At 55.2% G+C, this 57,671-nt stretch carries 52 protein-coding genes and 1 riboswitch (1 of these 53 running past the window's edge); of the genes, 21 read left to right on the top strand and 31 right to left on the bottom strand.

Annotation, left to right across the window (positions count from 1 at the left end):
- Positions 1-690: the 5' portion of an EAL domain-containing protein gene (locus PGR29_RS24475; RefSeq protein WP_113375004.1), read on the bottom strand. 915 nt of this gene lie to the left of the window's left edge; the window shows 690 of its 1,605 coding nt (coding positions 1-690); its start codon is at positions 688-690; its stop codon lies off the left edge, out of view.
- A gap of 550 nt (positions 691-1,240) precedes the next feature.
- On the opposite strand from PGR29_RS24475, the gene PGR29_RS24470 reads away from it, so the two are divergent.
- Positions 1,241-1,522 (top strand): YjcB family protein, encoded by a 282-nt coding sequence (locus PGR29_RS24470; protein ID WP_015704055.1) that lies wholly within the window; start codon positions 1,241-1,243, stop codon positions 1,520-1,522.
- A 70-nt stretch (positions 1,523-1,592) separates the two neighbouring features.
- Here the strand turns inward: PGR29_RS24470 and iraM are convergent, their stop codons facing one another.
- Complete coding sequence (iraM, locus tag PGR29_RS24465; protein ID WP_087858830.1) at positions 1,593-1,946, bottom strand: anti-adapter protein IraM; 354 nt, start codon at positions 1,944-1,946, stop codon at positions 1,593-1,595.
- Between the two features lie 451 nt (positions 1,947-2,397).
- Here iraM and PGR29_RS24460 point away from each other — a divergent pair, with 451 nt between their 5' ends.
- A complete protein-coding gene (locus tag PGR29_RS24460; protein WP_316425525.1) occupies positions 2,398-3,978 on the top strand; it encodes a lytic transglycosylase F in 1,581 nt (526 codons plus the stop codon).
- An 80-nt stretch (positions 3,979-4,058) separates the two neighbouring features.
- Here PGR29_RS24460 and ssb1 read toward each other — a convergent pair whose 3' ends face one another.
- Positions 4,059-4,583 carry a single-stranded DNA-binding protein SSB1 gene (ssb1, locus tag PGR29_RS24455; RefSeq protein WP_015368746.1) on the bottom strand — a complete coding sequence of 175 codons (525 nt, stop codon included), beginning with the start codon at positions 4,581-4,583 and terminating at the stop codon, positions 4,059-4,061.
- Positions 4,584-4,837: 254 nt separating this feature from the next.
- Between ssb1 and uvrA the strand changes: the two genes are divergently transcribed.
- The 3 genes from uvrA to PGR29_RS24440 all read left to right on the top strand — a co-directional run bounded on the left by uvrA (position 4,838) and on the right by PGR29_RS24440 (position 8,530).
- Positions 4,838-7,663 carry an excinuclease ABC subunit UvrA gene (uvrA, locus tag PGR29_RS24450; RefSeq protein ID WP_316425524.1) on the top strand — a complete coding sequence of 942 codons (2,826 nt, stop codon included), beginning with the start codon at positions 4,838-4,840 and terminating at the stop codon, positions 7,661-7,663.
- Between the two features lie 142 nt (positions 7,664-7,805).
- Positions 7,806-8,213 carry a hypothetical protein gene (locus tag PGR29_RS24445; RefSeq protein WP_316425523.1) on the top strand — a complete coding sequence of 136 codons (408 nt, stop codon included), beginning with the start codon at positions 7,806-7,808 and terminating at the stop codon, positions 8,211-8,213.
- On the top strand, positions 8,213-8,530 hold the full coding sequence (locus PGR29_RS24440; protein ID WP_316425522.1) for a hypothetical protein: 318 nt from the start codon (positions 8,213-8,215) through the stop codon (positions 8,528-8,530). The genes PGR29_RS24445 and PGR29_RS24440 overlap by 1 nt, the downstream gene beginning before the upstream one ends.
- 1 nt (position 8,531) lies before the next feature.
- Here the strand turns inward: PGR29_RS24440 and PGR29_RS24435 are convergent, their stop codons facing one another.
- The 6 genes from PGR29_RS24435 to dnaB all read right to left on the bottom strand — a co-directional run bounded on the left by PGR29_RS24435 (position 8,532) and on the right by dnaB (position 14,305).
- Positions 8,532-8,885, bottom strand: a complete 354-nt coding sequence (locus tag PGR29_RS24435; protein ID WP_087858835.1) for an MmcQ/YjbR family DNA-binding protein — start codon at positions 8,883-8,885, stop codon at positions 8,532-8,534.
- A gap of 3 nt (positions 8,886-8,888) precedes the next feature.
- A complete protein-coding gene (locus tag PGR29_RS24430) occupies positions 8,889-9,305 on the bottom strand; it encodes a secondary thiamine-phosphate synthase enzyme YjbQ (protein WP_015368751.1) in 417 nt (138 codons plus the stop codon).
- A gap of 141 nt (positions 9,306-9,446) precedes the next feature.
- On the bottom strand, positions 9,447-10,160 hold the full coding sequence (gene aphA / locus PGR29_RS24425; protein ID WP_015368752.1) for an acid phosphatase AphA: 714 nt from the start codon (positions 10,158-10,160) through the stop codon (positions 9,447-9,449).
- Positions 10,161-10,400: 240 nt separating this feature from the next.
- A complete protein-coding gene (gene tyrB / locus PGR29_RS24420; RefSeq protein ID WP_087858836.1) occupies positions 10,401-11,594 on the bottom strand; it encodes an aromatic amino acid transaminase in 1,194 nt (397 codons plus the stop codon).
- A gap of 184 nt (positions 11,595-11,778) precedes the next feature.
- A complete protein-coding gene (alr, locus tag PGR29_RS24415; protein WP_316425521.1) occupies positions 11,779-12,858 on the bottom strand; it encodes an alanine racemase in 1,080 nt (359 codons plus the stop codon).
- A 31-nt stretch (positions 12,859-12,889) separates the two neighbouring features.
- Entirely contained in the window at positions 12,890-14,305 is a 1,416-nt protein-coding gene (gene dnaB / locus PGR29_RS24410) for a replicative DNA helicase (protein ID WP_015368755.1), read from the bottom strand.
- Between the two features lie 52 nt (positions 14,306-14,357).
- Here dnaB and PGR29_RS24405 point away from each other — a divergent pair, with 52 nt between their 5' ends.
- The gene (locus PGR29_RS24405) at positions 14,358-15,341 is read left to right on the top strand and encodes a quinone oxidoreductase (RefSeq protein ID WP_213794922.1); all 984 of its coding nucleotides are present in this window, start codon (positions 14,358-14,360) and stop codon (positions 15,339-15,341) included.
- Between the two features lie 193 nt (positions 15,342-15,534).
- Here PGR29_RS24405 and pspG read toward each other — a convergent pair whose 3' ends face one another.
- The 3 genes from pspG to PGR29_RS24390 all read right to left on the bottom strand — a co-directional run bounded on the left by pspG (position 15,535) and on the right by PGR29_RS24390 (position 17,508).
- Complete coding sequence (pspG, locus tag PGR29_RS24400) at positions 15,535-15,777, bottom strand: envelope stress response protein PspG (RefSeq protein ID WP_015368757.1); 243 nt, start codon at positions 15,775-15,777, stop codon at positions 15,535-15,537.
- Positions 15,778-15,918: 141 nt separating this feature from the next.
- Positions 15,919-16,917: a tRNA dihydrouridine(20/20a) synthase DusA gene (dusA, locus tag PGR29_RS24395; protein WP_213794921.1), complete on the bottom strand. Its 999-nt coding sequence runs from the start codon at positions 16,915-16,917 to the stop codon at positions 15,919-15,921.
- A 102-nt stretch (positions 16,918-17,019) separates the two neighbouring features.
- Positions 17,020-17,508 carry a cupin domain-containing protein gene (locus tag PGR29_RS24390; RefSeq protein WP_015368759.1) on the bottom strand — a complete coding sequence of 163 codons (489 nt, stop codon included), beginning with the start codon at positions 17,506-17,508 and terminating at the stop codon, positions 17,020-17,022.
- Positions 17,509-17,622: 114 nt separating this feature from the next.
- Here PGR29_RS24390 and zur point away from each other — a divergent pair, with 114 nt between their 5' ends.
- Positions 17,623-18,138 (top strand): zinc uptake transcriptional repressor Zur, encoded by a 516-nt coding sequence (gene zur / locus PGR29_RS24385; RefSeq protein WP_045379090.1) that lies wholly within the window; start codon positions 17,623-17,625, stop codon positions 18,136-18,138.
- 80 nt (positions 18,139-18,218) lie between these two features.
- Here zur and PGR29_RS24380 read toward each other — a convergent pair whose 3' ends face one another.
- The 4 genes from PGR29_RS24380 to PGR29_RS24365 form a co-directional block, all read right to left on the bottom strand.
- Positions 18,219-18,428: a CsbD family protein gene (locus PGR29_RS24380; RefSeq protein WP_015704042.1), complete on the bottom strand. Its 210-nt coding sequence runs from the start codon at positions 18,426-18,428 to the stop codon at positions 18,219-18,221.
- A gap of 174 nt (positions 18,429-18,602) precedes the next feature.
- On the bottom strand, positions 18,603-19,928 hold the full coding sequence (gene dinF, locus PGR29_RS24375) for an MATE family efflux transporter DinF (RefSeq protein WP_316425520.1): 1,326 nt from the start codon (positions 19,926-19,928) through the stop codon (positions 18,603-18,605).
- Positions 19,929-19,998: 70 nt separating this feature from the next.
- Positions 19,999-20,607 (bottom strand): transcriptional repressor LexA, encoded by a 609-nt coding sequence (gene lexA, locus PGR29_RS24370; protein WP_015704040.1) that lies wholly within the window; start codon positions 20,605-20,607, stop codon positions 19,999-20,001.
- A 122-nt stretch (positions 20,608-20,729) separates the two neighbouring features.
- Entirely contained in the window at positions 20,730-21,098 is a 369-nt protein-coding gene (locus PGR29_RS24365; protein WP_087858841.1) for a diacylglycerol kinase, read from the bottom strand.
- A gap of 130 nt (positions 21,099-21,228) precedes the next feature.
- Between PGR29_RS24365 and plsB the strand changes: the two genes are divergently transcribed.
- Positions 21,229-23,652 (top strand): glycerol-3-phosphate 1-O-acyltransferase PlsB, encoded by a 2,424-nt coding sequence (plsB, locus tag PGR29_RS24360; RefSeq protein ID WP_213317906.1) that lies wholly within the window; start codon positions 21,229-21,231, stop codon positions 23,650-23,652.
- Between the two features lie 51 nt (positions 23,653-23,703).
- Here the strand turns inward: plsB and ubiA are convergent, their stop codons facing one another.
- The 5 genes from ubiA to malK form a co-directional block, all read right to left on the bottom strand.
- Positions 23,704-24,573: a 4-hydroxybenzoate octaprenyltransferase gene (gene ubiA / locus PGR29_RS24355; protein ID WP_045396790.1), complete on the bottom strand. Its 870-nt coding sequence runs from the start codon at positions 24,571-24,573 to the stop codon at positions 23,704-23,706.
- Between the two features lie 12 nt (positions 24,574-24,585).
- Positions 24,586-25,083 carry a chorismate lyase gene (gene ubiC, locus PGR29_RS24350; protein ID WP_087858843.1) on the bottom strand — a complete coding sequence of 166 codons (498 nt, stop codon included), beginning with the start codon at positions 25,081-25,083 and terminating at the stop codon, positions 24,586-24,588.
- A 188-nt stretch (positions 25,084-25,271) separates the two neighbouring features.
- Positions 25,272-26,219, bottom strand: coding sequence for a maltose operon protein MalM (gene malM, locus PGR29_RS24345; RefSeq protein WP_087858844.1), 948 nt, complete (start codon positions 26,217-26,219; stop codon positions 25,272-25,274).
- A 106-nt stretch (positions 26,220-26,325) separates the two neighbouring features.
- Positions 26,326-27,624, bottom strand: coding sequence for a maltoporin (locus tag PGR29_RS24340; RefSeq protein ID WP_015368769.1), 1,299 nt, complete (start codon positions 27,622-27,624; stop codon positions 26,326-26,328).
- A 99-nt stretch (positions 27,625-27,723) separates the two neighbouring features.
- The gene (malK, locus tag PGR29_RS24335) at positions 27,724-28,833 is read right to left on the bottom strand and encodes a maltose/maltodextrin ABC transporter ATP-binding protein MalK (protein WP_015368770.1); all 1,110 of its coding nucleotides are present in this window, start codon (positions 28,831-28,833) and stop codon (positions 27,724-27,726) included.
- Positions 28,834-29,203: 370 nt separating this feature from the next.
- On the opposite strand from malK, the gene malE reads away from it, so the two are divergent.
- The 3 genes from malE to malG all read left to right on the top strand — a co-directional run bounded on the left by malE (position 29,204) and on the right by malG (position 32,973).
- Positions 29,204-30,394, top strand: coding sequence for a maltose/maltodextrin ABC transporter substrate-binding protein MalE (gene malE / locus PGR29_RS24330; RefSeq protein ID WP_087858845.1), 1,191 nt, complete (start codon positions 29,204-29,206; stop codon positions 30,392-30,394).
- A gap of 129 nt (positions 30,395-30,523) precedes the next feature.
- Positions 30,524-32,068: a maltose ABC transporter permease MalF gene (gene malF, locus PGR29_RS24325; RefSeq protein WP_015368773.1), complete on the top strand. Its 1,545-nt coding sequence runs from the start codon at positions 30,524-30,526 to the stop codon at positions 32,066-32,068.
- 14 nt (positions 32,069-32,082) lie between these two features.
- Positions 32,083-32,973, top strand: a complete 891-nt coding sequence (gene malG, locus PGR29_RS24320; protein WP_015368774.1) for a maltose ABC transporter permease MalG — start codon at positions 32,083-32,085, stop codon at positions 32,971-32,973.
- A 193-nt stretch (positions 32,974-33,166) separates the two neighbouring features.
- Here the strand turns inward: malG and psiE are convergent, their stop codons facing one another.
- Positions 33,167-33,577, bottom strand: coding sequence for a phosphate-starvation-inducible protein PsiE (psiE, locus tag PGR29_RS24315; protein WP_015368775.1), 411 nt, complete (start codon positions 33,575-33,577; stop codon positions 33,167-33,169).
- Between the two features lie 364 nt (positions 33,578-33,941).
- Here psiE and PGR29_RS24310 point away from each other — a divergent pair, with 364 nt between their 5' ends.
- The 5 genes from PGR29_RS24310 to PGR29_RS24290 all read left to right on the top strand — a co-directional run bounded on the left by PGR29_RS24310 (position 33,942) and on the right by PGR29_RS24290 (position 37,345).
- On the top strand, positions 33,942-35,219 hold the full coding sequence (locus tag PGR29_RS24310) for a serine dehydratase subunit alpha family protein (protein WP_316425518.1): 1,278 nt from the start codon (positions 33,942-33,944) through the stop codon (positions 35,217-35,219).
- Positions 35,220-35,302: 83 nt separating this feature from the next.
- Positions 35,303-36,043, top strand: a complete 741-nt coding sequence (locus tag PGR29_RS24305) for an AzlC family ABC transporter permease (RefSeq protein WP_015368777.1) — start codon at positions 35,303-35,305, stop codon at positions 36,041-36,043.
- Positions 36,036-36,356 (top strand): AzlD domain-containing protein, encoded by a 321-nt coding sequence (locus tag PGR29_RS24300; RefSeq protein WP_015368778.1) that lies wholly within the window; start codon positions 36,036-36,038, stop codon positions 36,354-36,356. Before PGR29_RS24305 ends, PGR29_RS24300 begins: the two co-directional genes overlap by 8 nt.
- Before the next feature lie 20 nt (positions 36,357-36,376).
- Positions 36,377-36,757, top strand: a complete 381-nt coding sequence (locus PGR29_RS24295) for a RidA family protein (RefSeq protein WP_213317904.1) — start codon at positions 36,377-36,379, stop codon at positions 36,755-36,757.
- A 108-nt stretch (positions 36,758-36,865) separates the two neighbouring features.
- Positions 36,866-37,345: an acyltransferase gene (locus PGR29_RS24290; RefSeq protein ID WP_113374987.1), complete on the top strand. Its 480-nt coding sequence runs from the start codon at positions 36,866-36,868 to the stop codon at positions 37,343-37,345.
- A 49-nt stretch (positions 37,346-37,394) separates the two neighbouring features.
- On the opposite strand, the gene pgi is transcribed toward PGR29_RS24290, so the two are convergent.
- The gene (pgi, locus tag PGR29_RS24285) at positions 37,395-39,044 is read right to left on the bottom strand and encodes a glucose-6-phosphate isomerase (protein WP_020079879.1); all 1,650 of its coding nucleotides are present in this window, start codon (positions 39,042-39,044) and stop codon (positions 37,395-37,397) included.
- Positions 39,045-39,384: 340 nt separating this feature from the next.
- A riboswitch (Lysine riboswitch) is annotated at positions 39,385-39,618 on the top strand.
- Between the two features lie 183 nt (positions 39,619-39,801).
- Between pgi and lysC the strand changes: the two genes are divergently transcribed.
- The 3 genes from lysC (at position 39,802) to PGR29_RS24270 (ending at position 42,577) form a co-directional block, all read left to right on the top strand.
- Positions 39,802-41,151, top strand: coding sequence for a lysine-sensitive aspartokinase 3 (gene lysC, locus PGR29_RS24280; protein ID WP_087858850.1), 1,350 nt, complete (start codon positions 39,802-39,804; stop codon positions 41,149-41,151).
- Positions 41,152-41,248: 97 nt separating this feature from the next.
- Entirely contained in the window at positions 41,249-42,178 is a 930-nt protein-coding gene (gene panS, locus PGR29_RS24275; RefSeq protein ID WP_213794915.1) for a ketopantoate/pantoate/pantothenate transporter PanS, read from the top strand.
- Positions 42,179-42,304: 126 nt separating this feature from the next.
- Positions 42,305-42,577 (top strand): DUF3811 domain-containing protein, encoded by a 273-nt coding sequence (locus PGR29_RS24270; RefSeq protein WP_045379134.1) that lies wholly within the window; start codon positions 42,305-42,307, stop codon positions 42,575-42,577.
- Here the strand turns inward: PGR29_RS24270 and rluF are convergent.
- Both rluF and PGR29_RS24260 read right to left on the bottom strand, forming a co-directional pair.
- Positions 42,574-43,449, bottom strand: coding sequence for a 23S rRNA pseudouridine(2604) synthase RluF (rluF, locus tag PGR29_RS24265; RefSeq protein WP_316425514.1), 876 nt, complete (start codon positions 43,447-43,449; stop codon positions 42,574-42,576). The two genes, PGR29_RS24270 and rluF, sit on opposite strands and share 4 nt — an antisense overlap.
- Positions 43,450-43,510: 61 nt before the next feature.
- Complete coding sequence (locus PGR29_RS24260) at positions 43,511-43,756, bottom strand: YmjA family protein (RefSeq protein WP_316425512.1); 246 nt, start codon at positions 43,754-43,756, stop codon at positions 43,511-43,513.
- A 146-nt stretch (positions 43,757-43,902) separates the two neighbouring features.
- On the opposite strand from PGR29_RS24260, the gene pepE reads away from it, so the two are divergent.
- Complete coding sequence (gene pepE / locus PGR29_RS24255) at positions 43,903-44,592, top strand: dipeptidase PepE (RefSeq protein ID WP_308958242.1); 690 nt, start codon at positions 43,903-43,905, stop codon at positions 44,590-44,592.
- Between the two features lie 69 nt (positions 44,593-44,661).
- Here pepE and PGR29_RS24250 read toward each other — a convergent pair whose 3' ends face one another.
- Together PGR29_RS24250 and metH are read right to left on the bottom strand one after the other, a co-directional pair.
- Positions 44,662-46,293: a Na/Pi cotransporter family protein gene (locus PGR29_RS24250; RefSeq protein ID WP_015368796.1), complete on the bottom strand. Its 1,632-nt coding sequence runs from the start codon at positions 46,291-46,293 to the stop codon at positions 44,662-44,664.
- A 294-nt stretch (positions 46,294-46,587) separates the two neighbouring features.
- Positions 46,588-50,271, bottom strand: coding sequence for a methionine synthase (metH, locus tag PGR29_RS24245; protein WP_213794914.1), 3,684 nt, complete (start codon positions 50,269-50,271; stop codon positions 46,588-46,590).
- 195 nt (positions 50,272-50,466) lie between these two features.
- Between metH and iclR the strand changes: the two genes are divergently transcribed.
- Complete coding sequence (gene iclR, locus PGR29_RS24240; protein WP_020079887.1) at positions 50,467-51,297, top strand: glyoxylate bypass operon transcriptional repressor IclR; 831 nt, start codon at positions 50,467-50,469, stop codon at positions 51,295-51,297.
- Positions 51,298-51,348: 51 nt separating this feature from the next.
- Here iclR and aceK read toward each other — a convergent pair whose 3' ends face one another.
- From aceK to metA, 4 genes are all read right to left on the bottom strand, one after another.
- Entirely contained in the window at positions 51,349-53,133 is a 1,785-nt protein-coding gene (gene aceK, locus PGR29_RS24235) for a bifunctional isocitrate dehydrogenase kinase/phosphatase (protein ID WP_316425509.1), read from the bottom strand.
- A 100-nt stretch (positions 53,134-53,233) separates the two neighbouring features.
- Positions 53,234-54,538 carry an isocitrate lyase gene (aceA, locus tag PGR29_RS24230; RefSeq protein WP_015368800.1) on the bottom strand — a complete coding sequence of 435 codons (1,305 nt, stop codon included), beginning with the start codon at positions 54,536-54,538 and terminating at the stop codon, positions 53,234-53,236.
- 31 nt (positions 54,539-54,569) lie between these two features.
- Complete coding sequence (gene aceB / locus PGR29_RS24225; RefSeq protein WP_087859663.1) at positions 54,570-56,171, bottom strand: malate synthase A; 1,602 nt, start codon at positions 56,169-56,171, stop codon at positions 54,570-54,572.
- A 260-nt stretch (positions 56,172-56,431) separates the two neighbouring features.
- Positions 56,432-57,361, bottom strand: coding sequence for a homoserine O-acetyltransferase MetA (gene metA / locus PGR29_RS24220; RefSeq protein ID WP_271032800.1), 930 nt, complete (start codon positions 57,359-57,361; stop codon positions 56,432-56,434).
- Positions 57,362-57,671: the final 310 nt, after the last annotated feature.

Here is a 57,671-nt window from a genome sequence, read left to right as displayed (position 1 = left end):
GGTGGACATGATGACCGCAATCGGCCGAATCGACGAATGGGCGACGGTATAAACCCGGCCATCCTGATTAAAAAAAGCGTCTTCGTGGCGAATAAGACGATGAAGCTCCCTGGCATCAACGTTTTTACTCACGGAGAAAAACATGTTCGTTTTGGTGTCGAAGACGCCGTAGGCTAAATCTTTATCACTGGAAATGACTGAACTATAAGAGAGGGGGTTAACCACCACGGCATAATGCCCGCGCTGCATATAATTCATATCATAGCCGGGATAAAACGGCGTATCGCGATAGTAGTAGATGGAGATGTCGGGATTTCGAGTATAATTCGCCGCGGATATTCTCCAGCCCTCTTCGGGATGGACCGCTGTGGAACAAAGGAAAGTGTTACCGCTCGCGTAAATCAGGTCATCAACGTACAGTAGTCCGCGAACAATATTCAACATGTACTGCTGATGCTGAGGGGAACACATTAACCCGGTAAACTGCATGGCTTTTTCGCGCGCCTGCTCGGATTCATGAATGACCATTTCCGTTTTTTGCAGCGCCAGCTGCGAAAACGATTGCAGTCTATCTGAGATTTCTTCCTTGGCCCTGATTTGCGCAAACCACAACGCCAACACCACCGGCAGTACAACCACCAGTATGATGAAGAATATTCTTAACGCCTTATGCGGCGCGTTACGATTCATTTCCGCTTTTTATCCATGCGATACGCCTCAATCACGGTATAAGGACAAAAACCAGGCATTACCGACTGTTATAAAAAACAGCGAATTTCAGCACCGAACACGTTTATGTAAAAACCTCACACCTAATAATGATGAATCATACTTACTTATAGATGGATCGAGAAACATTCTCGTAATAATTAAGACACTAGCCACTTACTAATTCGGTTTCTCCGTACAATTACTCGTAATAAGTAACAAAACCCGTAGATCAATTATCGGCAGTCCAGGTCCGGTCCTTAACGGCGTCGAAAAACGACCATCAGACAAGCTGGTACGCATTGCCGCGCATTTAACCACACTCACAACATGGTTTTTAAATGTCAAAAAAGGTCATTTTTTGTCTGGTGAATAAATCAACAAATGTGATATAGTTCACACAAGTTGATGAAACAGGACTGTCGTTTCATCACTCCCTGAAGTGCCCCCAGATAGCCAGAGCGTCTCATTATTGATAATCGCGCCAGGTTGTCTAAGGCTCCCGAATTTCTTTGAGAGATAGGATAAGTTAATGGCTTCCATTACTACCAGTGTCGTACTTTTGCGCTGGCCCCTGGTGAGCGCGGTATTGATGTTCCTGGCCAGCTCGCTGAATATTCAATTACGTAAAAGCGACTATGCCGGCTTAGCGATTATTTGTAGCTGTCTGGGTCTGGCTGCCGCCTGCTGGTTTGCCACCGGCTTGTTAGGTATCACCATGGTGGATGTCGCCAAAATCTGGGGCAACATTAAAGATGTCATGGTTGAAGTCATGAGTCAGACGCCGCCAGAGTGGCCAATGATGATGACCTGATAAAAAAGCTTCCTGCGGGAAGCTTTTTTATTTTCAGCAACGATGATGTTCTTCTCTACCCGAGCTAATATTATCCGCATAACATCGGCCGCAGACGCTCGTTCGGGCAGCGCTTAACCGCACAATACGATTGATAAAGACAAGATTCCGGCTCCGCGACCTCGAAATTATACGGACAGGTTGGCCGCTCTCTTAACGTTTCCCACTGTTTATCGTCATAACACGTGATGTTATAAATTTTTAATGAATGATATTGATCATTAATTAAAACTTTAGATGAATAAAGCTTCATGGTTTCGCCAGGAATTAATAAAAGATCGGCTTCATACCAGATAATAAACTTCAGAAACCGCAGCCCCGATATTGACGAGAATGCAACGCCGGTATGCGGGCAGATAAGGGTGTTAAGAATCGTCCATTTCATCTTCCATCCTTGTAAGTAAAATCTGTTACGGGAAATTTAGTGATAGCACTCCAGGCCGTTATCTGCAAGGTGGCTGATTAATATTGTGATATAGACCAAGCCTGATACATCTCGGCTATACCTCTCTTGAAGTAAGCAAACCCGGGCATTCTACGAATTATGTATTAATACTAAAAAAACAAAACCATGCAAAGACTATAACTAACCTTACAATATATTTTAAATAGCAGACAAAAATATCATTTTGATATTCAAGTGGGCGGAATAATCAATTAGCAATCGCAAAATGAAAATATTTTCTAGTATGAGAAGTGCCTCTATCCTTTGAATTTTCGCAAACAGGCAAATACCACCTACGCCGAGCAGCACACGAGGGAGGTAGATAGAAAAAGGCACAGGGGCGCGTTTGCATTGACTAAAATATAACCATCCCCCTGCAGAGTGCCGCATCATGAACATCTTCGGTTTTCAACGTCGCCTGGCGATGGTTTCCTGCTGCCTTCTCGCCATACTGTTTGCCTTCTCCGCTTCAGCGGCTTCGACGAGTAAAGCGTCGCCGGCGCATAAGGATAAAGCTGAGCTGACCATCGATATGGATCACATCATGCAGCCACAAAAAGGCGATCTTCCCGATATGATCAATCGGCGGGCGATCCGGGTGCTGACGACCTACAGCAAAACGTTCTTTTTTATCGACAAGGGTACCCAACGCGGCGCCACCCACGATCTTTTCATCGCTTTAGAAAAAGATCTCAATAGCAAGCTGGCAAAAGAGAAGAAGCTGAAGCAGAAACACCTCAAAGTGCGGATCGTTTTTATCCCGGTGACGCGGGATAACCTGTTCAAGGCACTGAATGAAGGCAAAGGGGATATCGCCGCCGCCAATCTCACGATTACTTCATCGCGTCAGGAGCAGGTCGCCTTTACCACCCCGCTCTATAGCGATGTCAAAGAACTATTAGTTTCGGGGCCATCATCGCCCGAGGTAAAAAGCCTGGAGCAGCTTTCCGGTAAAACCGTGTTTGTTCGACGCTCATCCAGCTATTACGAAAGTTTGCAGGCGCTTAACGCCCGCTTTGCCAAAGCAGCGCTGCCGCCGGTCATTTTGCAGGAAGCACCAGAAGCGCTCGAGGATGAGGATCTTCTCGAAATGCTCAATGCCGATCTGATACCCCTGATCGTGGTGGATCGCCATAAAGCGATTTTCTGGAAACAGGTGTTTCCAAAAATTCAGGTGCATGAAGACATTGTGTTACGAGATGGCGGTAACATCGCCTGGGCGGTCCGCAAAGACAACCCGCAACTTCTCGCGGTGCTGAATAATTTCGTGAAAAATAATCGTCAAGGCAGCACCTTGGGAAACACGATTCTGCTGCGCTACCTGAAAAGCGCGACCTACGTTAAAAACGCCGCAGCCAACAAAGAGCGCGCTAAGTTTTTGCAGATGGTGGAAATTTTTAGAAAATATGGCGAACGCTATGATGTCGACTGGCTGCTGATGGCCGCCCAGGGATATCAGGAGTCGCGGCTCAATCAATCGGTACGCAGCCACGTTGGCGCAATCGGCGTGATGCAGGTCATGCCCGCGACCGGCAAGGAACTAAAAGTTGGCGATATTAAGAAAATCGATCCCAACATTCATGCCGGCGTGAAGTATATGCGCTGGATGATTGATCATTACTATGGCGATCAGCCAATGACGCCGCTTAATAAAGCGCTGTTTTCTTTCGCGTCCTACAATGCGGGCCCGGCGCGTATCGCGCGTCTACGTACGGAAACCCAAAAACGCGGTTTTGATCCGAATATCTGGTTTGGCAACGTTGAGAATCTCGCGGCGGAAAAAATCGGCGCTGAGACGGTGACCTATGTCAGCAATATCTATAAATACTACATTGCCTATCGACTGATAATGGATGACATCGCCCGTAAACAAAAAGCGACCGCCACCCCGCTACCCGAGCCAGGAACAGGTAAGCTTCAACCAGACGCGGCTCCGTCACCCGCTCCTGAAGCTTCGGCCCCGGCAGCCTGAGAGCCTGAAATGAAAAAAGCCCCGAACAATCGGGGCTTTCTGTTGGTTTACAGCACAGGCAGTACGTAATAAGGAAAACCTTAGAACGGGATATCGTCGTCGAAGTCCATCGGCGGTTCGTTAGATGGCGCTGCCGGGGCCTGCTGCTGCGGACGAGACTGCGCGCCGCCGCTGAACTGGTTGCCGCCCTGCGGCTGCTGAGGCTGACCCCAACCGCCCTGCTGCTGGCCGCCGCCTGCCGGTGCGCCGCCGCCCTGACGGCCGCCCAGCATCTGCATGGTGCCGCCAACGTTTACCACGATTTCAGTGGTGTACTTGTCCTGGCCTGACTGATCGGTCCATTTACGGGTACGCAGCTGGCCTTCGATATAAACCTGAGAACCTTTACGCAGGTATTCGCCCGCGACTTCCGCCAGTTTGCCGAACAGCACAACGCGGTGCCATTCAGTCTGCTCTTTCATTTCGCCGGTTTGCTTATCGCGCCAGGATTCGGAAGTTGCCAGCGTGAAGTTGGCGACAGCGCCGCCACTTGGCATGTAGCGTACTTCCGGGTCCTGCCCCAGATTACCGACGAGAATCACCTTGTTTACGCCTCTGCTGGCCATGATCGAATCTCCTGAATAATACGTTTTGTATAAGTGTAAACCGGGAATTCTAACACCACAAAGGGGCAATTTGATAGCTGCGAAGCCAATTCCAGAAAACATGCCGCTGCTATGCAAATTTTCACCCTCTTACTGTAGCGCCATTCCAATACTGTATATCCAGACAGGTTAAATTGTGTCATAATTAGCCGTTTCTGCCGTTTGTCCTTTAAGCAAACCAGGCAATCCGTGTATCTACCTACCGGGAAAGGTGAATGGATAAGATCGAAGTTCGGGGCGCCCGCACCCATAATCTCAAAAACATCAACCTCGTCATTCCGCGCGACAAACTTATTGTCGTCACCGGGCTTTCTGGGTCTGGCAAATCCTCACTCGCTTTCGACACCCTGTACGCCGAAGGCCAGCGTCGCTACGTCGAATCGCTCTCCGCCTACGCGCGACAGTTCCTGTCGCTGATGGAGAAACCGGACGTCGATCATATCGAAGGGCTGTCGCCGGCGATTTCTATCGAACAGAAATCGACCTCCCACAACCCGCGTTCGACGGTAGGTACGATTACTGAAATCCACGACTATCTGCGCCTGCTGTACGCCCGCGTCGGTGAACCGCGCTGTCCGGACCACGACGTGCCCCTGGCCGCGCAGACCGTCAGCCAGATGGTCGATAACGTGCTCTCTCAGCCGGAAGGTCAGCGCCTGATGCTGCTGGCGCCCATCATTAAAGAACGTAAAGGCGAGCACACCAAAACGCTGGAGAACCTTGCCAGTCAGGGCTACATCCGCGCGCGGATCGATGGCGAAGTCTGCGATCTTTCGGATCCGCCGAAATTAGAGCTGCAAAAGAAACACACGATCGAAGTGGTTATCGACCGCTTTAAAGTGCGCGACGATCTGGCGCAGCGTCTGGCGGAATCTTTCGAAACCGCGCTGGAGCTCTCAGGCGGCACCGCCATTGTTTCCAACATGGATGACAGTAAAGCGGAAGAACTGCTGTTCTCGGCCAACTTCGCTTGCCCGATTTGCGGCTATAGCATGCGCGAGCTGGAGCCGCGTCTGTTCTCCTTCAACAACCCGGCAGGGGCCTGTCCAACCTGCGACGGCCTTGGCGTTCAACAGTATTTCGATCCCGATCGAGTGATTCAGAATCCGGAGCTCTCGCTGGCTGGCGGCGCCATCCGCGGCTGGGATCGCCGCAACTTCTACTACTTCCAGATGCTGAAGTCGCTGGCCGATCACTATAAGTTTGATGTTGAAGCGCCATGGGGCACCCTCAGCGCTAATGTGCATAAAGTCGTGTTGTACGGTTCTGGTAAAGAGAATATTGAATTCAAATACATGAACGACCGCGGCGACACGTCAGTACGCCGCCATCCGTTCGAAGGCGTGCTGCACAACATGGAGCGCCGGTACAAAGAGACGGAATCCAGCGCGGTGCGCGAAGAGCTGGCGAAATTCATCAGCAACCGTCCGTGCGCCAGTTGTGAAGGCACACGTCTGCGTCGCGAAGCGCGCCATGTATTTGTGGAAAACACGCCGCTGCCAACCATTTCCGATATGAGCATCGGCCACGCGATGGACTTCTTCAATAACCTGAAGCTGTCTGGCCAGCGGGCGCAAATCGCCGAGAAAGTGCTGAAAGAGATTGGCGATCGCCTGAAGTTCCTCGTCAACGTCGGCCTGAACTACCTGACGCTCTCTCGTTCGGCGGAGACGCTCTCCGGCGGTGAAGCGCAGCGTATTCGTCTGGCGAGCCAGATTGGCGCGGGGCTGGTTGGCGTGATGTACGTGCTGGATGAGCCCTCCATCGGCCTGCACCAGCGTGATAACGAACGCCTGCTCGGTACGCTTATCCACCTGCGTAATCTGGGCAACACGGTCATTGTCGTTGAACATGACGAAGACGCCATTCGCGCCGCCGACCATGTTATCGACATCGGCCCCGGCGCTGGCGTGCACGGCGGCCAGGTGGTGGCCGAAGGGCCGCTGGACGCCATTATGGCGGTACCAGAATCCCTCACCGGGCAGTACATGAGCGGTAAACGCAAAATCGAAGTGCCGAAACAGCGCGTCGCCGCCGATCCGGAAAAAGTGCTGAAGCTTACTGGCGCGCGCGGCAACAACCTCAAGGATGTGACGCTGACGCTGCCTGTCGGCCTGTTTACCTGCATTACCGGCGTTTCCGGTTCCGGTAAATCAACGCTGATTAACGATACCCTGTTCCCCATCGCCCAGCGCCAGTTGAACGGCGCGACGATTGCCGAACCGGCGCCATATCGCGATGTCCAGGGGCTGGAGCACTTCGATAAAGTCATCGATATCGACCAGAGCCCGATTGGCCGCACGCCGCGCTCAAACCCTGCAACCTATACCGGCGTGTTCACGCCGGTGCGCGAACTGTTCGCCGGAGTGCCGGAATCACGTTCACGCGGCTATACGCCGGGCCGCTTCAGTTTTAACGTCCGCGGCGGCCGCTGCGAAGCCTGTCAGGGCGACGGGGTGATCAAGGTTGAGATGCACTTCCTGCCGGATATCTACGTACCGTGCGACCAGTGCAAAGGCAAACGCTATAACCGCGAAACGCTGGAAATTAAGTACAAAGGCAAAACTATCCACGAAGTGCTGGATATGACCATCGAAGAAGCGCGCGAGTTCTTTGATGCCGTTCCGGCGCTGGCGCGTAAGCTGCAAACCCTGATGGAAGTTGGCCTGACCTATATTCGTCTTGGCCAGTCGGCAACCACGCTCTCCGGCGGTGAAGCCCAGCGCGTGAAGCTGGCGCGCGAACTATCCAAGCGCGGTACCGGCCAGACGCTGTATATCCTTGATGAACCGACTACCGGTCTGCATTTCGCCGATATCCAGCAGCTGCTGGACGTGCTGCATCAGCTGCGCGATCAGGGCAATACCATCGTGGTCATTGAGCACAACCTCGACGTAATTAAAACCGCCGACTGGATTGTCGACCTCGGCCCGGAAGGCGGTAGCGGCGGCGGAGAGATTCTCGTTTCCGGCACGCCGGAAACCGTTGCCGAATGTGAAGCCTCGCACACGGCGCGCTTCCTGAAGCCCTTGCTGAAGTAATCTCTCAGGCCTCTTCCCGCAATGGAAGAGGCCTCATTTCATCTCATTTCATCTCATTTTTTTACGCTGAGACTTCGTGATTTGCCCGGCGCCTCACTCTGGCGTCTGATAGCCGCTATCGCCCACCGATACCGGGAAAACTATGCGAGTACCACGCCTCATTCCGTTATTTATCATCGCCGCCGCGCTATGTGCGTTAAGCGCCTGCTCTTGGGTTGGCCGCTACAGCGATACGGCCTATCAGCAATTGCTCACACTCAAGCAGTTGCATTTGCAGTTCATCGCCACCGCAGCCACGGATGACAATCAACAATTGACTGATGAAGATGAACAGATTCGCCAGCAGTTTGCGCAGGCGATCGCCCAAAGCGACGCGCTGCGCCAGGAAAACTTCAGGCTACTTGAAGGTAACTATTTACGCGTTTACACCTATCGCCAGATGCGGGGCGCGCCCTTTACCCCTGCCGAAGCGCAATATTTAACGCGGCAGACCCTTTATCTTTATCAACAGGCTATCGCTGGCGAATGTCAGCGAACAGGGAGGGAATAATGCCGACAACCATGGAAATTCGCGCACTGTTGTCCGCTTGCGCAATTGATAGCGCCGAATGGATGCCAATACTGAATAAAGTACTTGGCGATGAGCAGCGCGAAGTACGCGATAGCGCCATCTTTTTACTGCAGGCATTACAGCAAAAAGCTCAGGGCTGGCTGACCGAAGACGATCTACGGCTACTGCTGGAAGGTCAGCGCGATATTGCCCGCATTCGCGCCAACAACCAGAGCATCGCACGCCAGGCGCAGCTGCAGTCGACGTTATTAAAGCTGTTCGATATCGTGCTGCTGGCGCTGGCAGGCGGGCTATAAGCTACGCTAACTGCCGCCGCTTATCTTCCGGCAGCAGGTCGACCGCCTGCTGATAAGAGGCGTCCACCAGGTAGTAAATCTGCGAATCCGGCAGGGAGCCATCAAGGAAGACCGTGCTCCAGTGAGCTTTATTCAGATGCCTGCTGGGGCGAACATCGCGATGCTGTTCGCGCAGCAGTTCGGCAAGCTCGGGACTCGCTTTAAGCGCAACGGCCGGCCGCTTATCCTCCACTTCTTTCACCATGGCGAATAGCACGTCTGCGACCTTGATTTGCGTCGCTTTCCAGTCGCTATGAACGCTTTGTTCCGCGCCCGGCTTCGCCATGCAGTACTGTAGTAGATCCGATATGGTCATTTTTTATTCTCCCATAAGCGTTGCGACGATATGCCGCGAGCCGCCGTGAATACGATGCTCCCCCAGCCAGATCCCCTGCCAGGTCCCTAACATGACGTTGCCGTTCTGCACCGGCAACATCAGAGAAACGCCCAGCAGCGATGATTTAATGTGCGAGGGCATATCATCAGGACCTTCATAATCGTGTTCATACGGCGCGTTGTCTGGTACGGCGTTGAGAAAATGCTGTTCCATATCAAAACGGACCGTGGGATCGCAGTTCTCATTTAACGTCAGGGAAGCGGAAGTATGCTGGAGTAACAGATGCAGCAGGCCAACCTTGATATGCGAGAGTTCGCGAATTTGACCAATAATTTCATTGGTCACCAGATGGAAACCACGAGATTTCGGGCCTAATGTCAGGGTTTGCTGATGCCACATAAACGACTCCTGTAATGTGTGAATCCTTCTAAGTTTGCAGCAAGAAACGAAAAGGTAAAACCTCAAAGGCTGAAATTCGTACAAAAAAAAGACAGCCTGCGGCTGCCTTTTCGTATTCAGATGCGTTGCGTTTCACACGCCTTAATATTCTGAATTCACAATCACCTCTTCCCCTTGCGACCCGGCCATCGGCAGCGGTTTGTAGGAGGAGTTTGCCGCGCGCAGCACGCGAATTCCGCGCGCATCGGCGTCGCGGGCCGCCGAGATGTCGTTGTCAGAGTCACCGTAGAAGACTTTGATATTCTTCTCCCGTAACCACTGGGTTTTGGTGTTCTGGCCTGGCTTATCGCCGGCAAAAATCACCGGGTTCATGTTAGCGCCGGGGATGAGGAAATCATCCTGCAGGGTTTTGGAGACGGTCTCAGTTTTGGTCTGGCTGCGGCCGGTGACGAAGTAAATGCTGTCGCCGCGCTTAATATGCATCGCGATCAGCTGGCGGCCCACTTCTTTCGGCATACTGAACTCGTCCCAGCCGTTATTCATCTTTTCCCAGAACTCGGGGTTCTTCAGATAGGCTTCGCTGCCCGGAGAATAGGTTTTCTGCCCACGCCAGAAACCAGGGCTGGAGAACAGCACGGTATCATCGATATCGAACCCCACCGCCATCGGCGCGCGGCCAAGCAGGCTATTTTCGATTTGCGCTACGGATACCCAATGTATCGGCGCCTGTTCGGCAAGTTTCGCGACATTCGTCCCTTCCCAAATGGGCTGCGGGGTGGAAGCGCGCGCGACAACGGAGCTATTAAGAGCGAACAACAGACAGGTGGCGCTAATGGCCAAAGTTAACTTACGCATATTTATCCCTTCACCCGTCGTACACAGGGCGGCTGAACCTGCGTTACTCAGGATTGCAAATTCAATTCGTTGTTATTTTTAATAATGAGTGAGCTTATAAATGCACCAAGACCTTAACGCCTGCCCACACAGATAGAAAGGATTTTCTGCTCAGATGTCATATAAAAAGAGCATGATCACACTTCGGGGTATATTCCCCCTCGCCTTAACGCTGGCGAGGGAGATTTAGTAAGTGAGCACTTACATTACAGCAGCAAACGCCTGAGCCACGCGCTGGACGTTACGCGAGTTAAGTCCTGCCACGCACATCCGGCCGCTGGCAATCAGGTAGACGCCAAACTCTTCGCGTAGACGATCCACCTGTGCCGCGCTTAAACCGGTATAACTAAACATACCGCGCTGCTTCAGCAGGTAGTCAAAGTTCTTGCCGGGAACGGCCTCTTTCAGCGCCTCTACCAGCGTCTGGCGCATCGCCAGGATGCGGGTACGCATCGCTTCCACTTCCGCCAGCCATGAGGCTTTCAGCGCCGCGTCGTTCAATACTGCCGCGACCACCTGCGCGCCAAAATTCGGCGGACTGGAGTAGTTACGACGCACCGTCGCTTTCAACTGGCCCAGCACGCGGCCTGCCGTTTCCGCATCATCGCAGACAATGGACAGACCGCCGACGCGTTCGCCATACAGGGAGAAGATTTTGGAAAACGAGTTGCTGACTAGCATCGGCAGGCCAGCGCTGGCAATCGCGCGGATAGCGTAGGCATCGTCTTCCATACCGGCGCCAAAGCCCTGATAGGCGATATCGAGGAAAGGAATTAAGTTACGTGCTTTCAAAACCTTAACGACTTCATCCCACTGCGCGTTGCTCAGATCGGCGCCCGTCGGGTTGTGGCAACATGGATGCAGCAGCACGATATCGCGCTCCGGCAGGGTCTGCAGCCTGGCGAGGAAGGCTTCAAAACGCACGCCGTTGCTCTCATCATCGAACCAGGGGTAAGTACTTACTTCGAACCCAGCCCCTTCAAATATAGCGATATGGTTTTCCCAGGTCGGATCGCTGACCCATACGCGAGACTGCGGGAAGTAGCGCTTGAGGAAGTCGGCGCCAACCTTCAGCGCGCCAGAGCCACCCAGAGTTTGAATTGACGCTACGCGATTTTGTTTCAGCACCGGATGGTCGGCGCCAAACAGCAGCGGCGCAATGGCGTGGCGGTAGCTATTGAGCCCTTCCATCGGCAGATACAGCGAGGCGCCGTGCGGCTGAGCATTGAGTTGTGCTTCGGCATCCGCCACGGCCTGTAGTTGCGGAATAATGCCGTCTTCGTTGTAGTACAAACCGATGCTGAGGTTCACTTTGTCACTACGCGGATCTTCTTTGAAACGCTCCATCAAGGAGAGAATAGGGTCGCCGGCGTAGGCGTCAACTTTTTGAAACACGAGATGTATCTCCAGGTTTACGAAAGCAGGTATTTACACAATAAACCGGAAGTTGGGGAAGGTCGAGGGGATGTTGGTAAGTTATCGACAAAGATCGCTGCAAACATGGGCGACGCCGCGCGCCGCCCCTGCTCATTACCCCGATAAGCGTAGCGTAATCGGGGAAATATGCCACTGACCGTAGTTAGTCGAGGTAACGAATTGCCAGCCTGGAGGTCAGTCGGGTGATAAGTTCGTAAGCACTCACTTTCGTTATTTCCGCGATGCGCTCAACGGGGAGCCCCTCTCCCCATAATACAACCGGATCGCCGGCGTTATCCTGCGCCTGAGGACCGAGGTCAACGCAAATCATATCCATCGCCACGCGACCGACTATCGGCACTTCGCGGCCGTTGACCAGCACCGGCGTGCCGGAGGGCGCGGCGCGCGGATAACCGTCGCCATAGCCCATCGCCACGACGCCGAGGCGAGTATCGCGCTCGCTAATCCAGGTGCCGCCATAGCCCACCGGCTCCCCGGCTTTATGCTCGCGCACCGCAATCAGGCTGGAGGTCAGCGACATCACCGGCAGGCAGCCGAAATCCTCACCGGTAGAGTGGTTCTCCAGTGGAGAAACGCCGTAGAGAATGATGCCCGGCCGCGCCCAGTCGAAATGCGACTGCGGCCACAGCAGGATCCCGCCCGAGGCGGCAATAGAACGCAGCCCCGGTTTCCCTTCGGTAAAGGTGGTGAAAATATCCAGCTGACGCTCGGTCGCGCCGCATTCCGGCTCATCGGCACGGGCGAAATGGCTGACGATATTCACCGGCTGGCGAACATTTTTGCACCGGCTTAGCCGCTGATAAAACGCTTCGGCCTGTTCCGGCAGTACGCCAAGACGATGCATACCGGTATCCAGCTTCATCCAGACGGTAACCGGTTCGGCCAGTTCCGCTTGTTCGAGCGCCGCCAGCTGTTCCGGGCTATGTACCACGGTATGCAGCTGCTGCGCGGAAATCAGCGCCAGATCCGCCGCTTCAAAGAAGCCTTCCAGCAGCAATATCGGTTGGGTAATGCCCCCTTCACGCAGGCGCAGCGCCTCTTCCAGGCGGGCGACGCCGAAGGCGTCGGCGTCGGTCAGCGTTCGCGCGGTCTCAAGGAGGCCGTGTCCGTAGGCGTTCGCTTTCACCACCGCAACCAGTTTGCTGGCAGGAGCCAGTTCACGCAGGCGTTGCAGGTTGTGTCGCAGAGCGCGGCGGTTGATAACTACAGTTGCCGCTTGCATTTGAATTCCTTAAAAAAAGACAGACGGAGGTTTACTCATCGTCATACTGAGGGCCGGCATAATTATCGAAACGCGACCACTGGCCGTTAAAGGTCAGTCGTACCGTACCGATCGGGCCGTTACGTTGTTTACCAATGATAATTTCAGCAATACCTTTTAAATCGCTGTTCTCGTGATAAACCTCATCACGGTAGATGAACATGATTAAGTCGGCATCCTGTTCAATAGAGCCGGATTCACGCAGGTCGGAGTTGACCGGACGTTTATCGGCGCGCTGTTCCAGAGAGCGGTTCAACTGCGACAGCGCCACCACCGGTACCTGCAGCTCTTTTGCCAGCGCCTTCAGCGAGCGGGAAATTTCGGCGATCTCCAGAGTACGGTTGTCGGAGAGCGACGGTACGCGCATCAGCTGCAGGTAGTCGATCATGATAAGACCGATACCGCCGTGCTCACGGGCGATACGGCGGGCGCGCGAACGCACTTCGGTCGGCGTCAGGCCGGAGGAGTCATCGATATAGATATTACGTTTTTCCAGCAAGATACCCATCGTGCCGGAGATCCGCGCCCAGTCTTCATCGTCCAGTTGGCCGGTACGGATACGGGTCTGATCGACGCGCGATAGCGAGGCCAGAGAACGCATCATGATCTGCTCGGATGGCATCTCCAGACTGAAGATCAATACCGGCTTATCTTGCAGCATCGCTGCGTTTTCCACGAGGTTCATCGCAAATGTCGTCTTACCCATCGATGGACGCGCGGCGACGATAATCAGATCCGAAGGCTGTAGCCCGGCGGTCTTTTTATTGAGGTCGTCATAGCCGGTATTCACCCCGGTGACGCCATCATGCGGCTGTTGGAACAGCTGTTCAATACGGGCGACGGTGGCATCGAGCACATCGGCGATGTTCTTCGGCCCTTCGTCTTTATTGGCCCGGCTTTCGGCAATTTTAAATACCCGGGATTCCGCCAGATCCAACAGGTCCTCGCTGGTGCGCCCCTGGGGGTCGAAACCGGCTTCGGCGATCTCGTTGGCCACCGAAATCATTTCACGCACCACCGCGCGTTCGCGCACGATGTCGGCATACGCGCTGATGTTCGCCGCGCTTGGCGTATTTTTAGAGAGCTCGGCCAGGTAGGCGAAGCCGCCGACGCTATCCAGTTGCCCCTGACGCTCCAGCGACTCCGCGAGAGTGATCAGGTCAATCGGGCTACCGGACTCTTGCAGGCGCGCCATCTCGGTAAAGATATGACGATGCGGACGGGTATAGAAATCTTCCGACACCACCCTTTCGGCGACGTCGTCCCAGCGCTCGTTATCCAGCATTAAACCGCCCAACACCGACTGTTCCGCTTCAATCGAGTGCGGCGGGACTTTCAACCCAGCGAGCTGCGGATCGCGTTCGCGAGGTTCTGTCTGTGGTTTGTTGAAGGGTTTATTTCCTGCCATAGTGAATGGAGTTACCTGTAAATGAGAGACACAAAATTATAAAGGAGTTCACATGGCAACACGAATTGAATTTCCCGCGCACGGAGGCCCCGAGGTTCTGCATGCGGTCGAGTTTACCCCTAACGATCCTGCCGAGCACGAAATCCAGGTAGAAAACAAAGCTATCGGTATCAACTATATCGACACCTACATCCGCAGCGGCTTGTATCCACCGCCCTCGCTGCCGAGCGGTTTGGGGACTGAAGCCGCCGGTATCGTTACTAAAATCGGCAGCGGCGTTAAACATATCAACGTTGGCGATCGGGTGGTGTATGCCCAGTCCGCGCTTGGCGCTTATAGTTCGGTGCATAACGTGCATGCCGATAAAGCGGCGATTTTGCCGAATGCGATTTCCTTTGAGCAGGCCGCCGCCTCGTTTCTTAAAGGGCTGACCGTCTGGTATCTGCTGCGCAAAACCTATGAAATAAAAGCCAATGAAACCTTCTTGTTCCACGCGGCGGCGGGCGGCGTGGGGCTGATTGCCTGCCAGTGGGCGAAAGCGCTTGGGGCAAAGCTTATCGGCACCGTTGGCAGCGAGCAAAAAGCGCAGCGCGCCCGGCAGGCCGGCGCCTGGGAAACCATTAACTATCGCGAAGAAAATATTGCCGAGCGCGTCAAAGCGCTAACCGGCGGTAAAAAAGTCGCCGTGGTTTACGATTCCGTGGGTAAAGATACCTGGGAAGCCTCGCTCGATTGTCTTCAGCGGCGTGGGCTGATGGTCAGCTTCGGCAATTCATCTGGCCCGGTAACCGGCGTGAATTTGGGTATCCTCAATCAGAAAGGCTCACTGTATGTGACCCGCCCTTCTCTGCAAGGCTACATCACCAACCGGGAAGAACTGACGGAAGCCAGCAACGAGCTATTTTCGCTGATCGCCAGCGGCGTGATCAAAGTCGATGTGGCGGATAATCAGAAATACGCCCTGCGTGACGCCAGACGCGCGCATGAGATCCTGGAAAGCCGGGTGACCGAGGGATCAAGCCTGCTGCTACCGTAACGGGATGAGATCGCCGGAAAAGTTTAGGGCCTCCCGAAGGAGGCCCTGACTTTTTTTGTTCGGCTGTATGTAGGGTACAGCGCGATGAATTCGTTATCGCGCTAATAGTGACAGATTTAATACGCAATGCCTACGCTGTTTTATGCAAAATTACTCAGGTTGTGACACACCGCTCAATCCCCAAAATGATGGCTTAGTAGCGCCAGCGATCTTCGCGGCGATAGCGGGTTGTGGTCGGCGATTTCATCGCCCGAATGACCCATACGACGGCCACCGCCAGCAGCAACCAGGGTAGCAGCTTAAACATTAATGCGAACAGGCCGCCAAAGAACATCAGCGCGGTGGCGACGACCAGCGCGGCAATAATGCCAAGCAGCGAGATGCCGGTGACCAGCAACATGACAAAAAAGCCAATAACAAATAAGAGTTCCAGCATGGTCTTCTCCCGAAATAAATAACCAGATAGCTGATTGGCTATTTCAAGAATCGTGCCAGATATAACCCATTGAATTAAAACAAAACGCCCCACAGCAGTGCTGTAGGGCGTGGCGAAATAGACCAGTTTTTAGCGAAAAGTTTAACGCTTATCGGCAACCAGCTTCAGCGCGTGCTCCAGCACGTTAATATCGGCGCCCGCTTTGTGGGCGTTTTCGCTGAGATAGCGGCGCCACTGACGCGCGCCGGGGATCCCCTGGAACAATCCCAGCATATGGCGGGTGATATGGCCAAGATAGGTACCGCTGCTGAGCTCTCGCTCGATATAGGGATACATTGCGCGCACCACCGCCACCGGATCGGCATCCGCGCCGTCGACGCCGAAAATCTCGCGATCCACAGAAGCCAGAATGCCCGGGTTTTGATAGGCTTCGCGCCCCACCATCACGCCGTCCATATGCTCAAGCTGCTGTTTAGCCTCTGCCAGAGATTTAATTCCGCCGTTAATCGCCATCGTCAGATGCGGAAAATCACGTTTCAGTTGCCAGACGCGCGGATAATCCAGCGGCGGGATTTCGCGGTTCTCTTTCGGACTCAGGCCGGAAAGCCAGGCTTTACGCGCGTGAATGATGAACATTTCACACTCGCCTTTGCCGGAAACGGTCTCTATGAAATCGCAGAGGAATTCATAGCTATCCCGATCGTCAATCCCGATACGGGTTTTTACCGTAACCGGAATCGACACCACGTCGCGCATCGCTTTGACGCAGTCCGCCACCAGCGCGGCATTGCCCATCAGACAGGCGCCAAACATCCCGTTTTGCACGCGATCAGAGGGGCAACCTACATTGAGGTTAATCTCATCATAGCCGCGCGCCTCGGCGAGCTTCGCGCATTGCGCTAACGCCGCAGGATCGCTACCGCCCAACTGCAGCGCTACCGGATGTTCTTCTTCGCTATAGGCCAGGTAGTCGCCTTTACCGTGAATTATCGCGCCGGTGGTGACCATTTCGGTGTACAGCAGAGTATGGCGCGACAGCAGACGCAGGAAGTAGCGGCAATGTCTATCGGTCCAATCGAGCATGGGCGCGATAGAAAAACGGTGGGCGGCAAAAGCGGTAGACGTGGATTCTGGCATCATGGCGAATAAATAAGCATCCGGGTAAAAAGGGGCGCTACTATAGCACAAACACAAACCACGGCGCATAGCGTCGAACGCCACGCACCATGGTGAAAATGTGGCCTATATTTTACGCGGTTTACCGTCGTGCGGGCCAAAGAACTGCGGAGGGTGATCTACCCAGCGGTCCTGGCGAGTCGCGGCATAACCCGGGTTCAACGGATAGTAGATACGGTTGTGCTTTTTATTCGCTTCGCCAACGACCAGCAGCCGCACCTCCTGCTCGGTATTATTCAGGAAGGTATGACATACGCCAGTTCCCGCCGGAAAACCAACGCTATCGCCCGGCTCCAGCTTCCATAGATAGCCATTGATCCAGACTTCCGGAAAACCTTCCAGCACATAGATAAACTCTTCTTCATCGCTTTCCGCATGCGGATATGAGGTTCTTCGTCCCGGCGGTAAGCGTTCATGATGGATGCCCAGCCGATTTAGCCGTAGGCCGCGGGCAAGAGGCGCGCCAATAGAAAAAAGCTCGTGACTATCGGGGTAGGTGGAATCATCCGCACCTTCCAGTTCGCGCCAATGTCGAATGCAATCAGGTCGTTTCATCGTTTTCTCCCGAAAATGAGATACATCAGGTATAGCAAAGCTTGCAGGATCTCGGCGTTTTACCTGGTTCGTGATAAAGTAACAGTTTCAACATCACGCAACCAGAGGATGCTCATGGATAACACCACTTCGCAAGAAATGTTAGCGCAGGCTGAAAAGCTTTGCGTGCAACGTGGCGTACGCCTGACCCCGCAGCGTCTGGAAGTGTTGCGTCTGATGAGCCTGCAGCAAGGGGCGATTAGCGCCTACGATCTGCTGGATCTGCTGCGAGAAAAAGAGCCGCAGGCGAAGCCGCCGACGGTCTATCGCGCGCTGGAGTTTCTGCTGGAGCAAGGTTTTGTGCACAAAGTGGAATCGACCAACAGCTATGTGCTGTGCCACCTTTTCGATCAGCCCACCCACAGTTCGGCGATGTTTATCTGCGATCGCTGCGGCGTGGTCAAAGAAGAGTGTGCGGAAGGCGTAGAGGATATTATGCATACGCTGGCGGCCAGAATGGGCTTCGCTCTACGGCATAATGTGATTGAAGCGCATGGGTTGTGCGCGGCCTGCGTGGAAGTCGAAGCCTGCAGCGCCCGCGAACACTGCCATCACGATCATACTATCCAGATTAAAAAGAAAGCCCGCTGAGTCGGGCGACGTCAGCGGGAAGCTACGGCATATCGCTATGCCGTTAGACAGGCATAAACAGGGGGTCAAAACAGAATTCGCTACCAGCGCGTATCGTTCTTACGCTCCCAGTCAGACACCTCTTTTTCGGCCTGATCTTTCGCATAGCCGTAGCGTTCCTGAATTTTACCGACTAGCTGATCGCGCTTCCCTTCAATGACCGTCATATCGTCATCGGTCAGCTTACCCCACTGTTCCTTGGCTTTACCTTTCAACTGTTTCCAGTTACCGCTGATTTCGTCTTTATTCATCATTACGTCCTCATCATTCGGTGGGTTAACAGCCCGTTTTGTTCCGGACATGGTAATAACTATAGATGACAATGCTGGTACCGATTCGTTATTCGGAATTTTTAACCATCAGGTCGATTGAAAACGCTGGGGGATTTTCCCGGCTCGCGCTACGCTGAGCCGGGCTTTTTACATTCAGGAGGGTGAGTTAAACCAGGTGCCACGCTGCCAGTGGCGGCGCCAGATGAGCGCCAGCGAAAGCCCACGCAAAGCCAGGAACACGGCCAGCGCCAGCCACAGGCCGTGATTGCCGAGCATGGGCACAGAGAGCAACGTCACCGCAAACCCCGCAGCGGCTACCGCCATGCTATTACGCATCTCCGCGCCGCGCGTCGCGCCGATAAACATGCCATCCAGCAGATAACACCAAACGCCAATCACCGGTAGGATCATCTGCCAGAACAGATAGCGGTCTGCCAGCTGCTGCAATGATGGGATAGAGGTCAATAGCGCGATGATATGCTCACCGGCCACGCTGTAGATTAACGCGAACGCCAGCGCGACCATTCCCGACTGCCGGCAGGCCGCGCGCCAGACTTCCAGCAGTTGGCTACCGTCACGCGCGCCGTAAGCCTGTCCGGAATGGGCTTCGACGGCATAGGCAAAACCGTCCAGCGCGTAAGCGGTAAAGGTCAGCATGGTCATCAGTACCGCATTGACCGCCACCACGTCGCTGCCCAGACGGGCGCCGAAGACGGTGATGGCGCCAAAACAGAGCTGCAGTAGCAGCGAACGCAGCATGATGTCGCGATTAAGCGCCAGCAGGCGCCGCATATTGCCGCGCCAGGCTTCCTTCAACATGGCAAGCGTCACGCCGCGCAGCGCCAGCACCCGTTTCGCCATCAGCAGGCCGATGATAAAGGTAGCGTATTCCGACAGCGCCGTCGCCAGTGCCGCCCCCTGCACGTTCATATGCAGCCCCATTACCAGCCACAGGTCGAGCACGATATTTAGCAAGTTGCCGACCACCAGCAGGATCACCGGGGCGCGAGCGTACTGGACGCCAAGCAGCCACCCTAACAGCACCAGGTTAGCTAACGACGCCGGGGCGCTGAGCCAGCGGATTTCGAGGAACCGTCTGGCCTGCTCCAGTACCGCCTCGCTGCCGCCGACAATATGTAGCGCGAGGTCAATGAGCGGCATGCGGAACAGAACAATGAGCAGCCCGGCGGCCAGCGCCAGGATCAGCGGTTGCACCAGCGCGCGCGCCAGCCGCTGCGGATCTTTGGCGCCGTAGGCCTGAGCGGTTAAGCCAGTGGTGCTCATTCGCAGGAACAACAGCAGCATAAAGAGGAAACTGGTGGCCGTCGCGCCGACGGCGACGCCGCCAAGATAGACGGGACTATCGAGATGGCCGACAACGGCAGTATCGACCAGCCCAAGCAGCGGAACGGTAATGTTAGAGAAAATCATCGGTAGCGCGAGGCGCCACAGTGCTTTATCGGCGGCGTTGAGCAGCATGAAGAGGGACCAGACAGAGGAGGAACATCGCAGCGTCATGCATCATGATGACGCTGCGTTAGGACGGGAGTTACAGCCACTCACCGTTACGGATCACGCCGACGGCCAGACCTTCAATGGTGAAGCTCTGCTGGCGCAGATCGACGACGATTGGGGAAAACTCGCTGTTTTCCGGCAGCAGTTCAACGACGTTGCCCTGCTTTTTCAGACGTTTTACGGTGACTTCTTCATCGATACGCGCGACGACGACCTGGCCGTTACGCACGTCCTGAGTTTTATGCACCGCCAGCAGATCGCCGTCGAGGATACCGATGTCTTTCATCGACATCCCGCTAACGCGCAGCAGGAAGTCGGCATTCGGTTTAAACATCGCTGGATCAACCTGGTAGTGACCTTCAATATGCTGCTGCGCCAGCAGCGGCTCGCCCGCGGCGACGCGGCCAATCAGCGGCAGGCCATGTTCTTCTTCCGTCAGCAGACGAATGCCGCGTGAAGCGCCGGAGACGATTTCAATCGCGCCTTTACGCGCCAGCGCTTTGAGGTGTTCTTCCGCCGCGTTCGGGGAACGGAACCCCAAGCGCTGAGCAATTTCCGCACGCGTCGGCGGCATGCCCGTTTGGCTGATGTGATCCCGGATGAGATCAAACACCTCTTGCTGCCTGGTCGTTAACGCTTTCATTCCGCCCCCTGGGTGTATATACAGTTATGCTGTGAGTATATACAGCTAATGGTGATTTTGGAACCACATATCATATAAAAATCAGGAGATTCTTTGCGTTTTGCGAGCGTTGCCGACAAGACTTAGCGGTAATGCGACCACAACAGCATGGTCCAGGTGATCAACGCGATGATTATCGCCAGCAGTACCGCCGCCGAACCCATATCCTTGGCGCGCCCGGAAAGCTCATGATGCTCAGGCCCGATTCGGTCAACCACCGCTTCAATCGCGCTGTTTAGAATTTCGACTATCATCACTAACAGGACCGAGCCAATGAGCAGGACTCGCGTAATGACATCGACATCCAGCCAGCAGGCTATCGCCACGGCCACAATAGCGGCGACGCCTTCCTGGCGGAAAGCGGCTTCGTTCACCCACGCCGCGCGGAAACCTTTCCAGGAATAACCTGCTGCTTTAATGATTCTGGTTAACCCAGTGGTATTATTGGCCATCAAAAAGAACCTTTTAATGTAAATGACGTCGCTGAGTGTACGTGTTTGCCGTGTGACAACGGAAATTTTGTACGCTTTCTGTTATTCTTGCCGCGCATTTGCATGATTAACCAGAGGCTTCACATCGTTTATGTCCGGCTGGCAACGAATTTACTATAAATTACTGAATTTACCATTACGGGTGCTGGTAAAAAGCAAGTCTATTCCGGCAGAACCTGCTCAGGAATTAGGGCTCGATACCTCGCGTCCGATAATGTACGTCTTGCCTTATAACTCCAAGGCGGACCTGCTGACCCTGCGCGCCCAGTGCCTGGCGCATGATTTACCCGACCCTTTTGAACCGCTGGAAATCGACGGCACGCTGCTGCCGCGCTACGTTTTCATCCACGGCGGTCCGCGCGTGTTTACCTACTACACGCCGAAAGAAGAGTCCATTAAGCTGTTCCACGACTACCTGGATCTGCACCGTAATCATCCCGACCTCGACGTGCAAATGGTACCGGTGTCGGTCATGTTCGGCCGCGCGCCGGGTCGTGAAAAAGGCGAAGAGAATCCGCCGCTGCGGATGCTTAACGGTATTCAGAAATTCTTCGCCGTCTCCTGGCTTGGCCGCGATAGCTTCGTGCGTTTCTCGCCTTCTGTCTCTCTGCGCCGCATGGCGGATGAGCACGGGACCGATAAAATCATCGCCCAGAAGCTGGCCCGCGTGGCGCGTATGCACTTTGCCCGTCAACGTCTGGCCGCCGTCGGCCCGCGCCTCCCTGCCCGCCAGGATCTGTTCAACAAGCTGCTGGCATCGAAAGCTATCGCCCGCGCGGTAGAAGATGAAGCGCGCAGCAAGAAGATTTCTCACGAGAAGGCCCAGCAGAACGCCATCGCGCTGATGGAAGAGATTGCCGCTAACTTCTCTTATGAAATGATCCGCCTGACTGACCGTATTCTGGGCTTTACCTGGAACCGTCTGTATCAGGGGATTAACGTGCATAACGCCGAGCGCGTACGCCAGCTGGCGCATGACGGCCATGAGATTGTCTATGTGCCCTGTCACCGTAGCCACATGGACTACCTGCTGCTCTCCTATGTGCTTTATCATCAGGGGCTGGTGCCGCCGCATATCGCCGCCGGAATAAACCTCAACTTCTGGCCGGCCGGGCCGATTTTCCGCCGCCTGGGCGCTTTCTTTATTCGCCGTACCTTTAAGGGCAACAAGCTCTACTCCACGGTATTCCGCGAATATCTTGGCGAGCTGTTCAGCCGTGGTTATTCGGTGGAATACTTCGTCGAAGGCGGGCGTTCCCGTACCGGCCGCCTGCTGGATCCAAAAACCGGCACCCTGTCGATGACTATCCAGGCGATGCTGCGCGGCGGTAGCCGCCCCATCACCCTGGTACCGATTTATATCGGCTACGAGCACGTGATGGAAGTCGGTACCTACGCCAAAGAGCTGCGCGGCGCGACAAAAGAAAAAGAGAGCCTGCCGCAGATGATGCGCGGCCTCAGCAAGCTGCGTAATCTCGGCCAGGGCTACGTTAACTTCGGCGAACCGCTGCCGCTGATGACCTACCTCAATCAGCACGTGCCGGAATGGCGCGAAGCCATCGATCCAATCGAAGCCGTCCGCCCTTCCTGGCTGACGCCGACGGTGAATAATATCGCCGCCGATCTGATGGTGCGCATCAACAATGCCGGGGCGGCCAACGCCATGAACCTGTGCTGTACAGCGCTTCTGGCGTCGCGTCAGCGTTCTTTGACCCGTGAGCAGCTGACCCAGCAGTTGGATTGCTACCTCGACCTGCTGCGTAACGTGCCGTACTCCACCGATTCGACCGCGCCGACGGCTTCCGCCAGCGAGCTTATCGACCACGCGCTGCAGATGAACAAGTTCGAAGTCGAGAAAGACACCATCGGCGATATCATCATCCTGCCGCGCGAGCAGGCGGTGCTGATGACCTACTATCGCAACAACATCGCCCATATGCTGGTGATGCCGTCGCTGCTGGCCGCTATCGTGACCCAGCATCGCCGCATCTCCCGTAGCGAAGTGCTGCGTCATGTCGAGATGTTCTATCCGTTCCTGAAAGCCGAGCTGTTCCTGCGCTGGGAAAAAGCAGAACTGGCGGGCGTTATCGATGCGCTGATGGCAGAGATGCAGCGTCAGGGGCTGGTGGTGCTGAATGGCGATGAGATGAGCGTCAATCCGGCGCACTCTCGTTCCCTGCAGCTATTGGCCGCCGGCGCGCGCGAGACGTTACAGCGCTACGCGATCACCTTCTGGCTGTTGAGCGCCAACCCGTCCATCAACCGCAGTACGCTGGAAAAAGAGAGCCGCACCATGGCGCAGCGTCTGTCGGTACTGCACGGTATCAACGCGCCGGAGTTCTTCGATAAGGCGGTGTTCAGTACCCTGGTGCTGACCCTGCGTGACGAAGGCTACATCAGCGATACCGGCGATGCCGAGCCGGCAGAGACCCTGAAGGTCTACCAGATGCTGGCGGATTTGATTACGTCAGATGTACGTTTGACGATTGAGAGCGCCGCTCAGGACGACGCATAATATTGCGGCTTCTGTTCCCCGGCTCGCGGCGCGAGTCGGGGAAAGAAGGATTTACTGCAGGTAACTCATCGCCAGACCGAGAAACAGCACCAGCCCAACGTAGTTATTATTCATAAACGCTTTGAAGCAGTTATCGCGTTCGCGCTTGAAGATAAGCTTCTGCTGCCAGACAAACAATCCTGCCGCAATAAACAGCGACCAGTAGAATTCCCAGTTCAGCCCATTCAGCCAGCCCACCGCGCCCATCAATACCAGCACGGCAACCTGCAGAATACCGATAATCAAACGATCGTTTTCACCGAACAGGATCGCCGTCGACTTAATGCCGATTTTGACATCATCGTCGCGATCGACCATCGCATACTGGGTATCGTAAGCGACCGCCCACAGAATATTAGCGAGGAACATCAGCCAGCAGCTGAGCGGCAGCGCTTCACTCACCGCCGAGAAAGCCATCGGGATCGACCAGCCAAAGGCCGCGCCCAGCACCACCTGCGGCAGATGGGTATAGCGCTTCATAAAAGGATAAACCCAGGCTAGCGCCAGCGCCGCGACCGACAGCAGGATGGTCATGGTATTGAGCGTCAGCACCAGCAGGAAGGAGAGCCCTACCAGCACCGCGAATAATATCCGCGCTTCTTTTTCCGTGACCTCGCCACTTGGTAGCGGGCGACGAGCCGTACGCTTAACGTGACCATCAAATTTACGGTCGGCATAGTCATTCACCACGCAGCCGGCGGCGCGCATCAACCAGACGCCAGCGACAAACACCGCCAGAATCCACAACGGCGGCACCCCGGGTGAAGCCACCCATAACGCCCACAGCGTCGGCCACAGCAGCAATAGCGCGCCGATTGGTTTGTCAGTACGCATCAGGCGGTGAAACGCCAACAGCTTATTCTGCGTCAGACTCCACTCCATTTTCTCTTCCTCTTAATACAATGGCGATGCAGGCAGAAAAAGCTCTGTCAGCAGCAGCGGTTTGCCGCTCAGCCGGAGACGGGAACGTCGCCCCCACAGCTGTGCACTACGACCAATCTCAATAAAATCACGGGTTAACGTCGACGATGTAAACAGATACCGGCCCAGCGGCGTCTGCCCCAGCTGCTGCAGGGCTAATTCCGGGCCGCATAGCGTCGATTCCGGCACGAGGGTACGACCGGCAAGCCAGGGTTCGCCATCGGCGCAAAGAATGATCTCCCGGAGCCAATAACGCGCTTCTTCCGGCAGCAGGGATTCTTCGCCAGCCAGCGCGTCGCGCCCGACGAAACCTTCGTTAATCATGGTCACGGTGACCTTTTTCCCTTGTTGCTCAAAGCGTTTGGTCATTGAGTCTTCCAGCAACAGCCAGTCGCGCAGCGGCGCGTCCAGCTCGGGTATGGCGGCAAAATAGCGCAGCGCACGCAGTTGCGTAAGCGCAGGATGTGGCATGCCTGATTCTCCGGTACAAAACGTGCAGGCATTGTATCGCAGAATAGCGTTTTGAGGGCGGGCAAACGTCAATATACGATCATCCGCGCAACAGGCATGCAACAGTTGCCGCTGCGCGATAAAAAAAAGTGCGTCCAGGCGGACGCACCTAAAGGCTGTGCCTAAACATCAGCATTGTGGGGAGACGGTCACCCCTTGCCTTTTACACTGCTGATAAAGGTGGAACGAGCAGATTTCGAGCCGAGGCGCTCAGCTTCGTTCATCAATTTCAGGGCTTTGTCGATATCGCCTTGTTTCACCGCTTTCTTGATACCGTTGTTGAAGTAGGTTTCGGTATCGTCAAGCATCGGTTCGCTTTTCGCCGCTGGGGCGGCAGCAGCCGGCGCGACAACAGGCGCAGCGGACGGGGCGTTATAGACCGGCGCCGCGGTATTGCCGACGGTCACCGGGCCAGGGCCGGAAGATCCAAACAGCGGGCCCACCAGCACGCTGGAACTCGAAGATGTTTTCACCTTCAGGCTCAAGGTGCCGTCAGTGGTATGTTTAGCGATCGGATCCGGAATGTCCGGCACCGCGTTACCGGTGCCTTTCGCGTAGGCTTTCGCCGGGTCGATTAATTTAGTGGTCTGCTGCAGATCCTGAGGAGTGGTAAACACCAGCACATAAATTTTCTGCTGTCCCAGCGCCGGCGTCAGGCGCATTACTCCTTCCAGGCGGTCGGCGCTCATTACGCCCGGCTCCAGATAGGTAAAATAGCTGCTCGGGAAGAAGGCGGACGGCGTCATGCTCTGATCGAGGATCAGCACGTTTGGCGCGTAGACGCTGGTCTGTTTGTCGACTTCGCTGGTCAGCGTCAGGGTTAACTCGCCGATATTGGCCGGTACGCTATAGGCCACCACCGGCCCGGCGATACCGGGGACATTCAACGTTTGTCCTGCGATCGCCACTTTGGAGGTTTGGGTTTTCGATTGATCGACCGGCGTCCAGGTCAACTGCTGCAGCGAGGAAGCCGGGATTGACGGCGCGGCAGAGGTATTCTGCGGCACGAAATTGACATCAGCAAAACTGACTGCGGGTACGCTGGCCAGCAGGCCGGCGGACAGGCAGAGGGCAACGAGACTTTTCTTCATATTCATTGTTATCACCTCAATTCCTATGGCCGAGCGTTAGCCAGGCAATAGCGCGCTGGGCCGAAAACAGAGGGGCTGCCGCCCCTCTTTACTCATCATGATGCGGATTGCATTACCACCAGATTTCCATCTGGGCGCCGAAGGTCCACTCATCGTTGTCGCCGCGGCTGGAAGTGTTGATGCCGGTACCAGAGGTATCGCGCATGGCAACACCGCTATCGGTGTAACCCCACTTCTCATCCCACTTCGCGTAGGTGGCGAACAGACGAATTGCCGGACGGGACCAGATGCTGTCGCCCGCCTGCCACTGTTGCGCCAGGGTGATTTTGTACTGGTTGTTGCTGTCGCCGGTTTTCTGCGATTTGACGTTGTCGTAGCCGACTTCCAACAGGGTGCTCATGATCGGCGTCCATTTGTACATAGGACGTACGCCGACGGTCCACCATTTGGTACCGTTGTTGTTGTCCAGGTTGACGTCCTGGTACATGGCGACGTACATCATGTCCCAATCGTCCGCCAGAGAGACCGCGCCGTGGTCAAGCACACGCCACATGGAACCATCGTTATTGATGCTGCCGCCTTGCGGTACGCCTTTACCGTTGGAGGTCATGGCGTCGGTCGCGTACTGCAGAACAAATTTGTTGTAGCCTTTCAGGATGCTCTGGGTATGTTCAGCGGTGAACATCCAGCCATCTTTCGATGCATCCGGCTGCAGGTAGTAGTCATCCGGCACGTTGGTGTGACCATAGTCCACGCCCAGCTCCAGCGTACCGCCTGGGTTGGTTTCCATCTGCGCTAAACGCACGTCGAAGACGTCGTTCGGTACCAGATGATCGTAAACGCGTTCGCCAGTCAGCGGATCGCGGTCAGCATAGGTTGCCGAGCCGCCGGATTCAGAAGAACGGGTGGCGGCCAGAGAGAGTTTACCGAAGCCCAGATCGATGTTTTCGATACCGGCGCCTGGACCGGAAATATCCCAGTAGTAGAAGTCGATCATGTGAACGTCATGACGCTGATAGAAGCGCTTACCGGCCCACAGGGTTGATCCCGGCAGCCAGTCGATCAGGTTTTTACCCTGCACGTTAACTTCACGGAAGGCCGGGCTGGTAGATTCCCAGTCGTTCTGCTGCGATACCGAGTAGGCAACGTTGGTATCGAAGTAGAAGCTCTTATCGCCCTCTTTCCACACTTCCTGGCCCAGTTTCAGTTCAGCGTAAGTTTCACATTCGTTACCGAGACGGTATTTACTTTGAGCGCCGGTGGCCTGGAAGCACTGCTGTTCGCCGCCGCTGCCGGTCCAGCCAATACCGGAACGGGCGTAACCGTGGAAATCGACAGCCAGCGCCTGGGCAGACATCACGCCCGCCGCAACGGCTACCGCCAGTGGAAGTTTGCGCAGAGTAATCATCATTCTATCTCCTGAGATCATTGCTTTTCTTTGAACACTTCCCCGTCGGCCGCCGCATCGTTGGCTGCGCGCTGGGTTCGCGTCTTCTTTTAATGGGGAACCTTATACGCCCGGCTCTTTATGCAACCGACGACAAGCGGTGCCATCCTCACGGAATAAATGGCAGCGCTCCGGCGGCAAACCGATGGCGAATGTGGCTCCCTCTTCTACCAACACCACGTCATTCTGGCGGTACACCAGGTTCTGACGGATGGCGGGGATCTGGATATGAATTTGCGTTTCGTGACCAAGCTGTTCGACCACCTGCACTTCGCCCTCGAGGGTGACATCGGCGATGTCGCTCGGCAGCAGGTGTTCAGGGCGGATACCCAAAGACATATTGGCGCCGACCTGAACGTGAGCGCTGTCTACCGGCAGCCAGACCTGCTGGCGGTTCGGTAGTTCGACCTGTACCTGTTCGATGGCGGTCGCGGTGACTTTGACCGGCAGGAAGTTCATCTTCGGCGAACCAATAAAGCCCGCGACAAAGCGGTCTGCCGGATAGTGATAGAGTTCCAGCGGTTTCCCGACCTGCGCGACGCGGCCGGCATCCAGCACCACGATTTTGTCGGCCAGGGTCATGGCTTCCACCTGATCGTGGGTGACGTAAATCATCGTGCGGCCAAGGCGCTTATGCAGACGGGAGATTTCGATACGCATCTGCACGCGCAGTGCGGCATCAAGGTTGGACAGGGGTTCATCAAGCAGGAAAACCCGCGGCTCGGCGACCAGGGTACGGCCAATGGCCACGCGCTGACGCTGGCCGCCGGAGAGCGCTTTCGGCTTACGCTCCAGTAGGTGCGCCAGCTGTAACACTTCGGCGACCTGGGTCACGCGCTGGTTAATCACCTCTTTTTTCGCCCCGGCCAGCTTCAGGCCAAAAGACATGTTTTCGGCAACGGAAAGGTGGGGATAGAGCGCATAAGACTGGAATACCATGCCGATACCGCGCTCGGCGGGCGGCACATCGTTCATTCGGGTATCGCCAATAAACAGATCGCCGCTGGTGACCGTTTCCAGTCCGGCAATCATACGCAGCAGGGTGGATTTGCCGCAGCCCGACGGTCCTACAAACACGACGAACTCCCCATCCTGGATCTCGAGATTGATATCTTTAGATACCACCACGTCGCCCCAGGCTTTCGTTACATTTCGTAGCTGTACGCTCGCCATGCCCTTCTCCCTTCGTTACAACCTGTCACTTAAAGACACATTCAAGATGGGCTGACTATGCGGCATTCATTACGTTGGCAAATCCTCCACCCCCCGGGTTTTTGATGGGGGAGGAGACGGGAGGATGAGAAATTGCCTCTCGCCGCCGGAAGTTCCCGGCAAAGGGTCATTTCGTGATCGAAGCGACAAAAACGGTGGCTTTTTTATGTGCTCCAGGGCCCATTACCGGCATTTCTGCAATGCGGATCACATAAACGGCGGGCGGGGCGTAGACATAGGGAGGATGGAAAGAGGTTGTTAAAAAAGGAAACTCATCAGCGTTAAACCACTCAAGTGTATCCACGAGCACATCACCAAATAGGACGGGTATATGAAAATCAAAACTGGCGCTCGCATCCTCGCGCTGTCTGCATTGACGACGATGATGTTTTCCGCCTCTGCCCTCGCAAAAATTGAAGAAGGTAAGCTGGTTATCTGGATTAACGGCGATAAAGGCTATAACGGCCTCGCTGAAGTGGGTAAAAAGTTCGAAAAAGATACCGGCATTAAAGTTTCCGTAGAACATCCGGATAAGCTGGAAGAGAAGTTTCCGCAGGTTGCGGCGACCGGCGACGGCCCGGATATCATCTTCTGGGCGCATGACCGTTTTGGCGGCTACGCGCAGTCCGGTCTGCTGGCGGAAATCACCCCGGATAAAGCGTTCCAGGACAAACTCTATCCGTTCACCTGGGATGCCGTACGCTACAACGGCAAACTGATCGCTTACCCGGTGGCAGTGGAAGCCCTGTCGCTGATTTATAACAAAGACCTGGTCCCGAACCCGCCGAAAACCTGGGAAGAGATCCCTGCGCTGGATAAAGAGCTGAAGGCGAAAGGTAAGAGCGCGCTGATGTTCAACCTGCAAGAACCGTACTTCACCTGGCCGCTGATTGCCGCCGATGGCGGATACGCGTTTAAGTTTGAAAACGGCAAATACGACGTGAAAAACGTCGGCGTCGATAGCGCCGGGGCAAAAGCCGGTCTGACCTTCCTGGTCGACCTCATCAAGAATAAACACATGAATGCCGACACCGACTACTCCATCGCGGAAGCGGCGTTCAACAAAGGCGAAACCGCGATGACCATCAACGGTCCGTGGGCGTGGTCGAACATAGACAAAGGTAAGGTTAACTACGGCGTTACTCTGCTGCCGACCTTCAAAGGCAAACCGTCTAAACCATTCGTTGGCGTACTGAGCGCCGGGATTAACGCCGCCAGCCCGAATAAAGAACTGGCGAAAGAGTTTCTTGAAAACTACCTGATGACCGATCAGGGCCTGGAATCGGTGAACAACGATAAACCGCTGGGCGCCGTGGCGCTGAAATCCTTCCAGGAGAAGCTGGAAAAAGACCCGCGTATCGCCGCCACCATGGCTAACGCGCAGAAAGGCGAAATCATGCCGAACATTCCGCAGATGTCTGCATTCTGGTATGCCGTCCGTACCGCGGTTATCAACGCCGCAAGCGGCCGTCAGACCGTCGATGCCGCACTGAAGGATGCACAGGGCCGTATCACCAAGTAATACCGTCGCACACGTGCCGGATGGCGGCATAAATGCCTTATCCGGCCTACGCACCCAGTAGGTCTGATAAGCGCAGCGCCATCAGGCACTTTTGTCGACAGATATTTAACGTTGTAGAGGATGATCCCCATGGATGCCGTTAAAAAGAAACACTGGTGGCAAAGCCCGCAACTCACATGGTCTGTGATTGGTTTGCTGTGCCTGCTGGTGGGTTACCTTGTTGTTTTAATGTACGCCCAGGGGGAGTACCTGTTCGCCATCATGACGCTGATTTTAAGCTCAGTTGGCCTGTATATCTTTTCCAATCGCAAGGCCTATGCCTGGCGTTACGTTTATCCGGGTCTCGCCGGGATGGGGCTGTTTGTTCTGTTCCCGCTGATCTGCACCATTGCCATCGCCTTCACCAACTACAGCAGCACCAACCAGCTCACCTTTGAACGCGCCCAACAGGTACTGATGGATCGTTCTTTCCAGGCCGGCAAAGCCTATAACTTCTCACTCTACCCGGCAGGCGATGAGTGGCAGTTGGCGCTGACGGACGGTGAAAGCGGTAAAAATTATCTCTCTGAGGCCTTTAAATTTGGCGGCGAGCAGAAGCTGGCGTTAAAAGAAGCCGATGCCCTGCCGCAAGGCGAACGCGCGAATTTACGCGTAATCACCCAGAACCGCGCCGCGCTGAACCAACTGACCGCCGTGCTGCCGGATGAAAGCAAAGTGATTATGAGTTCACTGCGCCAGTTCTCCGGTACCCAACCGCTGTACGCGCTGGCCAACGACGGCACGCTCACTAACAACCAAAGCGGCGTAAAATATCGCCCTAACGCCGACATCGGCTTTTATCAATCCATCAATGCCGATGGCAGCTGGGGCAATGAGAAGCTGAGCCCGGGTTATACCGTTACCATCGGCTGGGATAACTTCACCCGCGTTTTCCAGGATGAAGGGATCCAGAAACCGTTCTTCGCCATTTTCGTCTGGACCGTGGTGTTCTCGGTGCTGACGGTGATTTTGACCGTCGCCGTGGGAATGGTGCTGGCCTGCCTGGTGCAGTGGGAAGCGTTGAAGGGCAAAGCGATTTACCGCGTGTTGTTGATTCTGCCGTATGCAGTGCCGTCATTTATCTCAATACTGATTTTCAAAGGGCTGTTTAACCAGAGCTTTGGTGAAATCAACATGATGCTGAGCGCGCTGTTCGGCATTAAACCAGCCTGGTTTAGCGACCCAACCACCGCACGCACGATGATCATCATCGTCAACACCTGGCTGGGCTACCCGTACATGATGATTCTGTGCATGGGGCTGCTGAAGGCGATTCCGGACGATCTGTACGAGGCGTCGGCGATGGATGGCGCGGGCCCGTTCCAGAACTTCTTTAAAATTACGCTACCGCTGCTGATCAAACCGCTCACGCCGCTGATGATTGCCAGCTTCGCCTTTAACTTTAACAACTTCGTGCTGATTCAACTGTTAACCAACGGTGGCCCGGACCGTCTCGGCACCACCACGCCGGCCGGTTATACCGACCTGCTGGTGAGCTACACCTATCGTATCGCCTTTGAAGGCGGCGGCGGTCAGGACTTCGGCCTGGCGGCGGCTATCGCCACGCTTATCTTCCTGCTGGTTGGGGCGTTAGCGATTGTGAATCTGAAAGCCACGCGCATGAAGTTTGATTAAGGGAGATAACGACAATGGCTATGGTCCAACCCAAATCGCAGAAGCTACGTTTATTTACCACGCATCTCCTGCTACTGATTTTTATCGCCGCGATTATGTTTCCGCTGCTGATGGTTATCGCTATCTCGCTGCGCGAAGGCAACTTCGCGACCGGCAGTCTGATCCCGGATACCATCTCATGGGAGCACTGGCGTCTGGCATTAGGCTTCAGCGTCGAACACGCCGATGGCCGGGTAACGCCGCCGCCGTTCCCGGTACTGCTTTGGCTGTGGAACTCAATTAAGGTCGCCGGGATTACCGCGATCGGCATCGTCGCCCTCTCCACCACCTGCGCTTACGCTTTCGCCCGTATGCGCTTCCCGGGTAAAGCGACGCTGCTCAAAGGGATGCTGATTTTCCAGATGTTCCCGGCGGTGCTGTCGCTGGTGGCGCTGTATGCGTTGTTCGACCGCCTCGGTCAATATCTGCCTTTCGTCGGCCTCAACACTCACGGCGGGGTGATCTTCGCCTATATGGGCGGTATCGCGCTGCACGTCTGGACAATTAAGGGCTACTTCGAAACTATCGATGGCTCACTGGAAGAAGCGGCCGCGTTGGATGGCGCCACTCCATGGCAGGCTTTCCGCCTGGTGCTGCTGCCGCTGTCGGTACCGATTCTGGCGGTCGTGTTTATTCTGTCGTTCATCGCCGCGATTACCGAAGTGCCGGTGGCCTCGTTGCTGCTACGCGATGTAAACAGCTATACCCTGGCTGTCGGGATGCAGCAGTATCTCAATCCGCAGAACTACCTGTGGGGTGACTTCGCCGCCGCGGCAGTACTGTCGGCGATTCCGATTACCGTCGTCTTCCTGCTGGCTCAGCGCTGGTTGGTTAACGGCCTGACGGCGGGCGGGGTGAAAGGTTAAGTTTCATCATGTTAGTCCCTTGTTTTATCGCCCCAAATTTCAGAGAGGGTGGGATGTGGTACGCGACCCCAACCGGGTACGGCAGCCCACCTCTCCCTGAAAAAGTAGGGCAAATGCCACTGCAATCCTCTACTGGACCCTACATAAATTTCATTTGTGATTGTCGGTCAAGCGGCCCTGGAGGCCGCTTTTTTTATTCCCGTTTCAGACGGTTGGAATTACACAACCACAGGGTAATCACCAGGATAAGGATCGCCGCAGAGTAAATCAGCACCGCCATCGGCGACTCATGGTCGACGATAATAAGCCGCACAATCGCGGTAATACCGATATAGACGAAATAACGCAGCGGGAAGTGAAAACCGGACTCAAAGTATTTCACAATCAGCGCGATAAACTCGAAGTAGAGAAAATAGACCACCAGCCCTTCAACCAGCTTGTACTTACTCACCGGCTCCGGCGTAAACAGCACGTGCGCCAGATGCAGGGTCTCCTTTCCCAGGAACACCACCAGAATAATTCCCAGACACAGCAGCGCCAGGTTCAGCACGGCCTGCATGGCCTTCGCAACAAAATTAACCAGCGGACGATATACCGACGGCATAGTGACACCTCAAATGCATGAACGTTGTTGATCTGTATAGCGCAAAAATGTGATCCAGATCTACTTCGCTTTGCGAGCAGCATCGGTCCTTCAACGCGGTAAATGCAACTAAGAGAAAATTTTACTTCCCGCAACGCTGTGAGCAAGTTAACCAAATCATCCGTTACGCTTAGGACACAACCAAATAACCAACTGAAATTTAAAACATTTACCATTTGAAACAGTTATATCTTAAAATCTGCCACAAGATAAAATTTTTCTCTAATCCGCATTATTTATATGGCTATTAGGGTAAGATTTTTCTCATCCTTTGTCTTAGCATTATCGCAGTTGAATAAAATTTAATTTTGGACATTAAATCATTATGGACTCCGATAACGCTTCCCTGTACGTAAAATGGCTCAAACAAGAAGTTGCCCCGGCTTTAGGTTGTACTGAACCTGTCGCTATTTCCTTCGCTGCCGCCTACGCCGCACAATATTTAGAAAACCCTTGTACTAACATTAGCGGTTTTATTTCCGCCAATCTCTATAAAAACGCGATGGGCGTCACTATTCCCGGCACCACCGTTTGCGGTGTAGCGCTGGCCGCCGCAATTGGCGCATTTGGCGGCAACCCGCAAAAGGGATTAAAAACGCTGGAAGATATCACCCCGCTACACGTCGAAATGGCGCAGAAACTGATCGCCAATCATGCCGTTGATATTGCCGTCGAAGAGACCCCGGACTTTATTCATCTGGATCTAACTCTCTCAGATCACGAGAATACCTGCCGCGTCGTGGTGAAAGGAACCCACACCAACGTGGTCGAGCTTTATATTAATGGCCAGCCGCAGCCACTAAGCGAAAAACAGAATGCGCGCGCCCGGCACGAAACGCTGCCCACTTTTTCGCTACAGCAGGCTTACGAATTTATTAATAGCGCCGACTTTAATGATATTCGCTTTATTCTTGAAGCCGCGCGCTTAAACTCCGCGCTGGCGGCAGAAGGCAAAACCAAAAAATATGGCCTGAACATTAACGGTACCTTTTCTGACGCCGTGAAAAACGGCCTGATGAGCAACGATCTGTTAAGCAAGGTGATCATCAACACCGTCGCCGCTTCAGATGCCCGCATGGGCGGCGCGCCGGTAGTCGCAATGTCTAACTTCGGTTCGGGCAATCAGGGCATTACGGCAACCATGCCGGTAGTGGTGGTTGCAGAGCATCTCGGCGTCGATGAAGAGACCCTGGCGCGCGCTTTGTCTCTATCTCATCTCACCGCCATCTCAATTCATTCTCGTTATACGCGCTTATCTGCGCTATGCGCGGCCTCAACCGCCGCCATGGGCGCAGCTGCCGGGATGGCCTGGCTGTTTACCCGCGATATCAACACCATTAATACCGCGATTATTAATATGGTCAGCGATATTACCGGCATGATTTGTGATGGCGCCTCTAATAGCTGTGCGATGAAAGTCTCGTCCGTGGTATCCAGCGCGTTTAAGGCGGTACTGATGGCGATGCAAAATAGCTGCGCTGGCGCCAATGATGGTATTGTCTGCGCCGATGTCGAGCAGACTATTAATAACCTGTGCCGCCTGGTGATTAAACCAATGACCCTCACCGATAAAGAAATTATTAGCATTATGGTCGCTAAATAATAATATTTAACGGGCCTGAATATTCAGGCCCTGATTAACCTACCCTACCCACATTATTATTTATAAATTAGCAGGTATAGCAGATGAATAAAAAAGTCATCTTCCGTGGCGCCAGCGCCATTATGCCGCTGTGCATCGGCGACTTTCCATTTTCATTTATTGTCGGCGCATTAAGCGTCAGCGCAGGCATGAGCGTCTGGCAGAGTACGGCGTGGTCGGCGATTGTTATTGCCGGTTCGGCGCAAATGCTGGCATTAAATATGCTTAAAACCGGCGCTACGCTCGGGGTTATTATATTCACCACATTAATAATTAACCTACGTCACGTACTGTACAGCGCCTCTATTTCCGGTACCGTCCGTGAAGCATCGTTCTTTAAAAAATGCTTTATGTCCTACGCGCTGACCGATGAAGTGTACGCCACCACCGTCAAAGAGATGGAAGGCAATAAGCAGGATAAGTATCTGTTTTATGGCTCGGCGATGATCACCTTCTGGGCGATTTGGGTACTGGCCGATTTCCTCGGCGCGCTGGTCGGCGCTTCCTTTCCGAATATTGAAAAGTATGGTCTGGATTTCGCCATGGTCGCCGCCTTTATCGCCATCGTGGTGCCGCAAATAAAAAGCCAGGCCTGTACCGTCGCCGCCGTGGTGGCCGCCGTCTCCGGCGTGCTGTTGGTCATCCTGCCCTACTCCCTGGGTATTGTCGTCGCCTCAGTACTTGGCGTGCTCGCCGGGCTGTGCGTCGACCTGGCTGAAGAACGTAAACAGGCAGCGATTGCCGAATCCGACATGCCGCTCGTGGAGGCGCTGGAACATGAATAATAGCTACTTTATCGCCCTGACTTTGGGTATGGCCGCCGTGACCTTCCTGATCCGATTTTCGTTTATCGGCCTGGCCGGAAAAATCCAGATGTCCGAACGGGTGACGAAAACGCTGCGCTTCGTCCCGGTCACCGTCCTGCCGGCCATTATCACCATTCAGATCCTGAGCGTGAATTCCAGCATGGAGTTTGACTTAAAGAATCCGAAGGTGATTGCCGCCATTATCTGCACGCTCGCCAGCTTCCGTTTAGGCCTGGTATGGGTGGTAGTGAGCGGCGTCGGCTCGCTGGTGCTGTTGAATTATTTTATGTAACCGTTTGAAGGATAAACCGTATGATTATTACCACCGCTGACGCGCCTACCGCTATTGGCCCGTACGTGCAGGGCGTCAATCTCGGCTCGATGACCATCACCTCCGGTCAGCTACCGATTAATCCGCTGGACGGCACCATGCCCAGCGATATCGCCGAACAGGCGCGGCAATCGCTGGAAAATGTGAAAGCCATCGTTGAAGCTGCCGGACTCTCGGTGGGGCAGATTGTTAAAACCACGGTGTTTGTCAAAGACCTGCAGGATTTTGCCGCCATCAACGCCGCTTATGAGGCCTTCTTTACCGAGCATCAGGCCGCCTTCCCGGCGCGTTCCTGCGTGGAGGTCGCAAGACTGCCGAAAGACGCCGGCGTCGAAATCGAAGCCATCGCCTTCGCTCGTTAATCACCCGGCTGGGGGGAAACCTCCAGCCTCCTTCCCCACCGTTTTTCGCCGTTCCTCATTGCTCATTTTGCAGGCACTATACGATGAGATCCGAACGAGGAATGCAGCATGTCGAATGAGCCAAATATTCCCCCTTTTACGCTTCGCGATACCGGCGTTCGCAACGTCATCTGCGGCGAAAACGTGGTCATATACCAGCCCGCCAACCTCTATGGTTGCCAGCTAGGCGATAACGTCTTCGTCGGGCCGTTCGTCGAGATTCAGGGGCATACGCGCATCGGCGCGGACAGCAAAATCCAGTCCCACAGTTTTATCTGCGAGTACGTCACCATCGGCCAACGTTGTTTTATCGGCCACGGCGTGATGTTCGCCAACGACATGTTCCGCGATGGCAAACCGAATGCCGACCGCGACAGTTGGGGGCGCATTGAAATCGGCAATGACGTGTCTATCGGCAGCGGCGCCACCATTCTGGCGGTGAGTATCTGCGATGGCGTGGTCATCGGCGCCGGGAGCGTGGTGACAAAATCCATCACCGAGAAAGGCGTTTGGGCGGGCAACCCGGCGAGGCTGCTGCGGCGGCTATAAATAAAAATGCCGACCTGAGGGTCGGCATTCAGGCTTAATTGCGCAGCGCTTATGCGCGCCAGGCTTTATAGCGGTTAATCAGACCGTTGGTAGAGCTGTCGTGGCTGCTAACGTCCGCGCCATCTTTCAGTTCCGGCAGGATGCGGTTAGCCAGCTGTTTACCCAGCTCAACGCCCCACTGATCGAAGGTGAAGATGTTGAGGATCGCGCCCTGGGTGAAGATTTTGTGCTCATACAGCGCAATCAATGCGCCCAGGCTGAACGGGGTGATCTCACGCAGCAGGATGGAGTTGGTCGGACGGTTGCCTTCGAACACTTTGAACGGCACCACGTGCTCAAGCTGAGCCGGGTCTTTACCCTGATCGCGATATTCCTGCTCAACCACTTCGCGGGATTTACCAAAGGCCAGCGCTTCGGTCTGGGCGAAGAAGTTAGACAGCAGTTTCTGATGGTGGTCAGACAGCGGGTTATGGGTGATAGCCGGGGCGATGAAATCGCACGGTACCATTTTGGTGCCCTGGTGGATCAGCTGGTAGAACGCGTGCTGGCCGTTAGTCCCCGGCTCGCCCCAGATGATTGGGCCAGTCTGGTAATCCACAACGTTGCCGTTACGGTCAACGTACTTACCGTTGGATTCCATGTTGCCCTGCTGGAAGTAAGCGGCAAAGCGGTGCATGTACTGATCGTACGGCAGAATCGCTTCGGTTTCGGCGCCGAAGAAATTGTTGTACCAGATGCCAATCAGCGCCAGCAGTACCGGCAGGTTTTTCTCAGCCGGGGTGGTGGAGAAGTGTTTGTCCATGGCGTGGGCGCCGGACAGCAGCTGAACGAAGTTGTCGAAGCCGACGGACAGAATGATAGACAGACCGATGGCGGACCACAGGGAGTAACGACCGCCAACCCAGTCCCAGAACTCAAACATGTTAGCCGTATCGATACCGAACTCGCCAACCGCTTTACCGTTGGTGGAGAGCGCCGCGAAGTGTTTCGCCACGTGTTTCTCGTCGCCCGCGGTCGCCAGGAACCAGTCACGCGCGCTGTGGGCGTTGGTCATGGTTTCCTGAGTGGTGAAGGTTTTAGAAGCCACCAGGAACAGCGTGGTTTCCGGATTCACCGCTTTCAGCACTTCGGCGATATGAGTGCCGTCAACGTTAGAAACGAAGTGCATGTTGAGATGGTTTTTATACGGGCGCAGCGCTTCGGTCACCATGAACGGGCCGAGGTCTGAACCGCCGATACCGATGTTCACCACGTCGGTGATCGGTTTACCGGTGTAGCCTTTCCAGCTACCGGAGATAATCGCTTCGGAGAAGGCTTTCATCTTCTCCAGCACCGCGTTGACTTCCGGCATGACATCTTTGCCATCAACCACAATCGGCGTATTGCTGCGGTTGCGCAGCGCGACGTGCAGTACTGCGCGGTCTTCGGTACGGTTAATTTTTTCGCCGGAGAACATCGACTTGATAGCGCCGGCCAGATCGGTCTCTTTCGCCAGATCCTGCAGCTTAGACAGCGTCTCTTCAGTGATGCGGTTCTTGGAGAAGTCCACCAGCATCAGATCGTCAAAAGTAGCGGAGAATTTAGAGAAACGATCGCTATCTTTGGCGAAAAGCTCGCTGATAGTGACGTCTTTCATTTCATCGAAGTGTTTCTGTAATGCCTGCCATGCAGCGGTCTGCGTTGGGTTGATATTTTTCATTAGCAATACTCTTCTGATTTGAAAAATGTGACTTCGGTCGATTGTAGCCTCAGCGGCGGAAAATTGTGATGATTTTTGTGTTATGCCGTTGACGGGGGTCAGAAATAGGGTAAAGAGCTCCCATATTATAGCGATCATTAGGCTTTTTTCTGTTATCCGCCGATGCATGAAAAATCCGCATAACCCTGTCGTTGACATACCCGTCCGGAAGCCTTTATATAGCTGAACTGCCTACGGAACCGTAGGTATGTATTGCTCGCGCATTTCACGCTACAGCGAAGAGTATCGTTGGGGGGTATAATGACCAGTCTCTCCCCAGGCATAGTGAAAGACGTCAGTAATTGCCAGAAGAGGTGCGTTGCCCAGGTAACCGTATTGGAGGAACCAGTCCGGGGAAAATACGTGAGGGGGAGCAACGCCGAGGCGCACAGGCATCTGGTTAAGTCTGTCGCCGGCCACAGGGGCTGAATCCCCTGGGTTGTCACCAGAAGCGTTCGCAGTCGGGCGTTTCATACTCGCGAACCGATGCGCGTCATCGACGAACGGGTCTACAAGGTGGAGCACTTCTGGGTGACATCGTAGTTTGTTTATCGCTCTGCGCCCACCCTACTTTTCGCTCTTCCCTTGTGCCATGGCTGAGTTAATTTGGCCTGGCTTATTAAGACATTTTGTAGCGCTCCGGTTATTTCCAGCCCGAACCAGGAGCGGTTGTTCAGGAATCGTTTTAATAAGTCAGGCCCCCTGACACGAGGTTGTTATGACAGATTTAGTTGTTGCTAAGTTCGGCGGCACCAGCGTGGCCGATTTCGACGCGATGAATCGTAGCGTCGACGTCGCGCTGCTGGATGCGAATACCCGCGTAGTGGTGTTATCCGCATCGGCTGGCGTTACCAATATCTTAGTTGCTTTAGCGGCAGGGCTGGAACCCACCGAACGTTTCGCTAAGCTCGATGAAATGCGCCAAATCCAGTTCAATATTCTGGAGCGTTTACGTTATCCCAACGTTATTCGCGAAGAGATCGAGCGTCTGCTGGAAAACATTACTACCCTGGCGGAAGCCGCCTCGCTGGCCAGCTCGGAAGCCTTGACCGATGAACTGGTGAGCCACGGCGAACTGATGTCCACCTTACTGTTCGTTGAGATCCTACGCGAGCGTGGTATTGCGGCGCAGTGGTTCGACGTACGTAAAGTGATGCGCACCAACGATCGTTTCGGCCGCGCCGAACCAGATATCGCCGCGCTGGCGGAACTGACGCAGCAACAACTAACGCCACGGCTGGAAGAAGGCCTGGTGATTACCCAGGGCTTTATCGGCAGTGAAGCCAAAGGCCGCACCACCACCCTTGGCCGCGGCGGCAGCGACTACACCGCCGCGCTGCTCGGCGAAGCCTTAAACGCCAGCCGTGTCGATATCTGGACCGATGTCCCTGGGATCTACACAACCGATCCGCGCGTCGCGCCAGCGGCGAAACGCATCGATGTGATCGCTTTCGCTGAAGCCGCGGAGATGGCCACGTTCGGGGCCAAGGTATTGCATCCGGCCACCCTGCTGCCGGCCGTACGTAGCGATATCCCGGTATTCGTCGGCTCCAGCAAAGAACCTAAAGCCGGCGGCACGATGGTCTGTCATAAAACCGAAAATCCACCGCTGTTCCGCGCGCTGGCGCTGCGTCGTCGTCAAACGCTGCTGACCCTGCACAGCCTGCATATGCTGCACTCCCGCGGCTTCCTTGCAGAAGTGTTCGGTATTCTGGCGCGGCATAATATTTCCGTCGATCTGATCACCACCTCGGAAGTGAGTATTGCGCTGACCATGGACACCACCGGTTCAACCTCCGCTGGCGACACTCTGCTCACCCAGGCGCTGCTGACCGAGCTCTCTTCACTGTGCCGCGTCGAAGTGGAAGAAAATCTGGCGCTGGTCGCCCTGATCGGCAACGAGCTATCGAAAGCCTGCGGCGTCGGTAAAGAGGTGTTTGGCGTACTGGAACCATTCAATATCCGCATGATCTGTTACGGCGCATCCAGCCACAACCTGTGCTTCCTGGTGCCTGGCGACGACGCGGAGAAAGTGGTGCAGAAGCTGCATCATAATTTGTTTGAATAATATTCTTTTGCGCGATAAAAAATACCTATAGCCGGGCTCGAACCCGGCTTTTTTATAACAACACCAACACAACAAACACTGTCGCAAGGAATACACTATGCTCGCCACGCTTACGCGGCTGTTCCCGTTATGGGCGCTGCTGCTCTCCGTATTGGCTTATTACACGCCAACCACTTTTACCCCTATCGGCCCGTGGGTCACCACGCTGCTGATGCTGATTATGTTCGGCATGGGCGTCCATTTGAAGCTGGACGATTTTAAGCGCGTGCTGTCACGACCGGCGCCGGTCGCAGCGGGAATTTTTCTGCATTACCTGGTGATGCCGCTCGCCGCCTGGATACTGGCGCTGCTGTTCCACATGCCGCCAGAGCTCTCCGCCGGGATGGTGCTGGTCGGCAGCGTCGCCAGCGGAACCGCTTCCAACGTCATGATCTATCTGGCGAAAGGTGATGTCGCGCTGTCGGTAACTATCTCTTCCGTTTCTACGCTAGTTGGCGTGGTCGCCACGCCGCTTCTGACGCGCCTGTACGTTGATGCGCACATTCAGGTCGATGTGATGGGTATGCTGCTAAGCATCCTGCAAATCGTGGTGATCCCAATCGGCCTCGGTCTGATTGTTCATCACCTGTTGCCAAAACTGGTGAAGGCGGTGGAACCGTTCCTTCCCGCCTTCTCCATGCTGTGCATTCTGGCGATTATCAGCGCCGTGGTCGCTGGTTCGGCATCGCATATCGCCTCGGTTGGCCTGGTAGTCATCGTGGCGGTCATTCTGCATAACGCCATCGGCCTGCTCGGCGGCTACTGGGGCGGGCGCCTGTTCGGTTTTGATGAATCCACCTGCCGCACTCTGGCTATCGAAGTGGGTATGCAGAACTCTGGCCTCGCCGCGGCCCTTGGGAAAATTTACTTCGGCCCGCTGGCCGCCCTGCCCGGCGCGCTGTTCTCGGTATGGCATAACCTTTCCGGCTCGCTGCTTGCGGGTTACTGGTCCGGTAAGCCGACAACCAAAAAAGGCAACCAGCGCTAATCGGTATACGTCCGGGCCATATGCCCGGACGTGTCTTCCCTCCCCTTGCATTCTCGCAAGGGTAAGCTATCGGTAATTCACCTATTGCCGTACACTGGACTCTCTGGTCTGATTGAGGGCACCACCATGGCACTCCCCCGCATTACACAAAAAGAGATGACCGAGCGCGAACAGCGCGAATTGAAAACGCTGCTGGATCGCGCGCGTATCGCGCACGGCCGCCCGCTGAGCAATGCGGAAACGAACAGCGTAAAAAAGGAATATATCGATAAGCTGATGGCGCAGCGCGAAGCGGAAGCGAAGAAAGCCCGCCAGGCGAAAAAACAGCAGGCTTACAAAGTAGACAAAGAAGCGACATTTTCGTGGTCGGCGAATACGCCGACCCGCGGCAGGCGTTAGCGGCCTTTCTTTTTACGTCCCGGCTGAGCGAAACGTTTACCGTTCGAGGCCGGGCGGCCTTTATCGTTGGTTTTTTCCATCTTCACCACCGGGCGCTTGATCCCGGCGGTCGCCGCTTTGGCCTTCGGTTTAGCTTTTGGCTTCGCTTCGGAAGAGGAGTTTTCAATCAGCTTGAACAGGTCGATCAGCTCATCATCGGTTAAATCGCGCCACTCACCCAGCGGAATACCCGTCAGGCTAACGTTCATAATACGCGTCCGCTCCAGCTTCATGACTTCATAGCCGAAATGCTCGCACATACGACGGATCTGGCGGTTTAACCCCTGAACCAGCGTGATGCGGAAAACGAACGGCGCTTCTTTCTTGACCTTACATTTCTTGGTCACGGTACCGAGAATCGGTACGCCCGCTCCCATGCCCCGAATGAACTCATCGGTAACCGGCTTATCAACGGTAACCAGATACTCTTTTTCGTGGTCGTTGCCAGCGCGCAGGATTTTGTTCACCAGATCGCCGTGGTTGGTCAGGAAAATTAACCCCTGGGAGTCTTTATCGAGACGGCCAATCGGGAACACGCGTTTACTGTAGTTCACGAAGTCGACGATATTATCGCGCTCGCCATCTTCGGTGGTGCTGACAATACCTACCGGCTTATTCAGCGCAATCAACACCAAATCATCGGCTTCTCGCGGCTCAATCAGCTGACCGTTCACTTTCACCACATCGCCAGGCTTCACCTGATCGCCAATGGCGGCGCGCTTGCCGTTGATAAAGACGTTGCCTTGTTCAATAAAGCGGTCCGCTTCGCGGCGCGAGCAAATCCCGCTTTCGCTGATGTATTTGTTTAATCGAGTAGATGAGTCGGTCAGCATAGTTTCTCCTTTGACAGCGAAATATACCTCACCTTACTGGCGATAAAAAACAGGGATGGCGTTATTCATTACCCCATTGATTGAGGAAATTGGCGATATCGTCGATACGCTGTTCGGCAATGCCTGCTTCACGGGCCATCTCCTGCTGCGCTTCCTCGCTGATCTCATCGTTATTCATTAAGCGCGTAATCAGCAGTTGAAAGTAATGCGCCAGACAATCGCGCTCGGACTCTTCTACCGCTTCTGCGCACTCCGTCGAGTACTCATCCACGATGTCATAATATTTCAGCGGTATTTCATTGTTCATAGGTCGTCTCCGGGGGAGTTAGCGTCTGCGTTTTTCGGCCCCGATAATAACATTCAGCTTGCCTGCACCGTGAGCCATATCAGCGCCCCGACGCCGGGCCAATGATAGAATCTGCGTCAAATGACATGCTTACACAGGATGAAAAGATGGAACTGCTGTTACTGAGTAACTCTACGCTGCCGGGCAAAGCCTGGATGGAACATGCGCTGCCGCTGATTGCCGGCCAGGTCAAAGGCCGCCGTTCGGCGGTATTTATTCCCTTCGCCGGGGTGACGCAAAGCTGGGATGATTACACCGCCAAAGCCGCCGCAGTCATGGCGCCGATGGGCGTCAGCGTGACCGGTATCCACAGCGTCGCCGACCCTATCGCCGCCATTGAAAGTACCGAGATGGTCATCGTCGGCGGCGGAAACACCTTCCAGCTTCTGAAAGAGTGTCGCAGCCGCGGGCTGCTGGCGCCGATTGTCGATGTCGTCAAACGCGGGGCGTTGTATATCGGCTGGAGCGCGGGTTCTAACCTCGCCTGCCCGACCATTCGCACCACCAACGATATGCCAATTGTCGATCCTCAGGGGTTTGACGCGTTAGGGCTGTTCCCGCTGCAGATTAATCCACACTTCACCAACGCGCTGCCGACCGGGCATCAGGGTGAGACCCGTGAGCAACGTATTCGCGAATTGCTGGTCGTGGCGCCGGAATTAACGGTGATTGGCCTGCCGGAGGGGAACTGGATTCAGGTCAGCGACGGACACGCCACGCTCGGCGGCCCGAACCCGACGCTGTTGTTCAAAGCGGGAGAAGAAGCGGTAACCCTGGCTACGGGCCACCGTTTCTAGGCTGGTTGGCGAACATTACCCGGATAGCGGCGCGTTGCGCCTTATCCGGGTTACCCAGCGTACATTCAGCTAATAATCATCCCGCTCGTCGTCTTCATCCGGCTGCTCCATCACGCTATAAGCAACAGCGCAGAACAGCGAGTTCAGACGCTTCATATCGCCCAACAGCGCCAGATGCAACGTACTGGTTTCGATACTCTGCACGTTTTGCTGATGCAGGCGGTCAACGTGCGCGTGCGAGTAACGGCGGTTAAGAATACGAAAACGGTGCTTACTGCGGCGCAACCGACGGGCGCTCGGCACGTCGCCGGAAAAGAAGACCGACATTGCCAGCTGCAGGTTACTGAGCAGTAGCTCGTATAACGCATCCAACTCTTTTAGCCCCTCGACGGAAAATGCGCGCCGCGCCGCCAGAGATTTATCGGCGATTTCGCTGCCCATTCGCTCGACGATGTCAGACGCCTGCTCCAGGTTGAGCGACATCTCGATAATTTCCGCCCAGCGGCGAGACTCCTCTTCCGCCAGCTCGTCCTTCGGCATCCGCGCCAGATAAAGCTTAATCGCCGTATACAGAACGTTGATATCGTCCGCCATCCGTCGCAGCTCTTTCTCTTCGCGCGGCTCGCCGTGCATCACCTTGCGCAGGCTTTCCAGCATCTGCTCCATGGCGTCGCCGATACGCAGGGTCTCACGGGCGGCATTGGCCAACGCCAGCGCCGGCGTATCCAGCGCCGAGGGATCCAGATGCTTCGGCTTGAGATGGTTATCCAGCTCCGGCTCATCGCGGATCAGGCGTTTACACAGGTTCGCCATCGGCCCGGCGAATGGCACCATCGCCACGCAGCGAATCAGGTTGTAGAAGACGTGGAAGTAGATGACCAGCTCCGACTCTTCCAGCGGCAATTTGTGCATGACATCTGCCAGTACGTGCACAAATGGCAAAATTATCAAGCTCCCCACCAGCTTGAACAGCAGGCTGCCAAGCGCCACCCGCCGCGCCGCCGCGTTGGCGCCGCTGTTGTTAAGCATCGCCAGCAGGCCTGAGCCAAGGTTAGCGCCGATGACCAGACATAGCGCCACCGGGAAAGAGATCACACCGGTGCCGGTTAACGTTGCGGTCAGCAGCACGGCCGCCAGGCTGGAGTAACTGATAATGGCGAACACGGCGCCAATCAGCGCATCCAGCATGATATCGCCGGTCAGCGAGGCGAAAATCACCTGAACGCCGTTGGCCTGGGTAATCGGATGCACCGCCTGGACGATGAGCTCCAGCGCCAGTAGGATAAGCCCAAGACCGATACCGACCCGCCCAAGCTGACCCGCGCGGGTTTGTTTACGGCCGAGGAAGAAAATAACGCCGATAAATATCAGCAGCGGCGATAGCCAGGAGAGGTCGAAGGTCAGTACCCTCGCCATCAGCGCCGTCCCCACATCCGCACCCAGCACCATGACCAGCGCTGGCGCCAGCGCGACCAGATCCTGGGCCACAAACGACGTCACCAGCATGGTGGTGGCGTTACTGCTCTGCACCAGCGCGGTGACGCCAATCCCCGCACAAAAGGCGAGCGGTTTTTTCTCCACGCTACTGCTGAGCACGGTACGCAGGCGTGCGCCAAAGACGCGCATCACGCCAGTACGCACAATATGGGTCCCCCACACCAGTAGGGCTACGGCGGAAAGTAGGTGTAGCAGCGTTAACACAGAATCAGCTTCTCCTTATCGTTATAAGTGTTCCTGAGGTTTAAACCTCCCTTCAGTATAAGGGGTTAACTTCAATAAAGAGACAAGGCGCTCAAAGAGCGCCCTGTCTGACTGCTGGCAAAGAAGGAAAAAACGTGGTTTTTCCTTCTTTGTGGTTATCAGCCGAAAATCAATAAATTGATTTTCCATGTTTTTTATCTGGCGCAATCGGTAAGTCCAACGGTTGCATGAGGCTTGTCATCAACCTCAAGGCGCTCAAAGAGCGCCCTGTTTGTTGTAACGAAACATATTTCGTTAGTCGGCATCATAACCGAGGTTAGGGGCGAGCCAACGCTCAACTTCGGCCGCCGTCATCCCTTTACGCAGGGCGTAATCTTCCACCTGGTCGCGCTGGATCTGCGCCACAGCGAAGTACTTACTGTCCGGATGGCTAAAGTACCAGCCGGAAACCGATGCGCCAGGCCACATGGCGAAGGACTCGGTGAGCTTCATGCCGGTACGCGCTTCCACATCCAACAGTTCCCAGATGGTCGCTTTCTCGGTGTGTTCCGGGCAGGCCGGGTAACCGGGCGCCGGGCGGATCCCCTGGTAGTTTTCGCGGATCAGCTCTTCATTGCTGAGGTTCTCATTGGCCGCATAGCCCCAGTAAACCTTACGCACCTTCTCATGCAGATACTCGGCGAAGGCTTCCGCCAGGCGGTCGGCGATGGCTTTGACCATGATCTTGTTATAGTCGTCGTGCTGCGCTTCATAGGCTTCCGCCAGCGCGTCTTCTTCCAGCCCGCCGGTCACCGCGAAAGCCCCGATATAGTCCGCTTTACCGCTCAGCTTCGGTGCGACAAAATCGGCGAGGCAGTAGTTCGCGAAGCCGACTTTTTCGGTTTGCTGGCGCAGGTGATGGCTGACCGTCAGCACGTGGGTGCGGGTTTCATCACGATAGATTTCCACGTCGTCGCCAACGCGGTTGGCCGGGAACAACCCGACCACACCGCGCGGGTTGAGCGTTTTTTCGGCGCTGAGTTTATCCAGCAAATCGTTGGCGTCTTTAAACAGGCGTTGCGCCTCTTCACCCACCACTTCATCTTCCAGGATACGCGGATATTTACCCGCCAGCGACCAGGTCATAAAGAACGGCGTCCAGTCGATGTAGTTACGCAGCGTTTCGATGCTGGCTTCCACCTCCTGCACGCCCAGACGATGGGCTACCGGCGGAGTGTAGCTCTCCCAATCAAACGCCAGATCGTTTTCCCGCGCCGCCTGCAGAGTCACAGGCGGCGTGCGCGGCTTTTTGCGCCCGTGCTGAATACGCACCGTTTCATACTCTTTACGCGTACGGGCGACAAAATCATCGCGCTGGGTTGCCGACAGCAGGGCTGAGACCACCCCTACGGTACGCGAGGCGTTCTGCACGTAGACCGTCGGGCCACTGTAGTTCTGTTCGATTTTCACCGCAGTATGGGCTTTCGAGGTCGTCGCCCCGCCAATCAGCAGCGGGATGGTGAAGCCCTGACGCTCCATCTCTTTCGCCACGTTGACCATTTCGTCCAGCGACGGCGTGATAAGCCCGGAGAGGCCAATCAGATCGGCGTTTTCTTCGCGCGCGGTACGCAGGATTTTCTCTGCCGGCACCATCACGCCGAGATCGATAATTTCGTAGTTGTTGCACTGCAGCACTACACCGACGATGTTTTTACCAATATCGTGCACATCGCCTTTCACGGTGGCGATCACCATCTTACCGTTGCTAGAGCCCTGTTCTTTGCTGGCTTCGATGTAAGGTTCGAGGTAGGCCACCGCCTGTTTCATCACCCGCGCGGATTTTACCACCTGCGGCAGGAACATTTTGCCTTCGCCGAACAGGTCGCCGACCACGTTCATGCCGTCCATCAGCGGCCCTTCAATCACCTCAATCGGCCGTTCGGCCTGCTGGCGCGCCTCTTCCGTATCCTGCTCGATAAATTCGGTAATCCCTTTGACCAGCGAGTATTCAAGACGTTTTTTCACGTCCCAGCTGCGCCATTCCGCCTGCTGAGCGTTAGCGCCGTCGTCCACTTTGCTGCCGCGATATTTTTCCGCCAGCTCAAGCAATCTTTCGGTGCTGTCATCGCGGCGGTTAAGAATCACATCTTCAACCGCGTCGCGCAGCTCGCCAGGCAGATCGTCGTATATCGCCAGTTGGCCAGCATTGACGATGCCCATGTCCATACCGTTGCGGATAGCGTAGTAGAGGAAGACGGCGTGGATCGCTTCACGTACCGGATCGTTACCGCGGAACGAGAACGACACGTTGGAGACGCCGCCGGAAATCAGCGCATGCGGCAGCTCGCGTTTAATGTCTTCGCAGGCGCCGATAAAGTCCTGAGCGTAGTTATTGTGCTCTTCAATACCGGTGGCGACGGCAAAAATGTTGGGGTCGAAGATAATATCTTCCGGCGGGAAGCCGACCTCTTCGGTGAGGATTTTGTAGGCGCGACGGCAAATTTCGATTTTGCGCTCGCGGGTATCGGCCTGGCCCACTTCATCAAAGGCCATGACCACCATTGCCGCGCCGTAGCGGCGAACCAGCTTAGCGTGATGAATAAAGAGTTCGACGCCCTCTTTCATCGAGATCGAGTTAACGATGCCCTTGCCCTGAATACACTTGAGCCCTTTTTCGATGACTTCCCACTTGGAGGAGTCGATCATAATCGGCACGCGGGCAATATCCGGTTCACCCGCTATCAGGTTGAGGAAACGCACCATCGCCGCTTCGGCATCGAGCATCCCCTCATCCATGTTGATATCGATAATCTGCGCGCCGCTTTCCACCTGCTGACGCGCCACGTCCAGCGCTTCGCTGTATTTCTCTTCTTTGATTAAGCGCTTAAATTTAGCGGAGCCGGTAACGTTGGTCCGCTCGCCCACGTTGACGAACAGACTATCGTCGCCGATGTTCAGCGGCTCCAGGCCCGACAGACGGCAGGCAACCGGGAGTTCAGGCAGCTGGCGCGGCGGCAAGCCCTCTACTGCCCGGCTCATGGCGGCGATATGTTCCGGGGTGGTGCCGCAACAGCCGCCGACAATATTAAGGAAACCTGCCTGCGCCCATTCGCGAATTTGCGCCGCCATGGTGTCGGCATCCAAATCATATTCGCCGAAGGCGTTCGGCAGGCCGGCGTTCGGGTGCGCGGTAACGTAGCATTCGGCGATCCGCGAAAGCTCCTGCACGTACTGGCGCAGCTCATCTGGCCCCAGCGCGCAGTTCAGGCCGAAGGTCAGGGCATCGGCGTGGCGCAGCGAATTATAGAACGCTTCGGTCGTCTGCCCGGACAGTGTACGTCCGGAGGCATCGGTGATAGTGCCGGAAATCATAATCGGCAGCTCGACGCCAAGCGCCTCAAATTCTTCTTTGACCGCGAAAATCGCCGCTTTGGCGTTCAGGGTGTCAAAGACCGTTTCAATCAGAATGAGATCCGAGCCGCCTTCCACCAGCGCTTTGGTGGATTCACGATAGGCGGCCACCAGCTGATCGAACGTAATATTCCGAAATGCCGGATCGTTGACGTCCGGAGAAATAGAAGCGGTGCGGTTGGTCGGCCCGAGCACCCCCGCCACATAGCGCGGTTTTTCCGGCGTACGCGCGGTCCATGCATCGGCGCTGGCGCGAGCCAACTTCGCGGCGGCAAAGTTGATTTCTGCCGACAGGGATTCCATCTGGTAATCCGCCATCGCGATGGTTGTCGAGTTGAAGGTGTTGGTCTCGATAATGTCCGCGCCGGCGGCGAAATAGGCGTCGTGGATCTCGCGGATGACCTCAGGCTTGCTGAGCACCAGCAGGTCGTTATTGCCTTTCAGGTCGCACGGCCAATCGGCAAAGCGTTCGCCGCGGAAATCCTGCTCACTCAGACGATAGCCCTGGATCATGGTGCCCATGCCCCCGTCCAGAACCAGAATGCGTTCTCTTAACTGCTGATGTAATTGTTCTACTTTGTTACTCACACAGACTCCCGACAGCGCTCAACTCAGACCAAAAAGCCAACAAACCATACTGGCATAAACCAACCTGCCGGAAAAGGAAACCTGCAGCAACATGAGACAAGTTCAACTTCACTCCTCCGATCAGTCCGGTTGTGATTGCATTATCGCCAAATAAAACGAAAATCATTTCCACGATACAGAAAAAAGGAGTTCATCATGGCTACCCCGGTTCCCGCCAAACGCGGCAGAAAACCCGCTGCCGCCGCCCCTGCCGCTCAGGCTGGCGGACAAGTGCAGTCGCTTACCCGCGGTCTGAAACTGCTTGAATGGATTTCTGAATCGCATAGCAGCGTCGCGCTCACCGAACTGGCGCAGCAGGCGGGGCTACCTAACTCCACCACCCATCGTCTGCTTACCACCATGCAGCAGCTCGGTTTTGTGCGCCAGGTCGGCGAGCTGGGGCACTGGGCGATTGGCGCGCATGCGTTTGTCGTCGGCAGCAGCTTCCTGCAAAGCCGCAATCTGCTGGCCATCGTCCATCCTATTCTGCGCCAGCTGATGGAAGATTCCGGCGAAACGGTCAACCTGGCGGTACTGGATAAAAGCGATCATCAGGCGATTATCATCGACCAGGTGCAATGTACGCAGCTGATGCGCATGTCGGCGCCGATTGGCGGCAAATTGCCGATGCACGCGTCAGGCGCCGGAAAAGCGTTTCTGTCGCAGTTGAGCGAAGAAGAGGTCACCACGCTGCTACATCGGAAAGGGCTGCATGCTTACACCCACGCCACCCTGGTTTCTCCGGTACATTTGAAAGAGGATTTGGCCCAGACGCGTAAACGCGGCTATTCATTTGATGATGAAGAACATGCGCTGGGGCTGCGCTGTATCGCTTCCTGCATTTACGACGAACACCGCGAGCCGTTCGCCGCAATCTCCATCTCCGGGCCGATTTCACGCATGACCGATGATCGGGTGACCGAGCTTGGCGCGCTTGTCATTAAGGCCGCCAAGGAAGTCACGTTGGCATACGGCGGGGTTAAATAATAAAAATGCCCCAAAGGGGCATTTTAAGTAGGCCTGATAAGCGTAGCGCCATCAGGCAGATCGGCGCACCTTGCCGGATGGCGGCGTAAACGCCTTATCCGTCCTACTGTCGGCGCCATAGCGCACGCTAAAACGCTGCTTACGCCGATAAGCGTAAACATCTTCCACGTGCCCGTTTTTAATTCGCGTCTGTAATTCGCGCCAGTAATCGGCACGCAGCAAATCCGCGTGCATCTCCTCCAGTAGCGGCCCGATCCGCGGATCGGCGCACAGCCAGTGGCGAAACTCTTCCGGGAAGACATCGCCTGGGGACACGCTATACCAGGGTTCACTGGCCAGCTCATCTTCCGGATAGCGCGGCGGCGGAATGTCGCGGAAATTCACCTCGGTCATATAGCAAATTTCATCGTAATCGTAGAATACCACCCGTCCGTGGCGCGTGACGCCGAAGTTTTTGAACAGCATGTCGCCGGGGAAGATATTGGCGGCCGCCAGTTGGCGAATGGCATTACCGTACTCTTCTACCGCGTCGCGCAGCGCCTGGCCTTCCACCTGCTCCAGCCAGATATTGAGCGGCACCATCCGTCGTTCAATATAAAGATGGCTGATGGCAATGCGATCGCCGAGGTCGGTCAACTTATTTCCCGCTTCCGCCTGCAACAGCGCCATCAGCTCGGGCGCAATTTGTCGCTTATCGAGCACAAAGTTTTCAAATTCCTGAGTATCCGCCATTCGCCCGACGCGGTCGTGTTCTTTGACCAGCTGATAGCAGGCACGAACGTGGGCGGCGGTCATCTCTTTTTGCGGCGCAAAGCGGTCTTTAATCACCTTAAATACCCGGTCGAATCCCGGCAGGGTAAAGACCAACATCACCATCCCACGGATGCCAGGCGCTTCGATAAATTGCTCATCACTGCGGGTAACATAGTGCAGGTACTCGCGATAACTTTCCGTTTTAGCATGCTTCTGACAGCCTATCGCCATATATAGCTCGGCGGTAGTTTTTCCCGGCAGAATCTCGCGCAGCCATTCAACCAGCGCCGCGGGCAGCGGCGCGTAGACCATGAAATAGGAGCGGGCGAAACCAAAGACGATACTCGCCTCGGCGTGAGTCGTCAGACAGGCATCAACAAACAGCTGCCCGTCATCGCTACGATGTATCGGCAGCAGGAACGGCAGCGTCGCCATCGGCGTGATCAATTTACCCACCAGCCAGGCGGCTTTATTACGATAAAAAAGCTCATTCGCCACCTGCAGATGCGACTGCGACAGCAACTCGCCACCGAGAGCTTCGCGTAAATGACTGACGATATAACCGATATCACGCCCTTTGTTTTGCCACGGCAGGCGCAGCGGCAAATCGGCAAGCAGGTTATGCATCAGGTATTCCCAGCCGCGTTCGGGATAAAAGTCCTTCGCCAGCGGTCGCGAAATCGTGCGAAAACGACGTTCCGGCTGGGAGCTAAAAATAAAGAGCCGCTCGGGGGTCAGCGAGCGGTGGTCAAACAGTCGGCAGTAGACCGAGTTGAAAAAGCTCTCCGCAATTTCAAAGCGAGGGTAATCCGGCAAAAGTTGGGTGTACTGCTGTTTCACCCGCAGAAGAAAATCGACGTCGGTACTTTTCCCTTCGGTAATGCAGCGCAGCTGTTCTACCACCAGACCCACGTGGTGATCGTAGAGGTGGATACGCTGCTTCATCGCCTGCTGCACGGCGTGCCAGTCCGCTTGTTCGAAGCGCTGCTGTGCGCCGGAAGTGACTTCCAGAAAACGCCCGTACTGGGCGTCGAATCCCTGTAAAATGGTTTGGGCAATCAGTAGTTCCAGGCCACGCGTCATCGCTTTCCCCCATCCGGCACAACATCATGCCGGATGGCGCGTTAGCTTATCCGGCCTACACCTTTGTAGGCCCGGTAAGCTCAGCGCCACCGGGCATTGCTTAAAACTGCGATTCTTCGGTCGAGCCGGTCAGCGCCGTTACCGACGAGGTCCCCCCCTGGATAATGGTGGTCACTTTGTCGAAGTACCCGGTACCCACCTCCTGCTGATGCGAGACGAAGGTGTAGCCTTCCGGCCCGGCGGCAAACTCCGGCTGCTGAACCTTTTCGACGTAGTGACGCATGCCTTCGCCCTGCGCGTAGGCGTGAGCCAGGTCGAACATGTTGAACCACATGCTGTGGATACCCGCCAGGGTAATGAACTGGAATTTATAGCCCATATCCGACAGCTGCTGCTGGAAGCTGGCGATGGTTTTATCGTCGAGATTTTTCTTCCAGTTAAAGGATGGCGAGCAGTTATAGGCCAGCAGCTTGCCCGGGAAGCGGGCGTGGATCGCCTCGGCGAAACGGCGTGCCTGTTCAATGTCCGGTTTAGAGGTTTCACACCATACCAGATCGGCATAAGGCGCGTAGGCCAGGCCGCGGCTGATTGCCTGTTCGATTCCGGCATGGGTGCGATAGAAACCTTCGCTGGTGCGATCGCCGGAGATAAACTCGCGATCGTAAGGATCGCAATCCGAGGTAATCAGGTCAGCGGCATCGGCGTCGGTACGAGCGATAAGCAGCGTCGGTACCCCCATCACATCCGCCGCCAGACGCGCGGCGACCAGCTTCTGAATCGCCTCTTGCGTCGGCACCAGCACCTTGCCGCCCATATGTCCGCACTTCTTCACCGACGCCAGCTGATCTTCGAAATGCACGGCCGCTGCACCGGCCGCAATCATCGATTTCATCAGCTCAAAGGCGTTCAGTACGCCGCCAAAACCGGCTTCCGCGTCGGCGACGATCGGCAGGAAATAGTCGATAAAACGCGGATCGTTCGGCTCAATCCCCGCCGCCCACTGGATCTGATCGGCGCGACGGAAGGTGTTGTTGATCCGATCAACTACCGACGGCACCGAGTTAGCCGGGTACAACGATTGATCCGGGTACATACTGGAGGCCAGGTTGGCGTCGGCGGCGACCTGCCAGCCAGACAAGTAGATGGCTTCAATGCCCGCCTTCGCCTGCTGCAGCGCCTGGCCGCCGGTTAACGCGCCAAGGCTATTGATATACCCCTTTTTCGCTTCACCATGCAGCAGACGCCACATTTTCGCCGCGCCAAGCTGCGCCAGCGTGCATTCTGGGTTCACCGAGCCGCGTAACTTCACCACCTCTTCCGCGCTATATGGGCGGGTAATGCCTTCCCAGCGCGGGTTCGTCCACTCTTTGTTTAATTCTTCGATTTGTTGGGTACGGGTTTTCATGTGCAGATGCTCCATATTGTGATGGGGTGAATTACGCCAACAGGCGGTAACCTGGCAGAGTCAGGAAGTCGATCAGTTCGTCGGAAGTGGTGATTTGCTCCATCAGCCGCGCCGCATCGTCAAAGCGACCGTGGCTGAAGCGGTGTTCCCCCAACTCTTCCTGAATCACCATCAGCTCTTCAGCCAGCCACTGGCGGAACAGCGCCTTGGTAACCGGTGTGCCGTCATTCAGGGTTTTCTGGTGATGGATCCACTGCCAGATAGAGGTACGCGAAATCTCAGCCGTCGCCGCATCTTCCATCAGGCCGTAAATCGGTACGCAACCGTTGCCGGAGATCCAGGCCTCAATGTACTGCACCGCTACGCGGATATTGGCGCGCATGCCGGCTTCAGTACGCTCACCCTCGCAGGGAGCCAGCAGCTGCTCGGCTGTAATCGGCGCGTCGTCATTGCGGGTAACAAACAGCTGGTTAGGATGTTCACCCAGTACGCGGTTAAAGACGTTCATCGCCGTATCCGCAAGGCCCGGATGCGCAATCCAGGTGCCATCGTGGCCATTGTTGGCCTCCAGCTCTTTATCGGCGGTGACTTTATTTAGCACCTGACGATTGCGTTCGGCATCTTTGCTCGGGATAAACGCCGCCATACCGCCCATCGCGAAGGCGCCGCGCTTATGGCAAGTCTTAATCAGCAGGCGTGAATAGGCGCTCAGGAAAGGTTTATCCATCGTCACCACCTGGCGATCCGGCAGGACACGGTCGGGGTGATTTTTCAGCGTCTTGATATAACTGAAGATATAGTCCCAGCGCCCGCAGTTCAGGCCAACAATATGGTCGCGCAGCGCATGCAGGATTTCATCCATCTGGAATACTGCCGGCAGCGTCTCAATCAGCAACGTGGCCTTAATGGTGCCCCGCGGCAGCTCAAAACGATCCTCGGTGAAACTGAAGACTTTGCTCCACCATGCCGCCTCTTGCCAGGACTGGGTTTTCGGCAGATAGAAATAGGGGCCGCTCCCTTTCGCCAGCAGCGCCTGGTAGTTGTGGAAGAAATAGAGCGCAAAATCGAACAAACTGCCGGGAATCGCCTCACCACGCCAGGTAACGTGCTTCTCCGGCAGATGCAGGCCGCGAACGCGGCAGACCAGTACCGCGGGATCGGGCTGCAACTGATAAATCTTCCCCGCTTCGTTGGTGTAGCTGATGGTGCCATTGACCGCATCGCGCAGATTGATTTGGCCATCAATCACTTTGTGCCAATCCGGCGCCAGCGAGTCTTCGAAATCAGCCATAAAGACTTTAACGTTAGCATTCAGGGCGTTAATTACCATCTTGCGTTCAACCGGACCGGTGATTTCTACGCGGCGGTCCTGCAAATCGGCCGGAATACCGCGTATCTTCCAGTCACCATTACGAATGGAAGCCGTTTCCGAAATAAAATCAGGAAGATTACCACCATCAATGGCCTGCTGTTGCAGGACGCGTGCCGCCAACAGCTGATTACGCTCAGGCATAAAACGGCTCACCAGTTCCGTCAGGAACTCCACCGCTTCCGCAGTCAGAATTTGCTTCTCCTGCTCGCCATAAGGCTGGCTGAAGGCCAGTTCATCGGTCATTGTCGCCTGGTGCGTCATTGTGCAGCTCCTCTTGGTTGATCCTGGTAGCGCGAGCGAAAGATCGTTGTCTGCTTTTCGCTCAGCACAATTAAGACTACTCAAGAATTTTTCAAAATCAAAAACAATTTCCATTTTTAATTTAAAATCAATTCAACACTTTGATAACAAAGAAATTAAAGTTTAAATAGAAGGGGAAGTGATTTTCGGAAATAAAAAAGGCACCCTAAGGTGCCTGAGGCGAGATGCTGAAACGCTTTAGGATCGTACGCGCTGGTAGATTAATCCAGCGTTGGATTCATATGACGCAGATCGTATGGTGTGATTTGGTAGACGTAATAGTTAAGCCAGTTAGCAAACAGGAGATTGCCATGGCTGCGCCAGGTCGCCCGCGGTCTATTGTTTGGATCGTTATTCGGGAAGTAGTTGTCCGGAAGCTGTGGCGCTAAACCAGCCTCCAGATCGCGGAAGTATTCACTTGCCAGGGTATGCGGATCGTATTCAGGGTGACCGGTAACAAAAGCGATACGTTTATCTTTGCTGGCGAAAAGATAGGCATCGCCATCTTCGGTTTCAGCAAGAATGTCGAGGTCGGTGTAGTCCCGAATCAGCCCGGCCGGGAAGTCGGCATAGCGCGAATGAGGCGCAAGGAAGGTGTCATCAAACCCGCGAGTCAGCAGCGCATGCGGGTGCAAAATATGGTGTTCATAAACGCCAGAGATCTTTTCGGTACGAGTTTGCTTGGGGATACCATAAAGAATATTCAGCGCCGCCTGTACCGCCCAACAGACAAATAGTGTTGACGTGACGTGATCCTTAGCCCACTCCAGTACCTGTTTGATCTGTGGCCAGTAGGCGACATCGTTAAATTCAACCAGCCCCAACGGCGCGCCGGTAACAATAAGACCATCGAAGTTCTGCTCGCGAATGTCGTCAAAGTTGCAGTAAAAGTTATTCAGATGCTCCGTCGGCGTATTACGCGACTCACGCGCATCGATGCGTAGCAGTTGGATATCGACCTGTAGCGGCGAGTTCGACAGCAGCCGCAGGAACTGATTCTCCGTCTCGATCTTCTTTGGCATTAGATTGAGAATTAACACCTTCAGCGGGCGGATTTCCTGAGTGGTGGCACGCGATGTCGTCATCACGAAGACGTTTTCATCGCGCAAGAAATTGACGGCCGGTAGCTCGTCCTGCACCCGAATTGGCATAGCTGTATCACCCCATTACATACGTATAAACGTTTAGACATCCAGATAGCTGACAATAACCAGGAATAAGCAAAATGTCGAGTCTGCAAGTGGAAGGTGAGAAAGTTTCAAGGAGGATTTAAAAGGTTGGATCTCACGCAGTCAGTGCAGGCCGGGGAAGTATTGATATGGTCGCTTTCCCCGGGGGCGGCGCGAGGCGCCTTTCCCGGGCTACTGGTTGCTACGCGGTCTGTAGCCCCGGTAAGCGCAGCGCCACCGGGGGGATATACCCCGCACAGCAAAAAACCCCGCACCTTTCGGTACGGGGTTC

Origin of the sequence: Klebsiella sp. 141203 (genome assembly GCF_032601985.1) — a bacterium.
Lineage (GTDB): Bacteria > Pseudomonadota > Gammaproteobacteria > Enterobacterales > Enterobacteriaceae > Klebsiella > Klebsiella aerogenes.
This window is presented reverse-complemented; position numbering and strand designations above follow the sequence as displayed.

Coding starts and splice junctions, on each gene's coding strand:
- PGR29_RS24470 (WP_015704055.1), top strand. CDS start 1,241: ATGGCTTCCATTACTACCAGTGTCGTACTTTTGCGCTGGCCCCTGGTG.
- iraM (WP_087858830.1), bottom strand. CDS start 1,946: ATGAAATGGACGATTCTTAACACCCTTATCTGCCCGCATACCGGCGTT.
- PGR29_RS24460 (WP_316425525.1), top strand. CDS start 2,398: ATGAACATCTTCGGTTTTCAACGTCGCCTGGCGATGGTTTCCTGCTGC.
- ssb1 (WP_015368746.1), bottom strand. CDS start 4,583: ATGGCCAGCAGAGGCGTAAACAAGGTGATTCTCGTCGGTAATCTGGGG.
- uvrA (WP_316425524.1), top strand. CDS start 4,838: ATGGATAAGATCGAAGTTCGGGGCGCCCGCACCCATAATCTCAAAAAC.
- PGR29_RS24445 (WP_316425523.1), top strand. CDS start 7,806: ATGCGAGTACCACGCCTCATTCCGTTATTTATCATCGCCGCCGCGCTA.
- PGR29_RS24440 (WP_316425522.1), top strand. CDS start 8,213: ATGCCGACAACCATGGAAATTCGCGCACTGTTGTCCGCTTGCGCAATT.
- PGR29_RS24435 (WP_087858835.1), bottom strand. CDS start 8,885: ATGACCATATCGGATCTACTACAGTACTGCATGGCGAAGCCGGGCGCG.
- PGR29_RS24430 (WP_015368751.1), bottom strand. CDS start 9,305: ATGTGGCATCAGCAAACCCTGACATTAGGCCCGAAATCTCGTGGTTTC.
- aphA (WP_015368752.1), bottom strand. CDS start 10,160: ATGCGTAAGTTAACTTTGGCCATTAGCGCCACCTGTCTGTTGTTCGCT.
- alr (WP_316425521.1), bottom strand. CDS start 12,858: ATGCAAGCGGCAACTGTAGTTATCAACCGCCGCGCTCTGCGACACAAC.
- dnaB (WP_015368755.1), bottom strand. CDS start 14,305: ATGGCAGGAAATAAACCCTTCAACAAACCACAGACAGAACCTCGCGAA.
- PGR29_RS24405 (WP_213794922.1), top strand. CDS start 14,358: ATGGCAACACGAATTGAATTTCCCGCGCACGGAGGCCCCGAGGTTCTG.
- pspG (WP_015368757.1), bottom strand. CDS start 15,777: ATGCTGGAACTCTTATTTGTTATTGGCTTTTTTGTCATGTTGCTGGTC.
- dusA (WP_213794921.1), bottom strand. CDS start 16,917: ATGATGCCAGAATCCACGTCTACCGCTTTTGCCGCCCACCGTTTTTCT.
- PGR29_RS24390 (WP_015368759.1), bottom strand. CDS start 17,508: ATGAAACGACCTGATTGCATTCGACATTGGCGCGAACTGGAAGGTGCG.
- zur (WP_045379090.1), top strand. CDS start 17,623: ATGGATAACACCACTTCGCAAGAAATGTTAGCGCAGGCTGAAAAGCTT.
- PGR29_RS24380 (WP_015704042.1), bottom strand. CDS start 18,428: ATGAATAAAGACGAAATCAGCGGTAACTGGAAACAGTTGAAAGGTAAA.
- dinF (WP_316425520.1), bottom strand. CDS start 19,928: ATGCTGCTCAACGCCGCCGATAAAGCACTGTGGCGCCTCGCGCTACCG.
- lexA (WP_015704040.1), bottom strand. CDS start 20,607: ATGAAAGCGTTAACGACCAGGCAGCAAGAGGTGTTTGATCTCATCCGG.
- PGR29_RS24365 (WP_087858841.1), bottom strand. CDS start 21,098: ATGGCCAATAATACCACTGGGTTAACCAGAATCATTAAAGCAGCAGGT.
- plsB (WP_213317906.1), top strand. CDS start 21,229: ATGTCCGGCTGGCAACGAATTTACTATAAATTACTGAATTTACCATTA.
- ubiA (WP_045396790.1), bottom strand. CDS start 24,573: ATGGAGTGGAGTCTGACGCAGAATAAGCTGTTGGCGTTTCACCGCCTG.
- ubiC (WP_087858843.1), bottom strand. CDS start 25,083: ATGCCACATCCTGCGCTTACGCAACTGCGTGCGCTGCGCTATTTTGCC.
- malM (WP_087858844.1), bottom strand. CDS start 26,219: ATGAATATGAAGAAAAGTCTCGTTGCCCTCTGCCTGTCCGCCGGCCTG.
- PGR29_RS24340 (WP_015368769.1), bottom strand. CDS start 27,624: ATGATGATTACTCTGCGCAAACTTCCACTGGCGGTAGCCGTTGCGGCG.
- malK (WP_015368770.1), bottom strand. CDS start 28,833: ATGGCGAGCGTACAGCTACGAAATGTAACGAAAGCCTGGGGCGACGTG.
- malE (WP_087858845.1), top strand. CDS start 29,204: ATGAAAATCAAAACTGGCGCTCGCATCCTCGCGCTGTCTGCATTGACG.
- malF (WP_015368773.1), top strand. CDS start 30,524: ATGGATGCCGTTAAAAAGAAACACTGGTGGCAAAGCCCGCAACTCACA.
- malG (WP_015368774.1), top strand. CDS start 32,083: ATGGCTATGGTCCAACCCAAATCGCAGAAGCTACGTTTATTTACCACG.
- psiE (WP_015368775.1), bottom strand. CDS start 33,577: ATGCCGTCGGTATATCGTCCGCTGGTTAATTTTGTTGCGAAGGCCATG.
- PGR29_RS24310 (WP_316425518.1), top strand. CDS start 33,942: ATGGACTCCGATAACGCTTCCCTGTACGTAAAATGGCTCAAACAAGAA.
- PGR29_RS24305 (WP_015368777.1), top strand. CDS start 35,303: ATGAATAAAAAAGTCATCTTCCGTGGCGCCAGCGCCATTATGCCGCTG.
- PGR29_RS24300 (WP_015368778.1), top strand. CDS start 36,036: ATGAATAATAGCTACTTTATCGCCCTGACTTTGGGTATGGCCGCCGTG.
- PGR29_RS24295 (WP_213317904.1), top strand. CDS start 36,377: ATGATTATTACCACCGCTGACGCGCCTACCGCTATTGGCCCGTACGTG.
- PGR29_RS24290 (WP_113374987.1), top strand. CDS start 36,866: ATGTCGAATGAGCCAAATATTCCCCCTTTTACGCTTCGCGATACCGGC.
- pgi (WP_020079879.1), bottom strand. CDS start 39,044: ATGAAAAATATCAACCCAACGCAGACCGCTGCATGGCAGGCATTACAG.
- lysC (WP_087858850.1), top strand. CDS start 39,802: ATGACAGATTTAGTTGTTGCTAAGTTCGGCGGCACCAGCGTGGCCGAT.
- panS (WP_213794915.1), top strand. CDS start 41,249: ATGCTCGCCACGCTTACGCGGCTGTTCCCGTTATGGGCGCTGCTGCTC.
- PGR29_RS24270 (WP_045379134.1), top strand. CDS start 42,305: ATGGCACTCCCCCGCATTACACAAAAAGAGATGACCGAGCGCGAACAG.
- rluF (WP_316425514.1), bottom strand. CDS start 43,449: ATGCTGACCGACTCATCTACTCGATTAAACAAATACATCAGCGAAAGC.
- PGR29_RS24260 (WP_316425512.1), bottom strand. CDS start 43,756: ATGAACAATGAAATACCGCTGAAATATTATGACATCGTGGATGAGTAC.
- pepE (WP_308958242.1), top strand. CDS start 43,903: ATGGAACTGCTGTTACTGAGTAACTCTACGCTGCCGGGCAAAGCCTGG.
- iclR (WP_020079887.1), top strand. CDS start 50,467: ATGGCTACCCCGGTTCCCGCCAAACGCGGCAGAAAACCCGCTGCCGCC.
- aceK (WP_316425509.1), bottom strand. CDS start 53,133: ATGACGCGTGGCCTGGAACTACTGATTGCCCAAACCATTTTACAGGGA.
- aceA (WP_015368800.1), bottom strand. CDS start 54,538: ATGAAAACCCGTACCCAACAAATCGAAGAATTAAACAAAGAGTGGACG.
- aceB (WP_087859663.1), bottom strand. CDS start 56,171: ATGACGCACCAGGCGACAATGACCGATGAACTGGCCTTCAGCCAGCCT.
- metA (WP_271032800.1), bottom strand. CDS start 57,361: ATGCCAATTCGGGTGCAGGACGAGCTACCGGCCGTCAATTTCTTGCGC.